Annotated in this window: 61 protein-coding genes, 4 tRNA genes and 1 pseudogene (2 of these 66 cut by a window edge); 51 read left to right on the top strand and 15 right to left on the bottom strand. The window is 72.8% G+C overall.

The window, feature by feature from the left end:
* Together polA and LBW97_RS00860 are read left to right on the top strand one after the other, a co-directional pair.
* Window positions 1–821: the 3' portion of a DNA polymerase I gene (polA, locus tag LBW97_RS00865; RefSeq protein WP_224497515.1), read on the top strand. 1,918 nt of this gene lie to the left of the window's left edge; 821 of the gene's 2,739 nt are visible here — the last part of the coding sequence; its start codon lies off the left edge, out of view; its stop codon occupies window positions 819–821.
* Between the two features lie 7 nt (window positions 822–828).
* The gene (locus LBW97_RS00860; RefSeq protein WP_224497514.1) at window positions 829–1,359 is read left to right on the top strand and encodes a GNAT family N-acetyltransferase; all 531 of its coding nucleotides are present in this window, start codon (window positions 829–831) and stop codon (window positions 1,357–1,359) included.
* A gap of 49 nt (window positions 1,360–1,408) precedes the next feature.
* Here the strand turns inward: LBW97_RS00860 and LBW97_RS00855 are convergent, their stop codons facing one another.
* A complete protein-coding gene (locus tag LBW97_RS00855; protein WP_224497513.1) occupies window positions 1,409–2,257 on the bottom strand; it encodes a class I SAM-dependent methyltransferase in 849 nt (282 codons plus the stop codon).
* Window positions 2,258–2,475: 218 nt separating this feature from the next.
* On the opposite strand from LBW97_RS00855, the gene rpsA reads away from it, so the two are divergent.
* Window positions 2,476–3,948: a 30S ribosomal protein S1 gene (rpsA, locus tag LBW97_RS00850; protein ID WP_224497512.1), complete on the top strand. Its 1,473-nt coding sequence runs from the start codon at window positions 2,476–2,478 to the stop codon at window positions 3,946–3,948.
* Between the two features lie 259 nt (window positions 3,949–4,207).
* Here the strand turns inward: rpsA and LBW97_RS00845 are convergent, their stop codons facing one another.
* Window positions 4,208–4,480, bottom strand: a complete 273-nt coding sequence (locus LBW97_RS00845) for a hypothetical protein (protein ID WP_224497511.1) — start codon at window positions 4,478–4,480, stop codon at window positions 4,208–4,210.
* Window positions 4,481–4,624: 144 nt separating this feature from the next.
* Between LBW97_RS00845 and coaE the strand changes: the two genes are divergently transcribed.
* A complete protein-coding gene (coaE, locus tag LBW97_RS00840) occupies window positions 4,625–5,221 on the top strand; it encodes a dephospho-CoA kinase (protein WP_224497510.1) in 597 nt (198 codons plus the stop codon).
* Between the two features lie 50 nt (window positions 5,222–5,271).
* On the opposite strand, the gene LBW97_RS00835 is transcribed toward coaE, so the two are convergent.
* From LBW97_RS00835 to LBW97_RS00820, 4 genes are all read right to left on the bottom strand, one after another.
* Window positions 5,272–5,346 (bottom strand) — tRNA-Val (locus LBW97_RS00835).
* Window positions 5,347–5,398: 52 nt separating this feature from the next.
* Window positions 5,399–5,469 (bottom strand) — tRNA-Cys (locus tag LBW97_RS00830).
* A 41-nt stretch (window positions 5,470–5,510) separates the two neighbouring features.
* A tRNA-Gly gene (locus tag LBW97_RS00825) sits at window positions 5,511–5,582 on the bottom strand.
* Window positions 5,583–5,677: 95 nt separating this feature from the next.
* Entirely contained in the window at window positions 5,678–6,130 is a 453-nt protein-coding gene (locus LBW97_RS00820; RefSeq protein ID WP_224497509.1) for an SsgA family sporulation/cell division regulator, read from the bottom strand.
* Between the two features lie 146 nt (window positions 6,131–6,276).
* Here LBW97_RS00820 and LBW97_RS00815 point away from each other — a divergent pair, with 146 nt between their 5' ends.
* From LBW97_RS00815 to LBW97_RS00790, 6 genes are all read left to right on the top strand, one after another.
* Window positions 6,277–6,924, top strand: coding sequence for a sigma-70 family RNA polymerase sigma factor (locus tag LBW97_RS00815; protein WP_224497508.1), 648 nt, complete (start codon window positions 6,277–6,279; stop codon window positions 6,922–6,924).
* Window positions 6,921–7,715, top strand: coding sequence for an anti-sigma factor domain-containing protein (locus tag LBW97_RS00810; protein WP_224497507.1), 795 nt, complete (start codon window positions 6,921–6,923; stop codon window positions 7,713–7,715). Before LBW97_RS00815 ends, LBW97_RS00810 begins: the two co-directional genes overlap by 4 nt.
* An 89-nt stretch (window positions 7,716–7,804) precedes the next feature.
* Complete coding sequence (locus tag LBW97_RS00805) at window positions 7,805–8,203, top strand: TIGR02611 family protein (RefSeq protein ID WP_224497506.1); 399 nt, start codon at window positions 7,805–7,807, stop codon at window positions 8,201–8,203.
* Window positions 8,204–8,229: 26 nt separating this feature from the next.
* A tRNA-Val gene (locus tag LBW97_RS00800) sits at window positions 8,230–8,301 on the top strand.
* A gap of 100 nt (window positions 8,302–8,401) precedes the next feature.
* Window positions 8,402–8,944 (top strand): hypothetical protein, encoded by a 543-nt coding sequence (locus LBW97_RS00795; protein ID WP_224497505.1) that lies wholly within the window; start codon window positions 8,402–8,404, stop codon window positions 8,942–8,944.
* A gap of 87 nt (window positions 8,945–9,031) precedes the next feature.
* Complete coding sequence (locus LBW97_RS00790) at window positions 9,032–9,433, top strand: HNH endonuclease (RefSeq protein ID WP_224497504.1); 402 nt, start codon at window positions 9,032–9,034, stop codon at window positions 9,431–9,433.
* Window positions 9,434–9,630: 197 nt separating this feature from the next.
* Here the strand turns inward: LBW97_RS00790 and LBW97_RS20565 are convergent, their stop codons facing one another.
* Window positions 9,631–9,738 carry a putative leader peptide gene (locus tag LBW97_RS20565; protein ID WP_374489159.1) on the bottom strand — a complete coding sequence of 36 codons (108 nt, stop codon included), beginning with the start codon at window positions 9,736–9,738 and terminating at the stop codon, window positions 9,631–9,633.
* Between the two features lie 71 nt (window positions 9,739–9,809).
* Here LBW97_RS20565 and LBW97_RS00785 point away from each other — a divergent pair, with 71 nt between their 5' ends.
* The 18 genes from LBW97_RS00785 (at window position 9,810) to LBW97_RS00700 (ending at window position 27,779) form a co-directional block, all read left to right on the top strand.
* The gene (locus tag LBW97_RS00785; RefSeq protein WP_224497503.1) at window positions 9,810–10,355 is read left to right on the top strand and encodes an MOSC N-terminal beta barrel domain-containing protein; all 546 of its coding nucleotides are present in this window, start codon (window positions 9,810–9,812) and stop codon (window positions 10,353–10,355) included.
* 105 nt (window positions 10,356–10,460) lie between these two features.
* A complete protein-coding gene (gene thrS / locus LBW97_RS00780) occupies window positions 10,461–12,527 on the top strand; it encodes a threonine--tRNA ligase (RefSeq protein WP_224497502.1) in 2,067 nt (688 codons plus the stop codon).
* The gene (locus tag LBW97_RS00775) at window positions 12,524–13,102 is read left to right on the top strand and encodes an HIT domain-containing protein (RefSeq protein ID WP_224497501.1); all 579 of its coding nucleotides are present in this window, start codon (window positions 12,524–12,526) and stop codon (window positions 13,100–13,102) included. Before thrS ends, LBW97_RS00775 begins: the two co-directional genes overlap by 4 nt.
* Window positions 13,103–13,720: a phosphatidylinositol phosphate synthase gene (pgsA, locus tag LBW97_RS00770; RefSeq protein ID WP_224497500.1), complete on the top strand. Its 618-nt coding sequence runs from the start codon at window positions 13,103–13,105 to the stop codon at window positions 13,718–13,720.
* Complete coding sequence (locus LBW97_RS00765; RefSeq protein ID WP_224497499.1) at window positions 13,717–14,661, top strand: phosphatidylinositol mannoside acyltransferase; 945 nt, start codon at window positions 13,717–13,719, stop codon at window positions 14,659–14,661. Before pgsA ends, LBW97_RS00765 begins: the two co-directional genes overlap by 4 nt.
* Complete coding sequence (locus tag LBW97_RS00760; protein ID WP_224497498.1) at window positions 14,661–15,872, top strand: glycosyltransferase family 4 protein; 1,212 nt, start codon at window positions 14,661–14,663, stop codon at window positions 15,870–15,872. Before LBW97_RS00765 ends, LBW97_RS00760 begins: the two co-directional genes overlap by 1 nt.
* An 11-nt stretch (window positions 15,873–15,883) precedes the next feature.
* On the top strand, window positions 15,884–16,432 hold the full coding sequence (locus LBW97_RS00755) for a hypothetical protein (protein WP_224497497.1): 549 nt from the start codon (window positions 15,884–15,886) through the stop codon (window positions 16,430–16,432).
* 50 nt (window positions 16,433–16,482) lie between these two features.
* The gene (gene pdxS / locus LBW97_RS00750) at window positions 16,483–17,385 is read left to right on the top strand and encodes a pyridoxal 5'-phosphate synthase lyase subunit PdxS (protein WP_224497496.1); all 903 of its coding nucleotides are present in this window, start codon (window positions 16,483–16,485) and stop codon (window positions 17,383–17,385) included.
* Window positions 17,382–18,044 carry a pyridoxal 5'-phosphate synthase glutaminase subunit PdxT gene (gene pdxT, locus LBW97_RS00745; protein WP_224497495.1) on the top strand — a complete coding sequence of 221 codons (663 nt, stop codon included), beginning with the start codon at window positions 17,382–17,384 and terminating at the stop codon, window positions 18,042–18,044. The genes pdxS and pdxT overlap by 4 nt, the downstream gene beginning before the upstream one ends.
* The gene (locus LBW97_RS00740; RefSeq protein WP_224497494.1) at window positions 18,041–18,802 is read left to right on the top strand and encodes a YebC/PmpR family DNA-binding transcriptional regulator; all 762 of its coding nucleotides are present in this window, start codon (window positions 18,041–18,043) and stop codon (window positions 18,800–18,802) included. The genes pdxT and LBW97_RS00740 overlap by 4 nt, the downstream gene beginning before the upstream one ends.
* 78 nt (window positions 18,803–18,880) lie before the next feature.
* Complete coding sequence (gene ruvC, locus LBW97_RS00735) at window positions 18,881–19,450, top strand: crossover junction endodeoxyribonuclease RuvC (RefSeq protein ID WP_224497493.1); 570 nt, start codon at window positions 18,881–18,883, stop codon at window positions 19,448–19,450.
* Window positions 19,447–20,085 (top strand): Holliday junction branch migration protein RuvA, encoded by a 639-nt coding sequence (gene ruvA, locus LBW97_RS00730; protein ID WP_224497492.1) that lies wholly within the window; start codon window positions 19,447–19,449, stop codon window positions 20,083–20,085. The genes ruvC and ruvA overlap by 4 nt, the downstream gene beginning before the upstream one ends.
* Window positions 20,082–21,206 (top strand): Holliday junction branch migration DNA helicase RuvB, encoded by a 1,125-nt coding sequence (ruvB, locus tag LBW97_RS00725; protein ID WP_224497491.1) that lies wholly within the window; start codon window positions 20,082–20,084, stop codon window positions 21,204–21,206. Before ruvA ends, ruvB begins: the two co-directional genes overlap by 4 nt.
* A 148-nt stretch (window positions 21,207–21,354) precedes the next feature.
* Window positions 21,355–21,669, top strand: coding sequence for a preprotein translocase subunit YajC (yajC, locus tag LBW97_RS00720; RefSeq protein WP_224497490.1), 315 nt, complete (start codon window positions 21,355–21,357; stop codon window positions 21,667–21,669).
* Between the two features lie 26 nt (window positions 21,670–21,695).
* The gene (gene secD, locus LBW97_RS00715; protein ID WP_224497489.1) at window positions 21,696–23,342 is read left to right on the top strand and encodes a protein translocase subunit SecD; all 1,647 of its coding nucleotides are present in this window, start codon (window positions 21,696–21,698) and stop codon (window positions 23,340–23,342) included.
* Entirely contained in the window at window positions 23,339–24,643 is a 1,305-nt protein-coding gene (gene secF / locus LBW97_RS00710; protein WP_224497488.1) for a protein translocase subunit SecF, read from the top strand. Before secD ends, secF begins: the two co-directional genes overlap by 4 nt.
* Entirely contained in the window at window positions 24,640–25,215 is a 576-nt protein-coding gene (locus tag LBW97_RS00705) for an adenine phosphoribosyltransferase (RefSeq protein WP_224497487.1), read from the top strand. The genes secF and LBW97_RS00705 overlap by 4 nt, the downstream gene beginning before the upstream one ends.
* Window positions 25,216–25,451: 236 nt before the next feature.
* Window positions 25,452–27,779 (top strand): bifunctional (p)ppGpp synthetase/guanosine-3',5'-bis(diphosphate) 3'-pyrophosphohydrolase, encoded by a 2,328-nt coding sequence (locus LBW97_RS00700; protein ID WP_308010387.1) that lies wholly within the window; start codon window positions 25,452–25,454, stop codon window positions 27,777–27,779.
* 12 nt (window positions 27,780–27,791) lie between these two features.
* Here the strand turns inward: LBW97_RS00700 and LBW97_RS00695 are convergent, their stop codons facing one another.
* Together LBW97_RS00695 and LBW97_RS20560 are read right to left on the bottom strand one after the other, a co-directional pair.
* Window positions 27,792–28,040, bottom strand: coding sequence for a hypothetical protein (locus LBW97_RS00695; RefSeq protein WP_224497485.1), 249 nt, complete (start codon window positions 28,038–28,040; stop codon window positions 27,792–27,794).
* A gap of 220 nt (window positions 28,041–28,260) precedes the next feature.
* Window positions 28,261–28,422, bottom strand: a pseudogene (locus LBW97_RS20560) (hypothetical protein); the annotation flags it as partial.
* Window positions 28,423–28,722: 300 nt separating this feature from the next.
* Here LBW97_RS20560 and LBW97_RS00690 point away from each other — a divergent pair.
* Window positions 28,723–28,968, top strand: a complete 246-nt coding sequence (locus LBW97_RS00690; protein ID WP_224497484.1) for a hypothetical protein — start codon at window positions 28,723–28,725, stop codon at window positions 28,966–28,968.
* Between the two features lie 197 nt (window positions 28,969–29,165).
* Here the strand turns inward: LBW97_RS00690 and LBW97_RS00685 are convergent, their stop codons facing one another.
* Window positions 29,166–30,002, bottom strand: a complete 837-nt coding sequence (locus LBW97_RS00685) for a peptidylprolyl isomerase (protein ID WP_224497483.1) — start codon at window positions 30,000–30,002, stop codon at window positions 29,166–29,168.
* A gap of 139 nt (window positions 30,003–30,141) precedes the next feature.
* Here LBW97_RS00685 and LBW97_RS00680 point away from each other — a divergent pair, with 139 nt between their 5' ends.
* From LBW97_RS00680 to LBW97_RS00660, 5 genes are read left to right on the top strand one after another with little or no spacing between them, the layout of a single operon-like run.
* Window positions 30,142–30,825 (top strand): MBL fold metallo-hydrolase, encoded by a 684-nt coding sequence (locus LBW97_RS00680; RefSeq protein WP_224497482.1) that lies wholly within the window; start codon window positions 30,142–30,144, stop codon window positions 30,823–30,825.
* Between the two features lie 9 nt (window positions 30,826–30,834).
* Entirely contained in the window at window positions 30,835–32,088 is a 1,254-nt protein-coding gene (gene hisS, locus LBW97_RS00675) for a histidine--tRNA ligase (RefSeq protein WP_224497481.1), read from the top strand.
* The gene (locus LBW97_RS00670) at window positions 32,085–33,104 is read left to right on the top strand and encodes an aldo/keto reductase (RefSeq protein ID WP_224497480.1); all 1,020 of its coding nucleotides are present in this window, start codon (window positions 32,085–32,087) and stop codon (window positions 33,102–33,104) included. Before hisS ends, LBW97_RS00670 begins: the two co-directional genes overlap by 4 nt.
* Window positions 33,105–33,129: 25 nt before the next feature.
* The gene (gene aspS, locus LBW97_RS00665; RefSeq protein WP_224497479.1) at window positions 33,130–34,908 is read left to right on the top strand and encodes an aspartate--tRNA ligase; all 1,779 of its coding nucleotides are present in this window, start codon (window positions 33,130–33,132) and stop codon (window positions 34,906–34,908) included.
* A 21-nt stretch (window positions 34,909–34,929) separates the two neighbouring features.
* The gene (locus LBW97_RS00660) at window positions 34,930–36,018 is read left to right on the top strand and encodes an alanine--glyoxylate aminotransferase family protein (RefSeq protein ID WP_224497478.1); all 1,089 of its coding nucleotides are present in this window, start codon (window positions 34,930–34,932) and stop codon (window positions 36,016–36,018) included.
* Between the two features lie 104 nt (window positions 36,019–36,122).
* Here LBW97_RS00660 and LBW97_RS19685 read toward each other — a convergent pair whose 3' ends face one another.
* Together LBW97_RS19685 and LBW97_RS00655 are read right to left on the bottom strand one after the other, a co-directional pair.
* Window positions 36,123–36,257, bottom strand: a complete 135-nt coding sequence (locus tag LBW97_RS19685; protein WP_255600034.1) for a hypothetical protein — start codon at window positions 36,255–36,257, stop codon at window positions 36,123–36,125.
* Between the two features lie 189 nt (window positions 36,258–36,446).
* Window positions 36,447–37,301, bottom strand: coding sequence for an aldo/keto reductase (locus LBW97_RS00655; protein ID WP_224497477.1), 855 nt, complete (start codon window positions 37,299–37,301; stop codon window positions 36,447–36,449).
* Window positions 37,302–37,337: 36 nt separating this feature from the next.
* Here LBW97_RS00655 and LBW97_RS00650 point away from each other — a divergent pair, with 36 nt between their 5' ends.
* From LBW97_RS00650 to nusB, 15 genes are all read left to right on the top strand, one after another.
* Window positions 37,338–38,696 (top strand): replication-associated recombination protein A, encoded by a 1,359-nt coding sequence (locus LBW97_RS00650; RefSeq protein WP_224497476.1) that lies wholly within the window; start codon window positions 37,338–37,340, stop codon window positions 38,694–38,696.
* A gap of 56 nt (window positions 38,697–38,752) precedes the next feature.
* Complete coding sequence (locus tag LBW97_RS00645) at window positions 38,753–39,178, top strand: DUF948 domain-containing protein (protein WP_224497475.1); 426 nt, start codon at window positions 38,753–38,755, stop codon at window positions 39,176–39,178.
* Complete coding sequence (locus tag LBW97_RS00640; RefSeq protein ID WP_224497474.1) at window positions 39,178–39,459, top strand: hypothetical protein; 282 nt, start codon at window positions 39,178–39,180, stop codon at window positions 39,457–39,459. Before LBW97_RS00645 ends, LBW97_RS00640 begins: the two co-directional genes overlap by 1 nt.
* A 56-nt stretch (window positions 39,460–39,515) precedes the next feature.
* Window positions 39,516–42,200: an alanine--tRNA ligase gene (gene alaS, locus LBW97_RS00635; protein ID WP_224497473.1), complete on the top strand. Its 2,685-nt coding sequence runs from the start codon at window positions 39,516–39,518 to the stop codon at window positions 42,198–42,200.
* 197 nt (window positions 42,201–42,397) lie between these two features.
* Window positions 42,398–42,913, top strand: a complete 516-nt coding sequence (ruvX, locus tag LBW97_RS00630) for a Holliday junction resolvase RuvX (RefSeq protein WP_224497472.1) — start codon at window positions 42,398–42,400, stop codon at window positions 42,911–42,913.
* A 59-nt stretch (window positions 42,914–42,972) separates the two neighbouring features.
* Window positions 42,973–44,712: an endolytic transglycosylase MltG gene (mltG, locus tag LBW97_RS00625; RefSeq protein WP_224497471.1), complete on the top strand. Its 1,740-nt coding sequence runs from the start codon at window positions 42,973–42,975 to the stop codon at window positions 44,710–44,712.
* Window positions 44,709–45,512, top strand: a complete 804-nt coding sequence (locus tag LBW97_RS00620; RefSeq protein WP_224497470.1) for a shikimate dehydrogenase — start codon at window positions 44,709–44,711, stop codon at window positions 45,510–45,512. Before mltG ends, LBW97_RS00620 begins: the two co-directional genes overlap by 4 nt.
* 7 nt (window positions 45,513–45,519) lie before the next feature.
* On the top strand, window positions 45,520–46,182 hold the full coding sequence (locus LBW97_RS00615; RefSeq protein WP_224497469.1) for a prepilin peptidase: 663 nt from the start codon (window positions 45,520–45,522) through the stop codon (window positions 46,180–46,182).
* A gap of 45 nt (window positions 46,183–46,227) precedes the next feature.
* A complete protein-coding gene (gene aroC / locus LBW97_RS00610) occupies window positions 46,228–47,421 on the top strand; it encodes a chorismate synthase (protein ID WP_224497468.1) in 1,194 nt (397 codons plus the stop codon).
* Complete coding sequence (locus tag LBW97_RS00605; RefSeq protein WP_224497467.1) at window positions 47,418–47,951, top strand: shikimate kinase; 534 nt, start codon at window positions 47,418–47,420, stop codon at window positions 47,949–47,951. Before aroC ends, LBW97_RS00605 begins: the two co-directional genes overlap by 4 nt.
* Window positions 47,948–49,009, top strand: a complete 1,062-nt coding sequence (gene aroB, locus LBW97_RS00600) for a 3-dehydroquinate synthase (RefSeq protein WP_224497466.1) — start codon at window positions 47,948–47,950, stop codon at window positions 49,007–49,009. Before LBW97_RS00605 ends, aroB begins: the two co-directional genes overlap by 4 nt.
* A complete protein-coding gene (aroQ, locus tag LBW97_RS00595) occupies window positions 49,006–49,440 on the top strand; it encodes a type II 3-dehydroquinate dehydratase (RefSeq protein ID WP_255600033.1) in 435 nt (144 codons plus the stop codon). Before aroB ends, aroQ begins: the two co-directional genes overlap by 4 nt.
* Window positions 49,437–50,534 carry a Xaa-Pro peptidase family protein gene (locus LBW97_RS00590; protein WP_224497464.1) on the top strand — a complete coding sequence of 366 codons (1,098 nt, stop codon included), beginning with the start codon at window positions 49,437–49,439 and terminating at the stop codon, window positions 50,532–50,534. Before aroQ ends, LBW97_RS00590 begins: the two co-directional genes overlap by 4 nt.
* Window positions 50,535–51,095, top strand: coding sequence for an elongation factor P (gene efp, locus LBW97_RS00585; protein WP_224497463.1), 561 nt, complete (start codon window positions 50,535–50,537; stop codon window positions 51,093–51,095). It begins immediately after the preceding gene.
* A 12-nt stretch (window positions 51,096–51,107) separates the two neighbouring features.
* Window positions 51,108–51,512 (top strand): transcription antitermination factor NusB, encoded by a 405-nt coding sequence (gene nusB / locus LBW97_RS00580; protein ID WP_224497462.1) that lies wholly within the window; start codon window positions 51,108–51,110, stop codon window positions 51,510–51,512.
* Here nusB and LBW97_RS00575 read toward each other — a convergent pair whose 3' ends face one another.
* The 3 genes from LBW97_RS00575 to LBW97_RS00565 form a co-directional block, all read right to left on the bottom strand.
* Window positions 51,513–52,526, bottom strand: coding sequence for an ABC transporter permease subunit (locus LBW97_RS00575; protein ID WP_224497461.1), 1,014 nt, complete (start codon window positions 52,524–52,526; stop codon window positions 51,513–51,515).
* Entirely contained in the window at window positions 52,523–53,446 is a 924-nt protein-coding gene (locus tag LBW97_RS00570) for an ABC transporter ATP-binding protein (protein ID WP_224497460.1), read from the bottom strand. Before LBW97_RS00570 ends, LBW97_RS00575 begins: the two co-directional genes overlap by 4 nt.
* A 160-nt stretch (window positions 53,447–53,606) precedes the next feature.
* Window positions 53,607–54,164, bottom strand: coding sequence for a transcriptional regulator (locus LBW97_RS00565; RefSeq protein WP_224497459.1), 558 nt, complete (start codon window positions 54,162–54,164; stop codon window positions 53,607–53,609).
* A 242-nt stretch (window positions 54,165–54,406) separates the two neighbouring features.
* Between LBW97_RS00565 and pyrR the strand changes: the two genes are divergently transcribed.
* Both pyrR and LBW97_RS00555 read left to right on the top strand, forming a co-directional pair.
* Window positions 54,407–55,054, top strand: coding sequence for a bifunctional pyr operon transcriptional regulator/uracil phosphoribosyltransferase PyrR (gene pyrR, locus LBW97_RS00560; RefSeq protein WP_304505385.1), 648 nt, complete (start codon window positions 54,407–54,409; stop codon window positions 55,052–55,054).
* On the top strand, window positions 55,051–55,219 hold the beginning of the coding sequence (locus LBW97_RS00555; protein ID WP_224497458.1) for an aspartate carbamoyltransferase catalytic subunit. Its footprint extends 752 nt past the window's final position; only the first 169 of its 921 coding nucleotides appear in the window; its start codon is at window positions 55,051–55,053; the stop codon falls past the right edge of the window. The genes pyrR and LBW97_RS00555 overlap by 4 nt, the downstream gene beginning before the upstream one ends.

Below are 55,219 nucleotides of genomic sequence, written 5' to 3'. Positions count from 1 at the left end.
CGTTCCAGCAGACGATCGCGGCGACCGGCCGGCTCTCCTCGACCGATCCGAACCTGCAGAACATCCCGATCCGCAGCGCGGAGGGCCGTCGCATCCGGCAGGCGTTCGTGGTGGGGCAGGGCTACGAGTCGCTGATGACGGCGGACTACAGCCAGATCGAGATGCGGATCATGGCCCACCTCTCCGGCGACGCGGGCCTCATCGAGGCGTTCATGTCGGGGGAGGACCTGCACACGTTCGTCGCGGCGCGGGCCTTCGGCATCCCGATCGAAGAGGTCGACCCGGAGATGCGTCGCCGGATCAAGGCGATGAGCTACGGACTGGCCTACGGATTGAGCGCCTACGGGCTCTCCGGGCAGCTGCGCATCTCCGTCGAGGAGGCGCGGGAGCAGATGCACGCCTACTTCGAGCGCTTCGGCGGCATCCGCGACTACCTCGACGGCGTCGTCGGCGAGGCCCGGCAGACCGGCTACACCGAGACGACGCTCGGCCGGCGGCGCTACCTGCCCGACCTCACCAGCGACAACGGACAGCGGCGGCAGATGGCCGAGCGCATGGCCCTCAACGCGCCCATCCAGGGTTCGGCGGCCGACGTCATCAAGGTCGCGATGCTCGACGTGGAGAAGGCGATCGTGGCCGAGGGCCTGAAGTCGCGCATGCTGCTGCAGGTGCACGACGAACTCGTGCTCGAGGTGGCCCCGGGGGAGAGGGACGTCCTGGAGACCCTCGTGCGGCGCGAGATGGCTGGCGCCGCCGAGCTGTCCGTTCCGCTCGAGGTCTCGGTCGGCTTCGGCCGGACCTGGGACGAGGCCGCCCACTGAGGGCTGGATGATGGCGCTGCTGCGCACGGCACAGCTGGACGCCGGCGCGCTCGCGGAGGTGCGCCGGCTGCTCGACGCGGCGTTCCGTGGAGAGCGCTTCGGCGACGACGACTGGCGGCACGCGCTCGGCGGCGTCCACGCGCTGGTCCGGAACGACAGCCGGCTCGTCGCGCACGGCGCTCTGGTGCCGCGGTCGTTCCTGCACGCCGGCCGTCCGCTGCGGGTCGGCTACGTCGAGGCGGTGGCGGTCCACCCGGCCGAGCGCCGTCGCGGACTGGGCTCGGCGGTGATGGCGGAGCTCGAGGACGTCGTGCGCCGCGAGTACGACGCCGGTGCGCTCAGCGCGACCGAGGACGGCGCCGCTCTCTACCGGGCGCGCGGCTGGCTGCGCTGGCAGGGAACCGCCTGGGCGCTCACGCCGGCAGGCCGGATCCGCACCGCGGAGGACGACGACGCGGTCTTCGTCCTGCCGGCCGTAGCGGAGCTCGACGTCACCGGCGAGCTCACCTGCGACTGGCGGACCGGCGACCTCTGGTGACAGCGCGGGCGGCTGTAGCGACGACCGACATGAACGCTCTACCTGAGCTTCAGGGTCGGGTGCAGACCAGGATCAACGTGCCCGGGACGAGCTCACCCCGCTCCGGGGACCACTGACCCCAGTTCTCCGTGCGGCCCGGCGTCCACTCGGGCTCGACCAGGTCCTCGAGCACGAGGCCGGCCCCCACGACGGCGCGGACCCAGTCGCCGACCGTGCGGTGGTGCTCCACGTAGACCGTGCGTCCGGCCTCGTCGGTCTCCACGTAGGGCGTGCGGTCGAAGTAGGAGGAGACGATCCGCAGGTCCTCGGGGTCGGGGGAGTCCGGGAACGGCCAGCGCATCGGGTGGTTCACCGACGCCACGAACCGCCCGCCGGGCCGCAGCACCCGGGCGACTTCCCGGAGCGCACCCTCGACGTCGGCCACGAACGGGAGTCCGCCGAACGCCGAGCAGGCGAGGTCGATGCTCGCGTCGGCCAGGGGCAGCGCGCCGGCGTCGGCCTGCAGGAGCGGGACGTCGACGCCGGTGGACCGGTTCAGCTCCGCGGCCCGGGCCAGCATGCCGCCGGACAGGTCCAGCGCCACGGCGTCGGCCCCGGCGGTGCGCAGCCAGCGCGAGCACGGCGCGGAGCCGCAGCCGATCTCGAGCACCCGCCGGCCGGCGACGTCGCCGAGCAGGTGGGCGTCGGCCTCGCGCAGCCCCTCGGGGCACCAGAGGAAGTCGGCGTCGCCCAGGTCGGACCCGTGCTCGGAGAGGTAGGCCGGTGCCGCGGCGTCCCACCAGGCCCGGTTGGCGCGCACCGATTCCTCGGCCCCGGCGGGCCGGCGGGCTACCCCGCCGGCGACGGGATAGCCGTCGCTCGCGAGCGGCAGGGACGACGACGGCGGGGTGGAGGTCATGACACGCCGATCGTGACACGCCGCCGGTCGATCAGCGGGTCCACCCAGGTGGACCGGGCCGTCTCGGCGTCCGTACCATGGAGGGGCGCCAGAAGTCTGACGAGTTCCGCCCGTTCGCGTGGGTGGCCCGCGCCGGCTCTTCCCGCTGTTCTTCCCCGTGGTCGTGCGGCCGCGGGTGTCCTGTCCCTACGCATTCCCCGTCCGGAGCTACCAACCACATGACCTCCACTCAGGTCCGTCCTTCCAGCACCCCCCAGGTCGCCATCAACGACATCGGTACGGCCGAGGACTTCCTCGCCGCCATCGATCTGACGATCAAGTACTTCAACGATGGCGACATCGTCGAGGGCGTCATCGTCAAGGTCGACCGGGACGAGGTGCTGCTGGACATCGGCTACAAGACCGAGGGCGTCATCCCCTCGCGCGAGCTGTCCATCAAGCACGACGTCGACCCGAACGAGGTCGTCAAGGTCGGCGACGAGGTGGAAGCGCTTGTTCTCCAGAAGGAGGACAAGGAAGGCCGTCTGATCCTGTCCAAGAAGCGCGCGCAGTACGAGCGCGCCTGGGGCACGATCGAGGCCAAGAAGGAAGCCGACGAGGTCGTCACCGGCACCGTCATCGAGGTCGTCAAGGGTGGTCTCATCCTGGACATCGGCCTCCGCGGGTTCCTCCCGGCCTCGCTGGTCGAGATGCGCCGCGTCCGCGACCTCCAGCCCTACGTGGGCCGCGAGCTCGAGGCGAAGATCATCGAGCTCGACAAGAACCGCAACAACGTCGTGCTCTCCCGTCGTCAGTGGCTGGAGCAGACCCAGTCCGAGGTCCGCAGCGAGTTCCTCAACAAGCTCGCCAAGGGCCAGGTGCGCTCGGGTGTCGTCTCCTCGATCGTCAACTTCGGTGCGTTCGTCGACCTGGGCGGCGTGGACGGCCTCGTGCACGTCTCCGAGCTGTCCTGGAAGCACATCGACCACCCGTCCGAGGTCGTCGAGGTGGGCCAGGAGGTCACCGTCGAGGTCCTCGACGTCGACCTGGACCGCGAGCGGGTCTCCCTGTCGCTGAAGGCGACGCAGGAGGACCCGTGGCGTCAGTTCGCCCGGACCCACCAGATCGGGCAGGTCGTCCCCGGCAAGGTCACCAAGCTCGTTCCCTTCGGTGCGTTCGTGCGCGTCGACGAGGGCATCGAGGGCCTGGTCCACATCTCCGAGCTGGCCGAGCGCCACGTGGAGATCCCGGAGCAGGTCGTGCAGGTCGGCGACGAGATCCTCGTCAAGGTCATCGACATCGACCTCGACCGTCGTCGCATCTCGCTCTCGCTCAAGCAGGCCAATGAGGGCGTCGTCGGCGAAGAGGACCAGTTCGACCCGGCCGCCTACGGCATGTCCGCGTCCTACGACGCCGAGGGCAACTACATCTACCCCGAGGGCTTCGACCCGGAGACCGGCGAGTGGCTCGAGGGCTACGACGAGGCTCGCGAGACCTGGGAGCGGCAGTACGCCGAGGCCCAGGCCCGCTTCGAGGCGCACCGCAAGCAGATCGCGGCCGCCAAGGAGGCCGACGCCGAGGCGGCGGCCGGTGGCAGCTACTCCAGCGACGACGCTGCCGGCCCGGACGCCCCGGCCGCCAGCGGTGGCGGCACGCTGGCCAGCGACGAGGCGCTCGCGGCGCTCCGTGCCAAGCTGGCCGGCGGCGAGTGACCTGAGGGTCTGACCCGCTAGCTCTGCACGTCGGAGGCCCAGGACCCGCACGGGTCCTGGGCCTCTGTCGTTCCCGGGAGCAGCACGAGCCGCCGCACCGACGACGAAGGGCCCGTGGACGGTGACGTCCACGGGCCCTTCGTACGGGCAGGGCGAGCGCCCGCCGGACGGAGTGCGACTTCGGACGGGACGCGCGCGTGTGCGGCGCGGCTGCCCCGGAGTCCCTCGACAGCGTCCCGTCCGCGAGGACGGAGGCGGATCAGAGGCTGAGGATGATGGCGAACGCGGTGCGGGGGCGGCCGCCGGAACCGGCGAGGAAGCTCCAGGTGTGGCGCCCCGTGGTGGGCGTGGAGAACATCCAGCGCAGCAGCGAGCCGCGGTGGGCGACGGCCGGCCGCTGGAACTGCATCCGGTCGCGGACCGCCGGGATGTCGGCGCAGCGCACACCGGTGGCGGTGCCGAGGCGGTGGCGGCCGGCGCCACGGCGGGCGGCGCGGGTCGTCGTGGATGCAGCGTGCGTGTGTCCGGACATGTTCTCGTTCTGCCTCTCTCGGCGGGGAAGATCGCCAGGGGGAACGTTAAGGGTGGGACTCGTGTGACTACTGCGACGCGCCGGGTGTGTGGGGCTCGTGTTACCGCTCCGTGATCTTCGCGGCTCGGTCGCTACTGTCCGTACGTGCTGAAGATCGGACTCACCGGAGGCATCGGCTCGGGCAAGAGCACGGTGTCCGCCCTCCTGGCCGCGCGGGGCGCGACCGTCGTCGACGCCGACCGCATCGCGCGCGAGGTGCTCGAACCGGGAACCCCTGGGCTCGCAGCCGTCGTGACGGAATTCGGGCCCGAGGTGCTGACGTCGGAGGGTGCTCTCGACCGCGCCGTCCTGGCCGCGATCGTCTTCGCCGACGACGCGGCGCGCGGGCGGCTGGACGCGATCGTTCACCCGCTCGTGCGGAAGCGGTCCGCGGAGCTGGTCTCCGCCGTCCCGCCGGACGCGGTGGTGGTCAACGACGTCCCGCTCCTCGTGGAGACCGGCCAGGCAGGCTCCTACGACCTGGTGGTCGTCGTGGAGGCCGATCCGGAGACCCGGGTGAGCCGGCTGATCGGTCGTGGCCTCTCCGAGGCGGATGCGCGCGCTCGCATCGCGGCCCAGGCCACCGACGAGCAGCGTCGCGCCGTCGCCGACGTCGTCGTCGACAACAGTGGCACGCAGGAGCAGCTCGCCGAGCAGGTGGAGCGGCTCTGGGCGGAGCGGGTGTCACCGACCGCGGGCTGACGGTCCCCGGTATGACAAGAGCCCCAGGTCATCAGACCTGGGGCTCTTCGTGGTGGGCGATACTGGGATCGAACCAGTGACCTCTTCCGTGTCAGGGAAGCGCGCTACCGCTGCGCCAATCGCCCCTTCCGGCCTCGCGACCGGACCCTCCTCCGCGCTCGTACTCCGGAGGAGACGAGGTGGAGACGGGATTTGAACCCGTGTAGACGGCTTTGCAGGCCGTTGCCTCGCCTCTCGGCCACTCCACCGCACGCGGGAGCCGGTCTCTCGACCGGCCCCCGAGGTTCCGAGCGGATGACGGGATTCGAACCCGCGACCCTCACCTTGGCAAGGTGATGCTCTACCACTGAGCCACATCCGCGCTACGAGAAAGAACTTTAACCGACGCCCGGAGGGGGTTTTAAGGGGGGGTCTCCCCGCCCCCTCCGGAGGGCGCCGCGGGTGCGTTTCCGCAGGTCAGCGGCCCGGCGAGTCCGGTCCGCCGTTGGACAGCAGGGCGTCGAGCTCCTGGTCCAGGCGGAGCAGCGCGCTCTCCGAACCGGCCGGCACCAGCGCCTCGGTGTGCCGCAGGAAGGCGGCGACCGTCGCGCGGGAGAGCTCGAACAGCGCCTCGCCCGAGGGAGCGCGCAGGTGGAGGAACAGGACGTCGGTGCTCGCCTGGGCCGGCCAGATGCGCACGTCGCCGTCGCCGGTGGGGTGCTCCAGACCTGCCTGCAGCAGCTCGCGGCCCACCAGCCAGGCGATGCCCTCCTCGTCGTCCTGCTCACCCACCTCGCCGAAGGCGATGCGGACCGCGAACGGGTCCGAGGGGTCGTAGCAGAGCAGCGCGGGGACCTCGGTCCACGACTGCGGGCCGACCAGGTGAAGAGTGATGGGGGTGATGTGACCGGGGGTCCATCGGCTCGTCATGTCCGGTCAACGACGCACGCCTCGAAAAGTGACGTCCTGCCAACCGTTTCGCCCCGTCCGTCCCACCAGTCACAGGGGCCTCGCGGAACCGCGGATTCGGCACACTGAACCGCAGGGGGGCGACGGTGCGAACGCTCCATGTGACGATGGGAGCCGTGAGTCGACCGGTGCGCCGATCGGAGGACGGCGTCGGCGACGTCGAGCTCCTCCAGCGCATCCGTGCGGGCGAACGGAACGCCGTCGACGAGCTGTACGAACGCTTCCGCCGCCCGGTCTTCGCCCTGGCCCGTCGCATCCTCACCGACGACGGCCTCGCCGAGGACGTGCTGCAGGACGTCTTCCTCGGGGTCTGGCGAGACCCGTGGGCCTATGACGACGCCCGGGGCAGCTTCGCCTCGTGGCTGCTGGCCGTCGTCCACCACAAGGCCGTCGACGCCGTGCGCCGGGAGGAGTCCCAGCGCCGCCGGCAGGCCCGGGCGGAGGACGAGGCGGTGCTGGACGCGCCGACCGCCACCCGCGACGTCGAGGACGACGCGTGGTCGCGGGTCGTGGCCGACCAGGTCCGCTCCGCCCTCGGCGTGCTGCCCATGGCGCAGCGCGAGGCTCTGACGCTGGCCTACTACGGCGGGTACACCCAGCGGGAGGTGGCCGCTCTCACCGGCACACCGCTGGGAACTGTGAAGACACGGATGTTGGCCGGCATGCGCAAGCTCAAGAGCGAGCTCGGTGGGCTGTCGGGGCAGAGCGGGAGCGCGCTGGACGACAGTGCGCCCCTGGACGGGACGGCACGATGACCGGGGAACACGCCTTCGACGAGCTGGCGGTGGGCTGGGCTCTGCATGCGCTGGAGCCCGACGACGAAGCGGCGTTCGCCCGGCACCTGGCCGGCTGCGAGCGCTGCGTCCGGACGGTGTCCGAGACCGCCGAGGTCATGGCCGCCATGGCACGGGACCTGCCCTCGGCCGAGCCGTCGCCGGAGCTCCGCTCCCGCCTGCGCGCCGCCGTCGAGACGACCGAGCAGCTCCCTGCGCCGGAGGCGCCCCGGCCGGCGCCGACGAGCGATACGGAGCTGACCGGGCCGGCTCCGGTCCCCTCGCGGCTCGCGCGCAGGCGCCCCCTGAGCCGTGTGCTGGTGGCCGCGGCTGCCGCCGCCGTCCTGGGACTGGGAGCGTGGACGGCCGTGCTCAGCCAGTCCCGCGAGGAGCTGCAGTCCACGCTGGCCGCGCAGGAGGAGGTCGTGGCCCAGCTGACCGAGCCGGGACGGTCCACCGTCGTCCCCCTCACCGACGACGATCGGCGGGTGGGCACCCTCGTGGCCCGCGACGACGTCGTGCACGTGGTCACCCACGGCCTCGACCGCAACGACGTGTCCACGGAGACCTATGTCCTGTGGGGCCTCGGCAGGGGCGAGCCGACCCCGTTGGGCACGTTCGACGTCGAACGGTCACAGATCGCGGTGGAAACCGTAGGCTCCGGGTCGACCGGACTCGACCAGTTCCCTGGATACGGGATCAGCATCGAGCCCGGTCGGCAGGCCCCGTCGGCTCCGACGGGGGTCGTCGCGACCGGGCAGGTGGACAGCTGAGCGGATCAGACACGACGGCGGCAGCCACGGGCGGTTCCACGCGCGGGGAGACCTCCGACGAGCGTCGGGCACGGTACGACGCCGACGAGGTGCACAGCCTGCGCGAGCGCGTGGCCGAGGCCCGGTGGCGTCGCCGGCTGGCGTCCACCCGGAGCCTGAACCACAGCTACCGCGTCGGCGTGGGCATCGTCGGCGGCCTCGTGGTCGCCGTCGGACTGGCCACCATTCCGCTGCCGGGGCCCGGTTGGCTCACCGTCATCGCCGGGCTGTTCGTGCTGGCGACGGAGTTCACGTGGGCCGAGCGCCTGCTGGAGTTCACGAAGCACCACGTCAAGCGGTGGACCGACTGGCTGGGCGATCAGCCGGTGTGGGTGCGCCTGCTCATCGGGCTGGCGACGGCGGCCTTCGTCTACGGCGTCCTGGTGGTCACGCTGCACATCATGGGAGTGCCCGACTGGGTGCCGGGGTGGGTGCCGCTCTGGCGGTGAGCGTCTGGCACAATCAGTCGCGCAACGGGCGATTGGCTCAGTGGTAGAGCGCTTCGTTCACACCGAAGAGGTCACTGGTTCGAACCCAGTATCGCCCACGTTCGCGAAGGGCCAGGTCCACCCCAGGGATGGGGAGACCTGGCCCTTCTCGTGTTCGCGCCCCACATCCACCCGTACTCGCCTCGCTAGGGTGCGGACATGGGCCGAGCCCGATCGTTCCCCGTCGCCTTCGGCGTCACAGCCCTGCTGCTCGCGGCTGCGAGCTGGCTGCCATGGTTCAGGCGCACGGTCGCGACCAGCTGGGGTGAGACCGGCGTGCTGAGCGCCGGCGCCTGGGGCTCGTCGACCGTCTGGTCGGCCGCTGTCGTGCTCGGGGTCGTTGCCGGTGTCGCGGCCGTGGTGGTCGGGCACCGGACCGGTGGCGCCGTGGTGGCCCTCGTCCTCGCCTCCGTCGGGCTCGCGCTGTGGTTCACGGAAGTCGTGCGCGTGCAGCAGTCGAGCCCCGAACCGGGGACGGCAGGAGGCAGCATCTCGCTGACCGTCTCCGAGAGCAATGCGACTGATCGCGAGCCCTTCGAGGGCTACGGAGTCGAGCGGGACGAGCTCAGCCTGATCACTCTCGACGGGTACACCTCCGAGTTCGCCGGCGGTGTGTGGACAGGAGGCCTGCTGCTCGGCGTCCTCGTGCTCCTCGCCGCTGTGGCGACGCGGTCCGCACGTCGAGGAGAAGGCTCCCGGTGACCCGAGGCGCCGCTGCCGGTCGCGGCGAAGCCGAAGCGGACGCGGTCGCCACGGCGTGATCCCGGCGCCGGGGGGACCATGGCAGCGGTGAGCGCCCAACCCGACCGAGCAGCCCGGCTGGAGCGGATCCTCGACCGGGACGGCCGCACCTGCGTGTGGTGCGGACGGGAGTTCTCCGGACTCGTTCGGGCGACGACGGAGCACGTCGTCCCGCGCGTGAAGGGCGGGCCGTCCTGGCTGACCAACGAGGTGGCCGCCTGCCGCCGCTGCAACGCCGAGCGCGGTCACCGCACCCCGGTCGAGTGGCTGGAGGAGTGCCTGCGTCGCGGCTGGCCGGCCGACGAGAACCGCCTGGGCCGCACGCTGGCCGCGTTGTCCGACGCGATCGGGACCGCCGGTGGGCAGCGTCGCGCGCGTCCCTACCTGGATGCCCAGCTGCGCCGGCTGCGCCGCCGGTCGGGCGGCGCAGCCGGGCGAGCGGCGGGCTGACCGCTCATAGTCGCCGTAGGTCGGCAGGAACCAGTGGGCGGTGAGCGGGCGGCGACGGGGTCGGCGGGCGGGGACAGGGTCGGGGCGTGGGACGAGACGGCTCCAGGGCACGAGGGGGAACCGGCACAGCACGGGGTGCGGCCGGAGAGGGGAGGGGCGCGCGAGGGAGCGCGGCGCCGAGCGTGGACCCCGGGGCGTCAGCGCCGCGCCGTGCGGGGGCGCGGACAGATCGCGCTGCCGACCCGGACCAGGTCGACGTGCCGACGGCGGGTCAGCGAGGCGCCGACCGACCGGGATCCCGTCATGCGGCGCAGTCTTCTGGGTCGATCGGTTTGGTGTCAGATCGTCTCCGCCGGGCCCGCGTAGCGTGGCGGAAGTGAGCGACGTGGTGGCCTCGGTGGCCTCGATCTCGGTGTTCCCCGTGAAGTCCCTGGCCGGGCGAAGCGTTCCGGTCGCCGTGGTGGAGCCGGCCGGACTGCGCGGTGACCGGGCGTACTCGGTCGTCGAGGCCGACACGGGGGAGCGGGTCACGGTGAAGACGACGCCGGAGCTGCACCAGGTGGCGGCCACCGGCGACAGCGAGGCCGACGCCCGCACCCTCAGCGAGGTGCTCGGCCGGCCCGTCAGGCTGGCCGCGAGCGACAGCCCGCAGGTCGACGCCGCGGCGGTGCACCTGGTCTCCCGACAGGCGATCGACCGCGCGTCGGCCGGTGACGTCCCCGAGGGCTGCTCCGCCGACGACCCGCGCGCCAACGTGCTCCTGGACCTGCCCGACGGCGACGAGCGCACGTGGGTGGGGCGGACCGTCCGCATCGGGGACGCCGAACTGCACGTCACCCGCACGCCGAAGCACTGCCTGGGCGTCTACGCCGAGGTGCGGCGACCGGGGGAGATCACCGTCGGGGACGCCGTCCGGCTCTAGTCCGGGCGACGTCTCGGGGGCGGACGGGCACGCGCACTAGGCTCGGGGGCCGGTGACCGGCCTCGGCCGGGCGCCCCGATGCCGTGCCGACCCCTGGGAGTTCCCGTGTCCACCCCGCCTTCGCCGACCGCCGTCACCCCGATCCGGGTGCCGGCCGGGACGACGGCGCAGCAGGCCCTCAAGGACGCGGGGGTTCCGCTCAAGGGGCCCGATGGTGCCGTCGTCGTCCGCGACCCGGCCTCCGGCGACCTCAAGGACCTGGCCTGGACCCCCGACGCCGACACCGAGGTGGAGCCGGTTCCCGCGGCCAGCGCCGACGGCCGCGCGGTCATCCGGCACTCCGCCGCCCACGTGCTGGCCCAGGCCGTGCAGGAGCTCTTCCCGGGCACCCGGCTGGGCATCGGCCCGCCGGTCGAGAACGGCTTCTACTACGACTTCGACCCGGAGCGCCCCTTCACCCCCGAGGACCTCCAGGCCCTCGAGAAGAAGATGACCGAGATCGTGCGGGCCGGGCAGCACTTCGCCCGCCGCGAGATCAGCGACGCCGACGCGCAGGCGGAGCTGGCGCACGAGCCGTTCAAGCTCGAGCTGATCGGGCTCAAGGGCGGGGCGGGCGACGCCGAAGGCGCAGACGTCGAGGTGGGCGGCGCGCAGCTGACCATGTACGACAACCTCGACGCCCGCACCGGTGACCGCATCTGGACCGACCTCTGTCGCGGCCCGCACCTGCCGCGCACCTCGAACATCCCGGCGTTCAGCCTCACCCGCTCGGCCGCCGCGTACTGGCGCGGCAGCGAGAAGAACCCGCAGCTGCAGCGGGTCTACGGCACCGCCTGGGAGAGCAAGGACGCGCACAAGGCCTACCTGGAGCAGCTCGCCGAGGCCGAGCGCCGCGACCACCGCCGCCTCGGCGCCGAGCTGGACCTGTTCAGCTTCCCCGACGAGATCGGCTCCGGCCTGGTCGTGTTCCACCCCAAGGGCGGTGTGGTGAAGCGGGAGATGGAGGACTACGTCCGCGCCCGCCACATCGAGGAGGGCTTCGACTACGTCGGCACCCCGCACATCTCCAAGAGCGGGCTGTTCGAGACCTCGGGCCACCTGCCGTACTACGCGGACACGATGTTCCCCGGCATGGAGCTGGAGAACAGCGAGTACCGGCTCAAGGCCATGAACTGCCCGATGCACAACCTGATCTTCCGGTCGCGCGGGCGGTCCTACCGAGAGCTGCCGCTGCGCTTCTTCGAGTTCGGCACCGTCTACCGCTACGAGAAGTCCGGCGTCGTGCACGGCCTGACCCGCGTGCGCGGCCTCACCCAGGACGACTCGCACAGCTACGTCACCCCGGAGCAGGCGCCCGGCGAGATCCGGCACCTGCTGAACTTCGTGCTCAGCCTGCTGCGCGACTTCGGCCTGGACGACTACTACCTCGAGCTCTCCACCCGGGGCGACGACCCGGAGAAGCAGTCGAAGTTCATCGGCTCCGAGGAGGAGTGGGCGACAGCCACCGCCGTCCTCGAGGAGGCTGCGCGCGAGACCGGCCTGGAGCTCGTCCCCGACCCCGGTGGCGCGGCGTTCTACGGCCCCAAGATCTCCGTGCAGGCGCGCGACGCGATCGGCCGCACCTGGCAGATGTCGACCATCCAGTACGACTTCAACCAGCCTGCCCGCTTCGGCCTGGAGTTCAGCGCCGCCGACGGCACCCGCCAGCAGCCGGTGATGATCCACTCGGCCAAGTTCGGCTCGATCGAGCGGTTCTTCGGCGTGCTCACCGAGCACTACGCCGGCGCCTTCCCGGCCTGGCTGGCGCCGGTCCAGGCCGTCGGCATCCCGATCACCGACGAGCAGGTGCCCTACCTGCGCGACGTCGCCCTGAAGCTCAAGGCCCGCGGCCTGCGGTTCGAGCTGGACGACTCCGACGACCGGATGCAGAAGAAGATCCGCACCGCCAGCAAGCAGAAGGTGCCGTTCGTTCTGATCGCCGGCGCGACCGACGCCGAGGCGGGTGCGGTCTCCTTCCGCTTCCGCGACGGCAGCCAGCGCAACGGGGTGCCGGTCGACGTCGCCGTCGAGGAGATCGCCGCCTGGGTCGCGGCCCGCAACAACGCCGACCCGACGGCGGAGAACGCGGCGCCGGGGAACGCGGTGGCCGGAAACGCGGCGGTCCCCGGATGAGCGAGCCGAACGAGCCCTACCGGGTCGCCGTCTCCTCCGACGACGGCGGCCCCGGCCGCGCCTTCGAGCATCTCTGGACGCCCTACCGGATGGCCTACATCCGGGGTGAGGGCAAGCCCACCGGTGCCCACGACTGCCCGTTCTGCGTCATCCCGACGATGAGCGACGAGGACGGCCTGATCGTCGCGCGGGGGACGACGGTCTTCGCCGTCCTCAACCTGTACCCGTACAACGCCGGGCACCTGATGCTGGTGCCCTACCGGCACGTGCCCGACTACACCGACCTCACGCCCGAGGAGGTCGCCGAGCTCGGCGCCTTCACCCAGACGGCGATGCGCTCGATCCGCGCCGTCGCCGGGGCGCACGGCTTCAACATCGGCATGAACCAGGGCGCGGTCGCCGGTGCCGGCATCGCCGACCACCTGCACCAGCACACAGTTCCCCGCTGGGGCGGCGACACGAACTTCATGCCGGTCGTGGGGCTCACCCGCGTGCTGCCGCAGGTGCTGCGCGAGACCCGCGACCTGCTCGCCGAGGCCTGGACGTCGTCCGCCGCACCGGTGAAGGAGGCCTGAGTGCTCGGCGTCAACGCCCGTCCCGCCGTGGCCAAGGTGGTGAACCCGATCGTCACCCGGCTGGCCCGGCTCGGGGTCACCCCCGACATGGTGACGATCACCGGGACCGTCGGTGCGGTGGCGGCGTCGGCGGCGCTCATCGCCACCGGGCACCTGTTCTGGGGCGCGTTCGCGGTCACCGTCTTCGTGCTGCTGGACATGCTCGACGGCGCGCTCGCCCGGCTGCGCGGGGGCGGGTCCGTCTTCGGCGCCGTTCTGGACTCCACCGGCGACCGACTGGCGGACGCGGCGATCTTCGGGGCCCTCATCTGGTGGTACTCCGGCGAGGGCGACAACCGGATGCTGGTGCTGCTCGCCCTGCTGTGCCTGGTCCTGGGCGTGGTCACCTCCTACATCAAGGCCCGCGCCGAGGGCATGGGCCTGGACTGCAACGTGGGCGTCGTCGAGCGCACCGAGCGGCTGATCCTGGTGCTCGTCGGCACCGGGTTCACCGGCCTGGGCATCCCGTACGCGGTGCACGTCGCGCTGTGGGTGCTGCTGGCCGGCAGCGCGATCACGGTGGCCCAGCGGGTCCTGGCGGTGAAGCGGTCCGCGGCCGGCGCGCGGATCGACCCGTGAGCGGCGCGCGCGAGCGGCTGCTCGCCCGTGCGGCGGACGCCGGCTACGCGGCGGGCTGGCGCGCGGTGCGCATGCTGCCCGAGGCCGCGGCGCGGAGGCTGTTCGACCGGGCGGGGAACTGGGCTGCCGGTCGCGAGGGGACCGGCGTGCGCCGGCTGCGGGCCAACCTGCGGGTGGTCACCGGCGGCACGCTGACCGAGGCGGAGCTCGACGAGCTCACCCACCGGGCCATGCGCTCCTACGCCCGGTACTGGCAGGAGGCCTTCCGGCTGCCCACGCTCGGCGTCGAGCGGATCCTCGCCGGCACCACGGTTCCCGGCATCGAGCACCTGGAGGCGGCCCGGGCCGCCGGGCGGGGAGTGATCCTCGCTCTGCCGCACAGCGGCAACTGGGACGCCGCCGGCGTCTGGTTCGTCGACTGGCTGGGCGGCCCCTTCATGACCGTCGCCGAGCGGCTCAAGCCGGAGTCGCTCTACCGGCGGTTCCTCGACTACCGCGAGACGCTCGGCATGCGGGTCGTGCCGCTCACCGGCGGACCGAGGCCGAGCGGCGAGGTGCTGCGGGACTGGCTGGCCGACGGCGGCTCGGCGTGCCTGCTCGTCGACCGCAACCTCGGGTCCGGCGGGGTGCCGGTGACCTTCTTCGGCCGGCCCGCACGGATGCCCGGCGGCGCCGCCCAGCTCGCGGTGGAGACCGGCGCGGCCCTGCACCCGGTCGTGTGCCGCTTCACCGATGACGGCTGGCAGCTGAAGGTGCACCCCGAGGTGCCGGTGACGGGGGGCGACGACCCTCGGGACGCCGTGCCGCGGGCGATGCAGGCGGTCGCCGACGCCTTCACGGAGTCGATCGCGGAGCGGCCCGAGGACTGGCACATGCTCGGCCGCATCTGGGCCGACGTCCCCGCCGACGCCCCGCGCTCCCCGACGAGAGAGCCCGCCTGATGCGCATCGGCCTGGTCTCCCCGTACCGGTGGGACGTCCCCGGGGGCGTCCAGTACCACGTGCGCGACCTGGCCGAGACGCTGCGCGGGATGGGGCACCACGTCGAGGTGCTCACCCCCGCCGAGCGCGAGGAGTCGATCACCGACCCGTTCATCACCTTCGCCGGCCGCACCGTGCCGGTGCCGTACAACGGCTCGATGGCCAGCGTGCAGTTCGGCCCGGTCTCGGCCTCCCGCGTGCGGCGATGGCTGCGGGACGGGCACTTCGACGTCGTCCACGTGCACGAGCCGTCGTCGCCGTCGGTGTCGCTGCTGGTGTGCATGCTCGCCCGCGGTCCGATCGTGGCGACCTTCCACACCGCCACCACCCGCTCGAAGATGCTGGTCGTGCTCGGGCCGGCCGTGCGCCCGTGGCTGGAGCGCATCGCCGGGCGGATCGCGGTCTCGGACTTCGCGCGCCGGGTGCAGGTCGAGCACCTGGGCGGCGACGCGGTGATCATCCCCAACGGGGTGCACGTCCGGGCCTTCGCCGAGGGCCCCACGCTCACCGGGCGCCCGCGGGGCGCGGACGGCCCGACCATCGGCTTCGTCGGCCGCTTCGACGAGCCGCGCAAGGGGCTGCCCGTGCTGCTGGAGGCGATGCGCGCCGTCGTGCGGGACCACCCCGACGCGCGTCTGGTCATCGCCGGGCGGGGCGACGCCGACGAGCTGGAGCGGATGGTGGGCGAGGACCTCCACCCGCACGTCACGCTGCTGGGCGAGGTCACGGAGGCGGACAAGGCGGCGCTGCTGCGCACCGTCGACGTCTACTGCGCGCCCAACCTGCTGGGCGAGTCCTTCGGAGTGATCCTCATCGAGGCCATGGCGGCCGGAGCACCCGTCGTCGCGAGCGACCTCGACGCCTTCGTCCGCGTCCTCGACGGCGGCACGGCCGGCGTGGTGGTGCGGCGGGACGACCCGGCGGCGCTGGGCCGGGCGCTGTCGCAGCTGCTGGCCGACCCGGCACGGCGCGCGGAGCTGGCCGCCCGCGGCTCGGAGCTGGCGGCGCAGTACGACTGGCAGGTGCTCGCGCGGCGGATCCTCGCCGTCTACGAGACGGTGCTGCCGGCCGACGGGGGAGTGGTCTCGGTGGGCCCGGAGGACGACGTCCCCGGCGTGCCGCCCACGGGCACCGCGGCCCGACCTCCCCGCATCCGGCGGGTGCGCCGCTAGCCTCGTTCCCCGTGACGACCGGGATGTGGCTGCTGATCGCCGCCGGCGTCCTCCTGCTGGTGCTCGTCTGGGCGGGGTGGACGCTCACGCGGCTGCGCCGGCTGGCGCTGCGTGTGCAGCGGGCGGAGGCGGCGCTGGAGGCCCAGCTGCAGCGGCGGGTCGGCCTGGCCGAGGAGCTGGCCCGCAACCACCCGGCGGCGCTGGGCGGGGATGCGGCCGAGCGGCTGGCGGTCTCCGCGGCGCACGCGCGAGCCGCCCGTGGATGGGACCGGGAGCAGGCGGAGAACGCCCTGGGGCGGGAGCTGCGCGAGCTGCCGGTCGATCTCCCCGGAGTTCCGAGCGCGCTGCGGACCGACCTCGCCGGCACGCTCACCCGCGTCGCGCTGGCCCGCCGTTTCTACAACGACGCCGTCCGGGACACCCGTGAACTGCGCGGCCGGCGGTTCCCGCGGTGGCTGCGGCTGCACCGTTCACGACCGCTCCCGCGTTACTTCGACATCGACGACCGCATCGACGGCGGCACCCGGGAGGCGGACCCGGCCGGCCGGTCCTCGCGCTGACCTCCGTACAGTTCGGCCCAGCTGACGTTGTCGATCCGAAGGCGGAAACCGTGGCTCCCTCTCCCGACCAGGCCGCGACCGGCACCGAGCTCGTGAAGCGCGGCATGGCCGAGCAGCTCAAGGGCGGCGTCATCATGGACGTCGTCACCCCGGAGCAGGCCCGCATCGCCGAGGACGCCGGCGCCGTCGCCGTCATGGCCCTCGAGCGCGTGCCCGCCGACATCCGCGTGCAGGGCGGGATCGCGCGGATGAGCGACCCCGACATGATCCAGGGGATCATCGACGCGGTCTCCATCCCGGTGATGGCCAAGGCGCGCATCGGCCACTTCGTCGAGGCGCAGGTGCTCCAGTCCCTCGGCGTCGACTACATCGACGAGTCCGAGGTGCTGACCCCGGCCGACGAGGCGCACCACATCGACAAGTCCGCCTTCACGGTGCCGTTCGTCTGCGGCGCCACCGACCTGGGCGAGGCGCTGCGCCGCATCTCCGAGGGCGCGGCGATGATCCGCTCCAAGGGTGAGGCGGGCACCGGCAACGTCGTCGAGGCCACCCGGCACATGCGCGCCCTGCGGGCCGGGATCCGGCGGCTGGCGACGCTGGACGAGACCGAGCTGTTCGTCGCCGCCAAGGAGCTGCGCGCGCCGGTGGAGCTGGTGCGCGAGGTTGCGCGGCTGGGCAAGCTGCCGGTCGTCCTCTTCACCGCCGGCGGCCTGGCCACCCCCGCCGACGCGGCGATGATGATGCAGCTCGGCGCCGAGGGCGTCTTCGTCGGCTCGGGGATCTTCAAGTCCGGCGACCCCGCCCAGCGGGCCGCGGCGATCGTGCAGGCGACGACGTTCTTCGACGACGCCGACGTCATCGCCAAGGTGTCGCGCGGGCTGGGCGAGCCCATGGTCGGCATCAACGTGGCGACGCTGCCGGAGAGCGAGCGCTTCGCCACCCGCGGGTGGTGAACGTCCCCGTCATCGGGGTGCTGGCGCTGCAGGGCGACGTCCGCGAGCACGTCGCGGCGCTGCGGGCCGAGGGCGCCGAGGTGCGGTCGGTGCGCCGGGCCGACGAGCTGACCGGGGTGGACGGCATCGTCGTCCCCGGGGGCGAGTCGACGACCATCGGCAAGCTGGCCGCCCGCTTCGGGCTGCTCGAGCCGCTGCGGTCGGCCGTGCGCTCCGGCCTGCCCGCCTACGGCACCTGCGCCGGGATGGTCCTGCTGGCCGACCGGCTGCTGGACGCCCCGCCGGACCAGCCGACCGTGGGCGGCCTCGACGTCACCGTGCGGCGCAACGCCTTCGGGCGGCAGGCGGACTCGTTCGAGTCGACGGTGCGCTTCGCGGGCCTCGACGGCCCGCCGCTGCAGGCGGTCTTCATCCGCGCGCCGTGGGTCGAGGAGGCCGCCGGGGACGTCGAGGTGCTCGGCCGGGTCGAGGGCGGGCCGGCCGACGGTAGGATCGTCGCGGTCCGCCAGCGCAACGTGGTGGCCACCAGCTTCCACCCGGAACTGACCGGGGACCGCCGGGTGCACGCGCTGTTCGTCGAGATCGTGCGGCGTCACCTGGCCCAGGAGGCCGGCGTCGGCACACGGCGCCCGGCCGGGGACGAGAGGGGACAGTCGTGAGTGGCCACTCCAAGTGGGCGACGACCAAGCACAAGAAGGCCGGCATCGATGCCAAGCGGGGCAAGCTCTTCGCCAAGCTGATCAAGCACATCGAGGTCGCTGCCCGGACCGGTGGCGGTGACCTCTCCGGGAACCCGACGCTCTTCGACGCCGTCCAGAAGGCGAAGAAGAGCTCGGTCCCCAACGACAACATCGACCGCGCCGTCAAGCGCGGCTCGGGTGCCGAGGCCGGTGGCGTCGACTACCAGGGCATCACCTACGAGGGCTACGGCGCCGGTGGTGTCGCGGTGCTCATCGAGTGCCTGACCGACAACAAGAACCGCTCGGCCATGGAGGTCCGCACGGCGATGAGCCGCAACGGCGGCTCGATGGCCGACCCGGGCTCGGTCTCCTACCTGTTCTCGCGCAAGGGGGTCGTCGCGCTCGCGAAGACCGACGCGGTCGACGAGGACACCGTGCTCATGGCGGTCCTCGACGCCGGGGCCGAGGAGGTCCGGGACCTGGGCGACACGTTCGAGGTGCTGTGCGAGCCCGGTGACCTGGTCGCCGTCCGCACCGCGCTGCAGGACGCCGGCATCGACTACGACTCCGCCGAGGTCGGCTTCCAGCCCAGCGTGCAGGTCGAGCTGGACGAGGACGGGGCGGCGAAGGTCTTCCGGCTCATCGACGCCCTCGAGGACCTCGACGACGTGCAGAACGTCTACGCGAACTACGACGTCTCCGACGAGGTCATGGAGAAGGTCGCCGCCGACGCATGACGGGCGTGTTGGCGCCTCGTCGGGGGAGTCGGCGGTTAGCCTCGGTCGAACAAGCGTTCGGCTGACGGGAGCGTGACCATGCGGGTGCTCGGTATCGACCCGGGCCTCACCCGGTGCGGGTGGGGCGTGGTCGACGGACGTCCCGGCGCCCGGCCGACGGCGATCGGGGTGGGAGTCATCCGGACGATGCCCGAGCTCGACCTCGAGCTCCGGCTGCTGGAGCTGCACACCGCGGTGACCGCGCTGCTGCGCGAGCACCGGCCCGACGTCGTCGCCATCGAGCGCGTCTTCACCCAGAACAACAAGGGCACCGCCACCGGCACGGCGCAGGCGGCCGGGGTCGCGGCGCTCGCCGCGGCGCAGGCCGACCGGCCGGTCGCCTGGCACACGCCCAGCGAGGTCAAGGCGGCCATCTCCGGCAACGGCCGCGCGGACAAGGAGCAGGTCACCCTCATGGTCACCCGCGTGCTGGGGCTCGCCACCGCCCCCAAGCCCGCCGACGCCGCGGACGCCCTGGCGCTCGCGGTGTGCCACGCCTGGCGCGGCCCGGCCCAGCAGCGGCTGCGCTCCGCCGCGATCGCCGGCGGCATCGGCGCCCCCGTCGTGCAGCGCACGCTGCCGCGTTGGCAGGGGGTGGCGGCCCGATGATCGCCTCGGTCAACGGCAGGGTCGCCGCGGTCGGTCCCGACGGCGCGGTGGTGGAGGTGGGTGGCATCGGCCTGGCGGTGCAGTGCACCCCGGGCACGATCGCCCGGCTGCAGGTGGGGGAGTCCGCCCGGCTGGCCACCAGCCTCGTGGTGCGCGAGGACTCGCTCACGCTCTACGGCTTCGCCGACGACGACGAGCGTTCGCTGTTCGAGCTGCTGCAGACCGCCAACGGCGTCGGCCCCCGGCTGGCCCAGGCCATCCTCGCCATCCATCCGCCGCGGGAGATCCGCCGCGCGGTCACGACGGGCGACCTCAAGGCCCTCATGCAGGTGCCCGGCATCGGCAAGAAGGGCGCCGAGCGGCTGGTGCTCGAGCTGCGCGACCGGCTGGGCTCCACCTCGGTCGACACCTCGCTCGACGCCCCGGCCGTGCCCGGACTGCCCGCCGTCACGCCGGTCGCCCCTTGGCGCGACCAGCTCACCTCCGCGCTCGTCGGCCTCGGCTGGAGCGCCAAGGAGGCCGAGGGCGCGGTGCTGCAGCTCGCCCCGGTCGCCGATGAGCAGATCCTCGCCACCGGGGGCGTCGAGGTCGCCGTCCTGCTGCGCCAGGCTCTGCAGCTGCTGGGTAGGGCATGAGCGCGCCCTTCGACCGGTCGCTGACCGGCGAGCTGGCAGCCGACGCCGACCAGGAGTGGGGCGTCCAGCCGCAGGCCGGCGACGAGGAGCGGGTGGTCGAGTCGGCCCTGCGGCCGCACTCGCTGCACGACTTCATCGGCCAGCCCAAGGTCGCCCGGCAGCTGGCGCTGGTGCTCGAGGGCGCCAAGCGCCGCGGCCGCGCGCCCGACCACGTGCTCCTCTCCGGCCCGCCCGGACTGGGCAAGACCAGCCTCGCCCTGATCATCGGCTCCGAGCTGGGCACCTCGGTGAAGATCACCAGCGGCCCGGCGATCGAGCGCTCGGGCGACCTCGCCGCGATGCTGTCCAACCTCGCGCCCGGCGACGTGCTGTTCATCGACGAGATCCACCGCATCGCCCGTCCGGCCGAAGAGCTGCTGTACATGGCGATGGAGGACTTCCGGGTCGACGTCGTCGTCGGCAAGGGGCCGGGAGCTACCGCCATCCCGCTGGAGATCAACCCGTTCACACTGGTCGGCGCCACCACGCGGGCCGGCCTGCTCACCGGGCCGCTGCGCGACCGCTTCGGCTTCGTCGGGCAGATGGAGTTCTACGAGCCGGCCGAGCTGGAGCGGGTCCTGGCCCGCAGCGCCGACCTGCTGGGCGTCGAGCTCACCCCCGAGGGATCGGCCGAGATCGCCGGGCGGTCCCGCGGCACACCGCGCATCGCCAACCGGCTGCTGCGCCGCGTCCGCGACTACGCCGAGGTCGAGGCCGACGGCCGGGTCACGCGCGACGTGGCCCGGGCCGGCCTGGCGCTGTACGACGTCGACCACCTGGGGCTGGACCGCCTCGACCGCGCCGTCCTGGAGGCGCTGGTCGGAAAGTTCGGCGGCGGCCCGGTCGGCGTCGCGACGCTGGCCGTGGCGGTGGGGGAGGAGCCGCACACCGTCGAGGAGGTGTGCGAGCCGTTCCTCGTCCGCGCCGGACTGCTGGCGCGCACCCCGCGCGGGCGGGTCGCCACGGAGGCGGCCTGGCAGCACCTCGGACGGCCACTGCCCCGGGGCGGGGTCCCCCTCGGCCGGGTCACAGCAGACCCACAGGTCCCGGGGTCGTCGTCAGAACCCCTGTTCGACGCCTAGACTCACGATCCGCTGGCGCGCAACTCGCAGGCCGGGTCGTGCGCGTCCCGTCTGGTCGTCGCGCGCGCCGGTGCCGACGTACCCGAGCGGATCCCTCGCGGACCGCACCGACCGCGAGCAACCAACGCGGTAGAGAGGCACATCTGTCGTGGAGCAGTTCTTCCCGTTCATCCTCCTGGCCGTCATGCTGGTCGTCCTCATCGTGCTGCCGGCGCGTCAGCGCAAGCGCATGCAGGAGCAGGCCGCCGCGATGCAGGCTGCCCTGACGATCGGCACCCCGGTCACGACGACCGCCGGCCTGCACGGGACTGTCGCCGGCCTCGGTGAGTCGACCGTCGACCTGGAGGTCGCGCCCGGCGTGGTCGTGACCTTCGTCCGCCAGGCGATCCTCGAGGTGCGCCGGCCCGCAGAGTCGACGGCGGTGGCCGAGGACCTGTCCAAGCCGGCCGACGGCGCCGTCTGACCGACCGTCTGACCAGGAGAACACCCGTGGCCAACCGCCCGGCCCCGGCGAGGGGCTACTTCGCCGCGTTCCTCGCGATCATCGCCCTGCTGTACGGGCTCGTCTTCTTCGTGGGCGACACCCGCACGCCGCAGCTCGGGCTGGACCTGCGGGGCGGCACCACCGTCACGCTGACCGCCCGCACGCCCGACGGCCAGGCGCCGGCCCAGGAGGACCTGGAGCTGGCCCGCCAGATCATCGAGCAGCGGGTGAACGGGCTCGGCGTCGCCGAGGCCGAGGTGGTCACCGAGGGCGATGCGAACATCGTCATCTCCGTTCCGGGTGAGGACGGCGAGCAGGCGCGCGAGCTCGGCGCCACCGCGCAGCTCCGCTTCCGTCCGGTGCTCGACGGCCCGGCCCCGGCCGTGCCCGCCGAGGAGGACCCGGCCGCGGCCGAGGAGAACGCCGCGGACGGCGCCGAGACCGCCGACGGCACCGCCGAGGGCGACTCGGCCGAGGGTGCAGAAGGCGACGCTCCCGCCGACACCGACGGCGCCGTCGAGGACCCGGCACTGCCCGACCCGGACGCGCCGGCGGTCACCCAGGAGGAGGCTGCCGCGGCGTTCGCGACCCTCACCTGCGAGGACGAGAACGTCACCGGGGAGACCTCCCGTCCCACCGACTTCGTGGCCACGTGCACCGAGGACGGGTCGGCGAAGTACCTCCTCGGGCCCACGATCATCGAGGGCACGGAGATCGAGAACGCCACCTCCGGCACCGATCCCACCGACGGCAGCTGGGTCGTGCTGCTGGACTTCCAGTCCGACGGCATGAACACCTGGGCGGACTACACGACCGCCAACGTCGGCAAGAACGTCGCCTTCACCCTCGACGGCCGGGTCATCTCGGCGCCGACGATCAACAGCCCCATCACCACGAACCCGACCACCATCAGCGGTCAGTTCGACCAGGAGTCGGCCACCGAGCTGGCCAACCAGCTCAAGTACGGCGCCCTGCCGCTGACCTTCAGCCAGGCCGCGGCGCAGTCCATCTCCACCGAGCTGGGGGAGGAGCAGCTGCAGGCCGGGCTGATCGCCGGCGGGATCGGCATCGCGCTGGTCTTCCTGTACGCGCTCCTCTACTACCGGCTGCTCGGCCTGGTGATGATCGCCAGCCTGGTGCTCTCCGCGGTCGTCGTCTACGGCTGCCTGGTGGTGCTGGGCCGCGAGATCGGGTTCACGCTGAGCCTGGCAGGCATCGCCGGGTTCATCGTGTCGATCGGCATCACTGCCGACTCGTTCGTCGTCTACTTCGAACGGTTGAAGGACGAGATCCGCGAGGGGCGGTCGCTGCGTTCCGCGGTGCCGCGCGCCTGGATCCGTGCCCGGCGCACCATCCTGTCGGCCGACGCGGTGAGCTTCCTCGCGGCGGCGATCCTCTACCTGCTGGCGATCGGCGACGTGAAGGGCTTCGCGTTCACCCTCGGCATGTCGACCGTGCTGGACCTGATCGTCGTCTTCCTCTTCACCCACCCGCTGATGGCGGTGCTGTCGCGGATCAAGTCGTTCGGCAGCAACCGGTTCTCGGGGCTGGGCCAGGTCGCGCACACGCGCCGGGCCACGACGCCGGCCAAGGGGCGCGAACTCGCCGGGGCCTCCGCGGGAACCGGCCGTACGGACAGGAGCACCTCATGACCCGCCCGACCGACCCGGTGGACCCGACTCCGGAGGGCGCTCCCGTCGAGGAGGGCGAAAACGCCCTCGCCGACGCAGGGCTGCCCCAGGACCCGGGTGGCGACGCCGAGACGACCGCCCCCCGGAAGCAGGCCCGCCTCAGCTCCCGGTTGTACAACGGCGAGGCGGGGCTGGACGTCGTCGGACGCAGCCGGCTGATCTACAAGATCACCGCTGTCGTGATGATCCTGTGCGTCGCCTCGATGGTCTTCCGGGGCTTCAACTTCGGCATCGACTTCTCCGGCGGCAACAGCTTCCGGCTGCCGGGCTCCGAGTCCCAGCTCGCGGACGTCCGTACCGCGGCGGAGGACGCCGGCGCCGAGGTGGCCAGCGCTCAGGTGGTGGGCGGCAACACGCTGCTGATCCGCACCGAGGCCCTGGACACCGCCGGCGAGCGGGCGGTCGTCGAGGAGATGGCCGACGTCGCCGGGCTCGGTCCTGAGGAGGTCAGCGCCGACGCGGTCAGCGCCGAGTGGGGCAGCGACATCACCGACCAGGCACTGCTGGCGCTCGCGGTCTTCCTCGTCGCGGTCGTGCTGTTCCTCGCCGTGCGCTTCCAGCCGAAGATGGCCGTCGGCGCGATGGCTGCCCTGGCGCACGACATCGTGATCACCGCGGGTGTCTACTCGCTGATCGGTTTCGAGGTCACGCCGTCGACGGTGATCGGTTTCCTCACCATCCTCGGGTTCTCGCTGTACGACACCGTGGTCGTCTTCGACAAGGTGGACGAGAACGTCAAGGACCTGGAGAAGTCGGCCCGCATGACCTGGGGCGAGGCGGCCAACCTGGCTGTCAACCAGACCCTCATGCGCTCGATCAACACGTCGGTGATCGCGCTGCTCCCGGTGGCCGGCCTGCTCTTCGTGGGCGCCGGGCTGCTCGGCGTCGGCACGCTCAAGGACCTCGCCCTGGTGCTCTTCGTCGGTCTGGCCGCCGGCACCTACTCGTCGATCGTCCTGGCGACGCCGATCGTGGCCGACCTCAAGGAGCGCGAGCCGGACCAGATCGCGCTGCGCCGTCGCGTGCTCGCCCGCCGTTCGTCGGCGGCCCGCACCGGAGGTGCACCGGCCGGACCGGTCGCCAGCGCGCGCCGGCGCCGGACGGGCGGCGCGGTCGCGGTGGCCGAGCTGCCGGAGTCGGTGGCCGCCGACGTCGTCGTCGAGTCGCCGTCCTCGGTGCGGCCGGAGCGGCCCTCCGGCGCGACCGCGGCCCCACGCCCCGGGGCCCGGCCGCAGCAGCGGCCCGGCAAGCGCCGCCGGTGACCGACCAGGCGGTGCAGCCCCTGGACGAGCTCGTCGCCGGCCTGACCGTGGACATCCCGGACCACCCGGAGCCGGGTGTCCTGTTCCGCGACCTGACGCCGGTCTTCGCCGACGGCCCGGCGTTCCGCCGGGTCGTCGAGGGGCTGTCCACGCCGTCTGCGTCCGACCCGCGGGCGGCCGCGCTCGCCGACGGGGAGCGAGCGTTCGACGTCGTCGTCGGCGTCGAGGCGCGCGGTTTCCTGCTGGCCGCCGCGGTCGCCCTGGACGCCGGTGTCGGCGTGGTGCCGGTGCGCAAGGCCGGCAAGCTGCCGCGCGAGCGCGTCGCGGCCGACTACGTCCTCGAGTACGGGACCGCCACCCTGGAGCTGCACACCGACTCCATCCGTCCCGGACAGCGGGTGCTGGTCGTCGACGACGTGCTGGCGACCGGTGGCACGCTCGCCGCCGCGGTCGCCCTCGTCGAGCAGCTCGGCGGCGTCGTCGCCGGGGTCGCGGTCGTGGTGGAGCTCGCCGCGCTCGGCGGACGCGAGCGGCTGCAGCCGCACGCGGTGCACGCGCTCTGGATCACCTGAGACCCCACCACCTGGCCGGGTGAGCCCTCCGTGGCGCGCGGCGGCGGGGCGGAGCGTCCCGCTAGCATGGGGAGGGTCCCCCCTCCTCGAACACCGTGGGAGCAGCCGTGGCCTCCGAAGTAGCCGCTGACGCGGCTCCCGCGCGGCCTGGCGCGGTGGAGACGACTGCGGTCGAGGGCTCAGCGGCGACCGACGGCGGGACGCCCGTCCGTAGCCCCCTTCCCGAGCGTCCGGTGGTGCGCCGTCCGGACGACGTCGGCTCCGAGCCCGTGGACCCGGAGTCCGGCGCCCCGCGCCGCCGGGTCCGGGACCGGCTGGCCCGCCGGATCGTCGCGGGCCAGCGCAGCACGCTGATCCGCCCGGTGCTCGAGCCGCTGGCGTCACTGCACCGGCAGAGCCATCCGAAGGCCGATCTCGCGCTGCTGCAGCGTGCCTACGACGTCGCCGAGCAGGCGCACAGCAGCCAGAAGCGCAAGAGCGGCGATCCCTACATCACCCATCCGCTCGCCGTCGCCACCGTGCTGGCCGGCCTCGGGATGGACACCACGACGCTGATCGCGGCGCTGCTGCACGACACCGTCGAGGACACCGGCGTCACCCTGGAGACGATCACCACCGAGTTCGGCTCGGAGGTCGCCCACCTGGTCGACGGCGTCACCAAGATCGACCGGGTCAAGATGGGCGACGCCGCCCAGGCCGAGACGATCCGCAAGATGATCGTGGCGATGGCCCGCGACCCCCGGGTGCTGGTCATCAAGCTGGCCGACCGGCTGCACAACATGCGCACGCTGCGCTTCCTCCCGCCCGAGAAGCAGGAGAAGAAGGCGCGCGAGACGCTGGAGATCCTCGCCCCGCTGGCCCACCGGCTGGGTATGAACACCATCAAGTGGGAGCTCGAGGACCTCGCGTTCGCGACGCTGTACCCCAAGCGCTACGACGAGATCGTCCGGCTGGTGGCCGAGCGGGCCCCGTCGCGGGACACGTTCATCGCCGAGGTCACCTCGCAGGTGACCGAGCAGCTCAAGGCCGCGAAGATCGAGGCGGTCGTCACCGGCCGGCCCAAGCACTACTACTCGATCTACCAGAAGATGATCGTGCGCGGCCGCGACTTCACCGACATCTGGGACCTCGTCGGCATCCGGATCCTGGTCGACTCGGTGCGCGACTGCTACGCGGCGCTGGGCATCATGCACGCCCACTGGCAGCCGGTGCCCGGCCGCTTCAAGGACTTCGTGGCCATGCCGAAGTTCAACATGTACCAGTCGCTGCACACGACGGTCATCGGCCCGCAGGGCAAGCCGGTCGAGCTGCAGATCCGCACGCACGACATGCACCGCACCGCCGAGTTCGGTATCGCCGCGCACTGGAAGTACAAGGAGAAGGCGCGCGTCGGCGGCAAGCCCAGCGCCGGCGAGTTCGGCGCCCCGGCCAAGGCCGGCTCGCCCGATGACATGCTGTGGCTGCGCCAGCTGCTGGACTGGCAGCGCGAGGCGCAGGAGCCCGGCGAGTTCCTGGAGACCCTGCGCTACGACCTCGGTCCGCAGGAGGTCTTCGTCTTCACGCCGAAGGGCGACGTCGTCAGCCTGCCCGGCGAGGCGACGCCGGTGGACTTCGCCTTCGCGGTGCACACCGAGGTCGGCTACCGGACGATCGGCGCCCGGGTGAACGGCTCGCTGGTGTCGCTGGACAGCAAGCTCACCAACGGCGACGTCGTCGAGATCTTCACCTCCAAGTCGCCGACGGCCGGCCCGTCCAAGGACTGGCTGGCGTTCGTCGGCTCGTCGCGGGCGCGGACCAAGATCCGGCAGTGGTTCACCAAGGAGCGCCGCGAGGACGCGGTCGAGGCCGGCAAGGAGGCCCTGACCCGCGCGATGCGCAAGGCCGGGCTGCCGCTGCAGCGACTGCTGGGCGGAGAGGCGCTCTCCACGCTGGCCAAGGACCTGCGGTTCGCCGACGTCACGGCGCTCTACGCGGCGGTGGGGGAGAACCAGCTCTCGGCGGCCTCGGTGGTCGAGAAGCTCATGGTCGCGCTCGGTGGCAGCGAGGGTGCCGCCGAGGACATCGCCGAGACCGCGATCCCGACCCGCCGCCCCGCGCCGCGGCGCAGTGCCAGCGGTGACCCCGGCGTCGTCGTGCACGGCATGACCGACGTGTGGGCCAAGCTCGCCAAGTGCTGCACCCCGGTGCCGGGCGACTCCATCCTCGGGTTCGTCACGCGCGGCGGCGGCGTGAGCGTGCACCGCACCGACTGCACCAACGCTGGCGACCTGCAGAGCAAGCCCGAGCGCCTGGTCGAGGTCGAGTGGGGCAATCAGCCCGGCGCGATGTTCCTCGTCGCGATCCAGGTGGAGGCGCTGGACCGGCACCGGCTGCTCTCCGACGTCACCAAGGCGCTGGCCGACGAGCGGGTCAACATCCTCTCGGCGTCGGTGCAGACCAGTCGCGACCGCGTCGCGATCAGCCGGTTCACCTTCGAGCTGGCCGACCCGGCGCACCTGGGCGCGGTGCTGCAGACGGTGCGCAACGTGGACGGCGTCTTCGACGTGGAGCGCGTCACCGCCTGACGGGTGGGACGACTAGCGCCGGCGTTCCGTCGGCTGCCCGCCGCGCCATCGGCTGCTGCTCCGTCGGAGCCGGCCCCATCGGCCGGCCCACGGTGAGTTCGTGACGTACGTGAACCACACGCCGAGGGCGAGTGCCTGCACGGGCACCCGCAGCCATGGCGGCTCGATGAGCAGGGCCGGGCCGCACGCGAGAGCCAGGAAGAAGGGCACGAACACCCACGGGGACACCCCCAGCCAGTAGCGCTCGTCCCGCAACTTCATGGGGAGAGTGTGTCGGACCGGCCGATCCGTCGGGATGCCACGGAGGAGTGAGTCGACCGGCGCTGAAGCCGCTCTGTGGCTCCCCATCGAGATCAGCACGCGTGGGTCGGGCCCTTACCTGGCTCCGACACCCCGCCCTGCCCGGGCTGATCTTGGTCGAGTGCTCGACCTCGCCAGGACCACTGGCATCTAGCGGCCCCGTCGTCCACGAGGGGCGGAGCCGAACGCCGCACCACGGGCAGAAGCCGATGATCACGACGCTGGAGCCGCCGTCGTGGACCCGCAGTCCGTACTCACCGTTCGGCCACCGCGTCACGAGGCTGTCCGGACACCGGCTCAAGTCCTCATGCCCGGCACAAGTCAGGTCGAGTTGAGCGCGCATCGTCTCGCAGCAGACCACCCCTGCGGCCTGCCGCACCGGCAACCGAATGCCTGACACCTCGCTCCGAGGCCGCCCTGTGTGCCTGCACAGCCCTGCCAGATCATCACGTATCGGCCGGGCCCTCACCCGGCCTTCGACACCCCGGCCGGCCCGCGCTGATCTTGTTGAGTGCTCGACTCGCCCAGGCGAGTGGCACAGAGCGGCCCACTATGGGACAGCCAGGTCCCACCAGGCTGGCCGTGATGGTGGGCAGCCTGGTGGGACATCGATAGCCGCTGCCGGTGGAGGAACTGAATACAAGTGGACCTCAACAAGACCTTGGATCGCGTCTCGGATGCGAAGTCCCTGGCTGCCTTTCTTGAGCAGCTGAGGAAGGACCCGATCATGCGCGAGGTGGATTCCGCCGAGATGTTGATCGAGCGTATGCAGGCCTTCCTGACGGATACGGCGACCGACAGTGGCTACATGCAGCGTTACGCGAACGTCTCAGGCAAGGGGTGGCGCCTAGCCGGGGATCTCGTGTTCTCGTCGTTCATCTACGAATAGCCAACCGCGCGGGACCCTCTGGTCTGACGCCCAGCGGGTGGCTGCGCGCGCCCAGGTGACGGGCAGTGGGTGCACGGCGACTTGGTCGAAGCGCTAGCCCTAAGGTCGCCCCTAGGGCGCCTGTTCGCTCAGGGTTCTGAACGACGAGAGCGCCGGTCCCCGAGGGGAACCGGCGCTCTCGTGGTTGCGCGTATTGGCTACACGACGGCCATGTCGGTGATCTGGATCGGGATGTTCGGCGGGCCGTCGCCGGGGCCCTCAGCACCCTGCACGCCGCCGGCCGCGACCTTGTCGAGGACGGCGAGCCCGGGCTCGTCGATGGTGCCGACCACCGTGTACTGCGGCGGCAGCGTGACGTCGGTGAAGCAGAGGAAGAACTGGCTGCCTGTGGTGTTCGGTGCGTTCGTCTTCGCCATGGCGATCGTCCCGCGCGGGTACGTCGCGTCCTCCGCGACCTCTTCGGCGTACTTGTAGCTCGGGCCGCCGGCGCCGGAGCCCGTCGGGTCGCCGCACTGCAGCAGCCCGAAATCGGGCGAGGTGACCAACCGGTGGCAGGGCGTGTTGTCGTAGAACCCGACGTCGGTCAGGTGCACGAAGCTGGCAGCCGCGCACGGCGCCTTGGCGCGGTCCAGCGTCAGCGTGAGGTCGCCCTGGTCGGTGGCCATGCGGAGCGTGGCGGTGCCCTGCGTCGGGGTGGCCTCGGGGGCCGGCGGGGTGCCGACGTCCTTCAGCTCGGGGTTTCCTGTCTCATCGGGCAGGTAGTCGCAGCTGACGGTGCCGTCGGGGTTCGTGGTGCGCGCGGCCGAGGAGGTGGCGGCGGGCGCCGACGGGTCGGCGGCCTGGTTGTCGCTGTCGTCGTCATCGCTGAACACGCCGGTGATCAGCAGGGCCGCGCCGACGACCACGACGACGGCGAGCGCGGTCAGCAGGATGCCCAGGTTGCGGCGGCGCTTCTTGGCCATCTCGCTGCGGCGCTCCAGCTGGCGCTGCAGGTGGCGCTGCGCGGCCTGACGCCGCTGCTTGTTCGTGGGCACGGGTACGAACTCCTCGGGCATGCGGAGGGGGCGGCCGGAGGCGGCCGCGATGCGCTCTTCGGGGCGGAGTCTAGGTGGCGCCGCTGGGCGCTCCCTGGCAGCACCGGGGAGCGTCGGTGGGCCCGCGTAACCTGCACGGGTGCTCATCCGCTCGTTCCCTGCCGGCGCCTTCGGCACCAATTGCTATGCCGTCGCCTCCGGGCCCGGGCAGGAGTGCGTCGTCGTCGACCCCGGCATGGACGCCGTCGAGCCCCTGGCGCAGATGCTGGCCGAGGACGGGCTGAAGCCGGTCGCCGTCGTGCTCACCCACGGCCACCTCGACCACACCTTCTCCGTGCTGCCGGTCTGCGACGGCTACGACATCCCGGCCTACCTGCACCCCCTGGACTCCGGGATGCTCAGCGACCCGGCCCGCTGGCACGGTCCGCAGCTGGCTCCGCTGATCACCGGCGTCCGGCTGCCCGATCCGGCTGACGTGCTGTCGCTGGACGACGGCGCCGTCCTGTCGCTGGCCGGGGTGGACCTGACCGTCCGGCACGCACCGGGGCACACGCGGGGGTCGGTGATGTTCTCGGTCGACCTGGGTGAGGCGCCGGGGCTGCTGGCCGGTGACGTCCTCTTCGCCGGCTCCGTCGGCCGGGTGGACCTGCCCGGCGGCTCATGGGACGACATGCTCCGCTCGCTGCGCGACGTCGTCCTGCCGCTGGACGACGAGACCGTCGTGCTCCCCGGGCACGGTCCGGCGACGACGATCGGCCGCGAGCGCGCGACCAACCCCTACCTGGCGGAAGCCGCCTCCGCACCGAAGGGCCGTGGACTGTAGATGTCCGGCATGACCGCCCCCAAGGGCACGTTCGACACGCTGCCGCCTGACTCGGCGCGGTTCCTCGCCGTCCGCGACACCCTGACCGCGCCGCTGCGGCGGGCCGGGTACGGCTACGTCGAGACGCCGGTGTTCGAGGACACCGCCGTCTTCTCCCGCGGCGTCGGTGAGTCCACCGACGTCGTCAGCAAGGAGATGTACACCTTCTCCGACCGCGGCGGCCGGTCGCTGACGCTGCGCCCCGAGCTCACCGCCGGTCTGATGCGCGCGTTCATCGAACACCGCCTGCACGACGGCGCACTGCCGGTGAAGCTGTGGAGCGTCGGCTCGGCGTTCCGCTACGAGCGCCCGCAGGCCGGTCGCTACCGGCACTTCACGCAGGTCGACATGGAGGCCCTCGGCACCGACGACCCGGCGCTGGACGCCGAGGTGGTGGCGCTGGGCGTGCAGGGCTTCCGCGACCTCGGGCTCACCGACTTCGAGCTGCAGCTCACCTCGCTCGGCGACTCCACCTGCCGCCCGCAGTACCGCGAGCTGCTGGTGGCCTACCTCGACAAGCTCGACCTCGACGAGGAGACCCGGCGCCGCGCGGCGATCAACCCGCTGCGGGTGCTCGACGACAAGCGGTCCGAGGTGCAGGCCCAGCTCGGCGACGCCCCGCTGATGGTCGACCACCTCTCGGACTCCACCAAGGCGCACTACGACGCCGTCCGCCAGCACCTCACCGACCTCGGCGTCACCTGGGTCGAGGCGCCCCGGCTGGTGCGCGGGCTGGACTACTACACGAAGACGACGTTCGAGTTCGTGCACAACGGCCTCGGCGCGCAGTCCGCGATCGGCGGCGGTGGGCGCTACGACGGGCTCTCCGCCGCGCTCGGCGGCCCCGACGTCTCGGGCATCGGCTACGCCGTCGGCGTCGACCGCACGATGCTGGCGGTGCAGGCCGAGGGGCTCGACATCGGCGTCTCGGCGGGCGTTCAGGCCTTCGTGGTGCCGCTCGGCGCGGAGGCCAAGCGGCTCGCGGTGAAGCTGGTCGGGCAGCTGCGCCAGGCCGGCGTCGCCGCCGACACCGTCTACGGCGACCGCGGGCTCAAGGGCTCGATGAAGGCCGCCGACCGCTCGGGCGCCTCGCACATCGTCGTCATCGGCGACCGCGACCTGGCGCAGGGCGTGGGCCAGCTCAAGGACATGAGCACCGGCGACCAGGTCGCCGTCCCTGTGGGTGAGCTGTTCGAGCGTCTTCGTGAAAGCGTGGGGGCATGAGCATGGAGCAGCGGCCGCTGGGGCGCACAGGCGCCGACGTCAGCGTCATCGGACTGGGCACCTGGCAGCTCGGCGGCGACTGGGGTGACGTCTCCGAGGACGACGCCGCCGAGGTGCTGGACGCCGCCCTCGACGCCGGGGTCACCCTGCTCGACACCGCCGACGTCTACGGCGACGGGCGCTCCGAGGAGCGGATCCGCAAGGCCCTCGCCGGGCGCGCGGGCGGGGTCGGGGGGCAGGGCCGGGCAATCGACCGGCCGTTCGTCGCCACCAAGGCCGGCCGCCGCGCCGATCCGTTCGAGGCCGGGCAGTACACGAAGGAGAACCTGCGCTCCTGGATCGACCGTTCCCGCCGCAACCTCGGCGTGGACACGCTCGACCTCGTGCAGCTGCACTGCCCGCCGCCGGCCGTCTACTCCGACCAGCGGGTCTACGACGCGCTCGACGAGTTCGTCGAGACCGGCGCGATCGCCGCTTACGGCGTCTCGGTGGAGAGCGTGGCCGAGGGCCTCACCGCCCTCGAGCACCCCGGCGTCGCGACGATCCAGGTCATCCTCAACATCTTCCGACGCAAGCCGCTCGAAGAGCTGCTGCCCGTCGCCCAGCGCGCCGGGGTCGGGATCCTCGCCCGGGTGCCGCTGGCCAGTGGGCTGCTCACCGGCAAGTACGACGAGTCGACGACGTTCGCCGCCGACGACCACCGGAACTTCAACCGCAACGGCGAGGCCTTCGACGTCGGCGAGACGTTCGCCGGCGTGCCCTTCGAGGTCGGGGTCGAGGCCGCGCGCGAGGTGGCCGCCATCGCCGGCGACGACGTCTCCACCGCGGCGTTCGCGCTGCGCTGGGTCATCGACCAGCTCGGCGTCACCACCGTCATTCCCGGCGCCCGCAACGTCGACCAGGTGCGCGGGAACGTCGCCGCCGCCTCGCTGCCGTCGCTCACCGACTCCCAGCTCTCCGATCTCGAGCGGCTGTACGACGAGCGCATCCGCGCCTCCGTGCACGACCGCTGGTAACCACCCTCACTCGAAAGGCACCTCCGTGCTCCGCACCCACGACGCCGGCGCGCTCCGCGCGTCCGACGCCGGTACCACCGTCACCCTCGCCGGCTGGGTCGCCCGCCGCCGCGACCACGGCGGAGTGGTCTTCCTCGACCTCCGTGACGCCTCCGGCTACGTGCAGGTCGTCGTCCGCGAGGAGGAGGCCCACCACCTCCGCAACGAGTACTGCCTGCTCGTCACCGGTGAGGTGCGCCGCCGTCCGGAGGGCAACGAGAACCCGGAACTGCCGACCGGCGAGATCGAGGTCGCGACCTCCTCGCTCGAGGTGCTGTCGGCGTCGGCTCCGCTGCCGTTCCCGATCGAGACCGACCAGGCGGCGTCCGACGACGTCCGCTACAAGTACCGCTACCTCGACCTGCGCCGCCAGGGCCCGGCGAAGGTGATGCGGCTGCGCTCGGAGATCAGCCGGATCGCCCGCAACGTCATGGCCGGCCACGGCTTCACCGAGGTCGAGACGCCGAACCTGACCCGCTCCACTCCCGAGGGCGCTCGCGACTTCCTGGTGCCGGTCCGCCTGCAGCAGGGCAAGTGGTACGCGCTGCCGCAGTCGCCGCAGCTGTTCAAGCAGCTGCTGATGATCGGCGGCCTGGAGCGCTACTACCAGATCGCCCGCGCCTTCCGGGACGAGGACTTCCGCGCCGACCGGCAGCCGGAGTTCACCCAGCTGGACTTCGAGATGAGCTTCGTCGACCGCGACGACGTGCTCGCCATCGCCGAGGACGTCGTCCGCAACCTGTGGCGCGAGCTGGCCTCCTACGAGCTGCCCGAGATCCCGCGGATGACCTACCGCGAGGCGATGGACCGCTTCGGCTCCGACAAGCCCGACCTGCGTTTCGGCATCGAGCTGACCGAGCTGACCGAGTACTTCTCCGACACCCCGTTCCGGGTCTTCCAGTCGCCCTACGTCGGCGCCGTCGTCATGCCCGGTGGCGGCTCGCAGCCCCGGCGCGCGTTCGACGCCTGGCAGGACTGGGCCAAGTCCCGCGGCGCCAAGGGCCTGGCCTACGTGACCATCGCCGAGGACGGCACCCTCGGTGGCCCGGTGTCCAAGAACATCTCCGACGCCGAGCGGGAGGGCCTGGTCGCGGCCGTCGGCGCGAAGCCGGGCGACTGCATCTTCTTCGCCGCCGGCCAGCGGCGCTCCTCGCAGGAGCTGCTGGGCGCGGCCCGCAACGAGATCGCCAAGCGACTGGAGCTCATCGAGCCGGGCTCCTGGTCGTTCCTCTTCGTCGTGGACTTCCCGATGTTCGAGGAGACCGAGGACGGCGACTGGACCTTCATGCACCACCCGTTCACCTCGCCCACGCCCGAGTGGCGGGACCGGTTCGCCGAGGAGAAGGGCGCGGCGCTGTCCGACGCCTACGACATGGTGATCAACGGCAACGAGGTCATGAGCGGCTCGGTGCGTATCCACGACGCCGACCTGCAGGAGCGGGTGTTCGAGACCCTCGGCATGTCCCGCGAGGAGGCCCGCGAGCGCTTCGGCTTCTTCCTGGAGGCCTTCGCCTTCGGTCCGCCGCCGCACGCCGGCGCCGCCCTGGGCTGGGACCGGCTCACCGCGCTGCTGGCCGGGGTGGACTCGATCCGCGAGGTCATCGCCTTCCCGAAGACCGGCGCCGGGTTCGACCCGCTGACCGGTGCGCCGACGCCGATCACCGATGCTCAGCGCAAGGAAGCCGGCATCGACGCCAAGCCCGAGGAGCCGGCGTTGCCCGGTCAGCCGGGTGCGCCGGGGGCGTCCGACCCGACGAAGGCCTAGTCCGGCTCGTAGGGTGCGGGCATGCCGTTGCGTGCCCGCACCCTGCTCGGTCCCGGCCCCTCGAACCCGTACCCGGAGGCGACCGCCGCGCTCGGGCTGCCGCTGCTCGGCCACCTCGACCCGCTGTTCCTGCAGGTCCTGGACGAGACCTCCGACCGGCTCCGTCAGGTGTTCGGCACCGCGAACCGCCGCACGCTGCCGCTCTCGGCCACCGGCTCGGCGGGCATGGAGGCGGCGTTCGTCAACACCGTCGGCCCCGGTGACGTCGTCGTCGTCGCGGTGAACGGCCTGTTCGGCCAGCGGATGGCCGAGGTGGCCTCGCGCTGCGGCGCCGACGTGATCGCCGTCGAACACGAGTGGGGGCAGCCGGTCGACGCCTCACGCGTGCTCGACGCACACCCTGCGCCCAAGCTGATCGCCGCGGTGCACGCGGAGACCTCCACCGGCGTGCTGTCCGATCTGGCGCCGCTGGTCGCGGGCAAGGGCGATGCGCTGCTGCTCGCCGACTGCGTGACCTCGCTCGGCGGCATTCCGGTCCGGTTGGACGAGTGGGGCGTGGACCTGGCCTACTCCGGCTCGCAGAAGTGCCTCGGCGTCCCTCCGGGCCTCGCGCCGTTCACCATCAACGACCGGGCGTGGGAACGGCGGATCGAGAAGCCGCAGAGCTGGTACCTCGATCTCGGGCTGCTGGGCGGCTACGCGGGCGAGGCGGCCGGCTCGGGGCGGACGTACCACCACACCGCGCCGACCGGGATGGTCGTGTCGCTGCACGCCGGGCTGGGCCGGATCCTCGAGGAGGGGCTGGACGCGGTCCACGCCCGGCACGCCGAGGCCGGCCGCCTGCTGCACGCCGGGCTCGCCGACCTGGGGCTGGAGCTCTTCGCCGCCGAGGGCTCCCGGCTCCCGGAGCTCACCACCGTGAAGGTGCCCGACGGCGTCGACTCGGCGGCCGTGCGCAAGGAGCTGCTCGAGCGCTACGACCTGGAGATCGGCGCAGGTGCCGGCGCTTTCGCCTCGACGGTCTGGCGGATCGGGCTCATGGGTCCCAACGCCGCCCCCGGCCGGGTGGCGCTGGTGCTGGCCGCGCTGCGGGAGGTGCTCGGCCGCTGATCCGCCGGTCCGGCCGCCCCTACTCGGGTTGATCATCGTCTGCGTGCACGCCAACGCGGTGGGTCGTGCGGCCGGCACGCCCGTTCCGTGCACCCAGGCGATGATCAACCGGATCCGCTGCGCCAGCCGCGGCTGAGCAGCGCCCGGCGGGTGCGGTCGACGACGGGGTGCCGACCGTGACGGGCGGCGAACCTGAGCGCGAGCCAGCCGTCGGCGGCCATCAGCGAGTAGCGGTCCACGTCGCGTCCGAACTGATCGACGTCGGCGTGCGCGACTTCACGTCCCCGCCGGTCCCACAACGGCACCTGGACCTCGGGCTCCGGCAGGTCGCTGGTCAGGAGCCGGTACCGGACGAGACTCTCGCGTGCTCGCCCCGCGCCACGCGGACATCGTGCCTACATCCGATGATCAACCTGGGGTGACGATGGTCAGCCGGCGTTGAGGCGGGCGAGCTGCTCGGGGGAGAGGCTCAGGTCGGCCGCGGCGGCGCTGTCGACGATCGACGCGGCCCGCGACGCCCCCGGGATCGGGACGACGGCGTCGCTCTGCGCGAGGTGCCAGGCCAGCGTCACCTGGTAGACCGACACCCCGAGCTCGTCGGCGAGTTCGCCGAACGCGGGCGCCGTCGAGCCCAGCGAGCCGGCCGCGCCGACCCCGCCGAACGGACTCCACGGCAGGAAGGCCAGCCCGTGCGCGGCGCAGTGCGCGAGCTCGTCGGCCGACGAGCGCCAGCCGGGCGAGAACTGGTTCTGCACGCTGACCAGGGCGTCGCCCACGATCGCCCGGGCGGCGTCGATCTGCGCGAGATCGGCGTTGGAGATGCCGACCATCCGGACCAGGCCGTCGTCGGCCAGCTGCCGCAGCGCGCCCATCGAGTCCTCCCACGGCGTCGCCGGGTCGGGGCGGTGGAACTGGTACAGCCCGATGGCGTCGACGCCCAGCCGGCGCAGGGACGCCTCGCAGGCGCGGCGCAGGTAGGCCGGCGACCCGTCCAGTTCCCACTCGGTGCCGCGCCGGGTGTGCCCACCCTTCGTCGCGACCAGGACGTCGGCCGGCCCGTAGGACGCCAGCGCCCGCGCCACCAGAGTCTCGTTGTGCCCGAACTCCGCCTCGTCCCGGGAGTAGGCGTCCGCGGTGTCGATCACCGTCACCCCGGCGTCGAGCGCGGCGTGCACCACGGCGGCTGCGTCGTCGTCGGAGGGGCGCGGGTCCTTCGTGGACAGGGGCATCGCGCCGAGCCCGATGGCGCTCACGGTCACGTTCCCGATGCGTCGCTGCTGCATGAAGGACGTCGTGCCCCGCGGGTAGCGTCAGGAACCGTGAGCAGCCTGTTCGACGCACCCGAGGACGACGGCCCCGCGGCGGTCGACCCGGGAGCGGGGTGGGCGGGGAAGCCATTGGCCGTGCGGATGCGGCCGCGGTCCCTGCAGGAGGTCGTGGGCCAGCAGCACCTGCTCGGCGACCGGGCCCCGCTGCGTCGGCTGGTCGAGTCCGACGAGCCGATGTCGCTGGTGCTCTACGGCCCGCCCGGCACCGGCAAGACCACGCTCGCGCACGTCATCTCGCTGGCCACCAAGCGGCAGTTCGTGCAGCTCTCCGCGCTGGACTCCGGCGTGAAGGAGGTCCGCGCGGTCATCTCCAGCGCCAAGCGGGAGCTCACCTACGCCGGCCGCCGCACCGTCCTGTTCATCGACGAGGTGCACCGCTTCTCCAAGACCCAGCAGGACTCGCTGCTGTCCGCGGTCGAGGACCGGATCGTCAGCCTGATCGCTGCCACCACCGAGAACCCGTTCTTCTCCGTGGTCAGCCCGCTGCTCTCGCGCAGCCTGGTGCTGGCGCTGCAGCCGCTGTCCGACGACGACGTCCGCGAGCTGCTGCGCCGGGCACTGGCCGGCGAGCGCGGGCTGAACGGTGAGTTCACGCTCACCGAGGAGGCCGAGGAGCACCTGGTCCGCATCGCCGGCGGCGACGGGCGCAAGTCGCTCACCGCGCTGGAGTCCGGCGCCGGGGCGGCCAAGGCCGTGGGCTCGACCGAGATCGACCTCGCCACGCTGGAGACGGCGGTGGCGCAGGCCGCGGTCCGCTACGACAAGCAGGGCGACATGCACTACGACGTCGCCAGCGCGCTGATCAAGTCCATCCGCGGCAGCGACGTCGACGCCGCCCTGCACTACCTCGCGCGCATGGTCGAGGCGGGGGAGGACCCGCGCTTCATCGCCCGGCGCCTGGTCATCTCCGCCAGCGAGGACATCGGGATGGCCGACCCGACGGCGCTGCTCACCGCCGTCGCCGCGGCGGACGCGGTCGCCTTCATCGGCATGCCGGAGGGCCACTTCGCGCTGGCGCAGGCCGTCGTCCACCTGGCCACCGCACCGAAGTCGAATGCCGTGACCGCCGCGATGGGGGAGTCGCTCGCCGACGTCCGCGCGGGCCTGGCCGGGCCGGTTCCGCCGGGGCTCCGCGACGCCCACTACGGCGGGGCGAAGAAGCTCGGGCACGGCAAGACCTACGTCTATCCGCACTCCCATCCCGACGGCGTCGTGCCGCAGCAGTACCCACCGGACGCGCTCGTGGGCAAGGACTACTACCGGCCGACCAACCGCGGTGTCGAGGCGCGGCTGGGGGAGCGGCTGGCCAAGCTGCGGGCGATCATCAGGCGAACACGCACCCGCGACTAGGGTGACGAGGCCGGAAAGCCGCTCCCGGCGATGAACCCCTGAGAACAGGAGCACGCGTGTCCGTAGGAGAGATCGCCGGGCTGGTCGCAGCCGGAGCCCTGGTGCTGCTGGTGGTGCTGGTCGCCGTCCCGCTGCTCAAGCTCGGCCGGACGCTCGACGAGACCACCCTGACCATCCGCCAGGTCCGTGAGCAGAGCGCGCCGATCCTGAGCCAGGCCGGCACCACGGTCGCGCACGTGAACAGCAACCTCGAGCGGGTCGACGACATCACCGGCAACGCCGCCAACGTCTCGAGCAACGTCGCCGCCCTCACCAGCGTGGTCGCCGCCACCCTCGGCAGCCCGCTGATCAAGGTCGCCGCCTTCAGCTACGGCGTCCGGAGTGCCACCAAGAAGAAGCGCGAGGGCCAGGCGGTCGCCGACGCCAACGCCCTCGCCAAGGCCGAGCGCCGCGCCCGCCGCTCATCCCGGCGGGCCGCCTGATGCGCCGGCTGTTCTGGCTGGCGATGGGCATCACCATCGGCGCGCTCGTCGTCCGCAAGCTCTCCGCCGCGGCCGAGAAGATGACGCCGGCCGGCATCGGCGCCTCGATCGCCGCCGGGCTGCGCGATGTCGCCGATGCGATCGGTGACTTCGGCGCGGACGTCCGTGACGCCATGTCCGAGCGCGAGCTGGAGCTGCGCGCCGGCACCGGCCTCGACGCGCCGCTGCCCGCGCCGGGCGACGCCTCGCTGCGGCGCGGCGCGCACTCCGCCGACTCCTGACCCTCCGGCCGGGGAGCCCCACCCTCCCCGGTCCCGTCGAACCGAGTAGATCGCTGATGCAGACCGCCGAGATCCGCCGCCGCTTCTTGGAGCACTTCGAGCAGCGTGGCCACACCGTCGTCCCCAGTGCCTCGCTGGTCTCCCCGGACCCGTCGCTGCTGTTCACCGTGGCCGGCATGGTGCCGTTCATCCCGTACCTGACCGGCCGCGAGCCCGCGCCGTACCCGCGCGCCACCAGCGTGCAGAAGTGCGTGCGCACCCTCGACATCGAGGAGGTGGGCAAGACCACCCGGCACGGCACGTTCTTCCAGATGAACGGCAACTTCTCCTTCGGCGACTACTTCAAGGCCGAGGCGATCCAGTTCGCCTGGGACCTCGTGACCGGGAAGGTCGCCGACGGCGGGCTGGGCCTGGACCCCGAGCGGATCTGGCCGACCGTCTACCTGGACGACGACGAGGCGTTCGACGCCTGGCGGGCCTACGTCCCGGCTGAGCGCATCCAGCGCCGCGGCATGGACGACAACTACTGGTCCACCGGCGCCGCGGGCCCGGCCGGCCCCTGCTCGGAGATCCACTACGACCGCGGCCCCGAGTTCGGCCCCGACGGCGGCCCCGAGGCCGATCCGACCGGTGACCGGTTCCTGGAGATCTGGAACCTCGTCTTCATGCAGTACGAGCGGGGAGACGGGGAGGGCAAGGACTTCCCGATCCTCGGCGAGCTGCCGAAGAAGAGCATCGACACCGGCATGGGCCTGGAGCGCGTGGCCTACCTCCTGCAGGGCGTCGACAACATGTACGAGATCGACGAGGTCTCCCCGGTTCTCCGCCGCGCCGCGGAGCTCTCCGGCGTCACCTACGGCAAGGACATCGAGGCCGACGTCCGGCTGCGGGTCGTCGCCGACCACGTCCGCAGCGGGCTGATGCTCATCGGCGACGGCGTCACCCCCGGCAACGAGGGCCGCGGCTACATCCTCCGCCGGCTGCTGCGCCGCGCCGTCCGGTCGATGAAGCTCCTCGGTGTCGAGGACGCCTCGCTGCCTGAGCTGCTGCCGGTCTCCAAGGAGGCCATGAAGGCCAGCTACCCGGAGCTGGAGACCGATTTCGCGCGGATCTCGAGCGTCGCGTACGCGGAGGAGGAGGCGTTCCGGCGCACCCTCACCTCGGGCACGGCGCTGTTCGACACCGCGGTGAAGCAGGCGAAGAGCGCGGGCACCCCGAAGCTCTCGGGCGACCAGGCGTTCAGCCTGCACGACACCTACGGGTTCCCGATCGACGTCACCCTGGAGATGGCCGCCGAGCAGGGCGTGACCGTCGACGAGGAGGGCTTCCGGGCCCTCATGAAGGAGCAGCGCGACCGCGCCCGGGCCGACGCCCGCGCCAAGCGCACCGGCTCCGTCGACGTCCTGGCCTACCGCCGGCTGCTGGCCGAGCACGGTCCCACCGACTGGCGGGCCTACGACACGTTGCGCACCGACTCCCGGGTGCTCGCGCTGGTCGCCGAGGAGGAGCGGGAGGGTGGGGAAGCCGGCACAGTGGCGGCACAGGGCGAGATCGTCCGCGTCGTGCTCGACCGCACCCCCTTCTACGCGGAGTCCGGCGGCCAGGTGGCCGACGCCGGCATCCTCACCTGGGACGGCGGCCGCGCCGAGGTCATCGACGTGCAGCGGCCGGTCAAGGGCCTGGTCGCCCACCAGATCCGCGTGCTCGAGGGCGAGCTGCGCAGCGGTGCCGAGCTGACCGCCGAGGTCGACCACGAGTGGCGGCTCTCCGCCTGCCAGGCGCACTCCGGCACGCACGTGGTGCATGCCGCGCTGCGCGAGGTGCTCGGCCCGCAGGCGCTGCAGTCCGGCTCCTACAACCGGCCGGGCTACCTGCGCCTGGACTTCGCCTGGCAGGGCGCGCTCACCGCGCAGCAGCGCACCGACATCGAGGACGTCGCCAACGCCGCCGTCCGCGCCGACCACAAGGTCTCCGCGTCCTACATGACGCTGCCCGAGGCGAGGGCGTTCGGCGCCATCGCGCTCTTCGGCGAGACCTACGGCGAGGAGGTGCGCGTCGTGGAGATCGGCGGCCCCTGGTCGCGCGAGCTCTGCGGTGGCACCCACGTGCGGGGCAGCTCGCAGATCGGCACGCTCGCCCTGACCGGCGAGTCGTCGGTCGGATCGGGCTCGCGGCGCGTCGAGGCGGTCGTGGGCCTCGAGGGCTTCCGCTACCTGGCGCGCGAGCGCGACCTGGTCCGCCAGCTGGCCGATCTCCTCAAGGCGCCGCAGGACGGCCTGGTCGAGCGGGTGAGCGGCATGGTCGCCCGGATCCGCGACCTGGACCGCGAGCTGGCCGAGCTGCGCTCGCAGCAGAGCGTGGCCGCGGCCGGTCAGCTGGCCGGGTCGGCGAAGGACGTCGGCGGCGTCGCCGTCGTCACCGGTTCCCCGGCGGATCTGGGCGGCGGCGATCTGCGCACGCTCGCCCTCGACATCCGGGGCCGGCTGTCCGCCGACCGCCCGGCGGTCGTGCTGCTGGCCTCGGAGTCCGGTGGCAAGGTGGCACTGGTGGCAGCGCTCAACCCGGCCGCGGTCGCGCAGGGGCTGTCGGCCAACGACGTCCTCAAGGCGGCCTCGGCCCCGGTCGGCGGCCGCGGAGGCGGTAAGTCCGACGTCGCCCAGGGAGGCGGCACCGATCCCGCGGGTATCCCCGCGGCACTGCAGGCCGGCGAGCAGGCGGTTGCGGCCGCCGAGGGAAGGTGAGCACCGTGGGGAGCTCCGACGAGAGCGGTACCGAGTCCGACTTCGGGCAGAACCCGGGGGACACCGGGCCCGTCGGGAGGCGGCGCCGGGAACTGCCGGCCGTGCCTCCGGCCCGGCCGCGGCCTGCCGGATCGACCGGTGAGCAGCCGACGTACCACCCGACCACCGAGATCGACCTCCGTCAGGGCTTCCCCCCGGTGAAGCACGAGACGACGGAGATCGACCTGTCCGGGGGGTGGCCGCAGCACCTGAAGGTGCCGCCGCGTCGCGCAGGAGCGGGTGCGCCGCGCGGCCGGGTGCTCGGGATCGACGTCGGGACGGTGCGGGTCGGCCTCGCCCTGTCCGATGCGACCGGCATCCTCGCCAGTCCGCTGGAGACGCTCAACCGGGCCAAGAGCGGCGCCGATCTGGACCGGATCGTGGCCCTGGTCGCGGAACACGAGGTGACAGAGGTGGTCGTGGGAGAGCCGAGGCATCTGTCAGGTGCGTCGGGAGCGTCGGCCGTCGATGCGGGCAACTACGCTCAGGAACTGGCCGACCGCATAGCGGATGTGCCGGTCCACATGATCGACGAAAGGCTCTCCACCGTGACCGCAGCCAGTCACCTCCGTGAAGGCGGCATCGACAGCCGTCGTTCGCGCCCGGTGATCGACCAGGCGGCCGCCGTGGTCATCCTGCAGCAGTATCTCGACAGCCGGCGGGCGCCCACGTGAGCGCGCCCGGCGGGCCGCCGCGGCGGGGGAGGCACTCCTCCGACGACGGAACCGGTGGGTTGCCTGCGTCCTCCTGGACCGGCCCCGGCGCCCCCACCGGTGGCATCACCCCGCCGGGCTCCTCCGCTCGTCCGCCGCTGCACCCCGACAGGAGCGGCGCCCGCCACGGGTCGGGGTTGATCGACCGCGGCGAGGACCGGACCGGACCGCTCGTCGAGCCGGACTGGTGGTCCTACGGGTCCACCGACCACCCGGACCACCCCGGCGGTCGCCCCGCACAGGGCGTCTCACGCCAGCACCCGTCCGGCCCCCTGCCCCCGATGCCGACCGGCGTCTGGGACCGGCTCGCCACCAGCGGGACCGGCGAGGACGACCCCACGGTCGCCACGCCCCGAGTCTCCGGCCGGTATGACGACGCCGAGCGTCCTGTCGAGGACCTCCCGGGCCCGGACCCGCTGCCGTGGGAGGAGCAGACCGGTGCGCTCGACGTCATCGGCGCCAACGTGGACGAGGAGCGCCCGCGTCGCCGCGGGCTGCGCCGGTCCCGGCGCGCCGACCGGACCCCGGACGTCCCGGCGACCGTCGCGCTGCCCGAGCAGCCGGCGGCGCACGAGCCGCACGACGAGCACCCGCACGACCACCAGGACGACTCCCTCGTCCTCGACGACGACCGCCTCGCAGGTGATCCCGCCGGTCCGATGACCGACGACGAGATCCCGGTGGCCCCTTACGACCCGCGCAGCGACCGGGAGCGGCGGCGTCGCCGTCGGCGCCCCTTCGCGGTGCTGCTCGCGCTCCTGGTGCTCGGCGCCATCGTGGTGGGCATCGTCCTCGGCGGCCAGAGGCTGTTCGCGATGCTCGACCCGACCTCGCAGGACTACACCGGCGCCGGCACCAGCAGCGTCGACATCCGGGTCAACTCCGGCGACACGCTCAGCGACATCGCCCGGACCCTGGACGGCGCCGATGTCATCGGTTCGACGCGTCCGTTCATCGACGCCGCCGAGGACAACCCGGCCGCCACCGGCATCCAGCCCGGCGTCTACACGCTGCGGTTGCAGATGAGCGGTGCCGCGGCCCTGGACCTGCTGCTGGACCCGGCGGCCCGCCAGGTCTCGCGGGTGACGCTGCGCGAGGGGCTCACCGCCGTGCAGGTGCTGGCCCGCCTCGCGGAGGACACCGGCACCCCGCTGGAGGAGCTCCAGGCCGCTGCGGCCGACCCGGTCGCGCTCGGCCTGCCCCCGTACGCCAACGGGATGCTCGAGGGCTTCCTCTTCCCGGCGACCTACGACTTCGAGCCCGGCGACACCGCCGTCGACATGCTCTCGGCCATGGTGTCGCGGGCCGTGCAGGCGCTCGACTCGCTGCAGGTGCCCGAGGCGAACCGCCTCACCGTGCTCACCAAGGCCAGCATCGTGCAGGCCGAGGCGGCCGGCGCCGACGACATGGCGAAGGTGGCCCGGGTCCTGGAGAACCGGCTCTCCGACGGCATGCCGCTGCAGCTGGACACCACCGTCAACTACGCGAACGGCAAGGGTGGGATCACGACGACGGCGGCCGACCGGGCCAACCCGTCGCCGTACAACACCTACTTCCACCCGGGTCTGCCGCCGGGTGCGATCAGCAACCCGGGAGACGACGCCATCAAGGCGGTCCTGGCGCCGGCCGACGGCGACTGGCGCTTCTTCGTGGTGGTCGACCCCGACACCGGCGAGACCCGCTTCGCCCGGACCGGGGAGGAGCACCAGCAGAACGTGCTGCTGTTCCAGCAGTGGCTGCGGGCGAACCCCGAGGGATGAGGGCCGCCGTCCTCGGCCGGCCGGTGTCCCACTCGCTCTCCCCGCTGCTGCACCGGGCGGCCTACACCGCGCTCGGTCTCTCGGACTGGACCTACGACGCGCTCGACATCGGTCCCGAGGAGCTGCCCGACCTGCTGGCCGGGCTGGGGCCGGAGTGGCGGGGCTTCTCGGTGACCATGCCGAACAAGCAGATGGCGGTGGAGGTCGCGGACCGGGTCGCGCCGCTGCCCGCCCTGCTGCAGGCGGCGAACACCCTCGTCCGCGACGAGACCGGCTGGCGCGCGGAGAACACCGACGTCGGCGGCATCGGCATGGCCCTGCAGCTGGCCGGCGTGGAGTCCGCACCCCGGGCCGCCGTGCTCGGGGCCGGGGGCACGGCTGTCGCTGCCGCGGTGGCGCTGGCCTCGCTCGGTGCCCGGCAGGTCGACGTCGTGGTCCGCAACCCCCGGCGCGCGGGCGACGTCGTACGCGTGCTCGAGGCCCTGGACGTGAGGGCCACGGTCCTGCCGCTGCAGGGCGCCCGGGTGACCGCCCCCGTCGTGGTCAGCACCGTTCCGGTGGACGGTCAGCCGGCGGTGGCCGCACTGGACTGGCAGCGCGGGCAGACGGTGCTCGACGTGCTCTACGCGCCGTGGCCGACGCCGTTGGCCGACCGGGTCTCGGCTGCCGGGGGCACCGTGATCAGCGGCCTGGAGGTCCTGTTCTGGCAGGCCACCGAGCAGTTCGAGCTCATGACGGGTGAGCAGGCGCCGATCGGTGCCATGCGTGCCGCGCTGGACGCGGCGCTCGCCGGTCGCTGAGGCCGGCGTGGACGTCTCCCGCCCCGTCCTCGCCGGGATCGCGGTGCTCCTCGGGCTGGTCCTGGGGCCGTGGCTCTCCCGCACCACGGGGCGGCTGGCCGCCCGCGGTGCGGGGGCTCCGGGAGCACCGCTGCGCGACGTGGTCGTCACCGCGCTCACCGCCGGGCTGCTCTGCGCCGCCGTGCTCTCCGGCGAGCTGCGGCCCGCCACGGCCGGGCTGCTGTGGGTGGCCGCGGCCGCCGTCGTCCTCGGGGCGGTCGACCTCGCCGTCCACCGGCTGCCCGACCGCGTCCTGCTCCCGGCGGCCGTGGTGTTCACCGCCGCCGTCCTGGTCGACGCCGTCGTCCTCGACACCTGGGCGGCGCTGGCCAGATCGGTCGTGGCCGGGAGCGCCGCGTTCGCGGTCATGGCCGGAGCCCGTGCGGTCTCGCCGTCTGCTCTGGGCTTCGGGGACGTCAAGCTGCTGGGCCTGCTGGGGCTGGTCCTCGGCTGGTTCGGCTGGGGCGTGCTCCTGGCCGGGATCTTCCTCGGTCTGCTCGTCGGCGCGGCGTCGTCGGTGGTCCTGGTGCTGATCGGCCGGGCGAGCTGGCAGAGCGCCGTGCCTTTCGGTCCGCCGCTCCTGATCGGGGCCGTTCTCGCCCTCGCGATCGGCGCCGTCCCGCCTGGGTGACCCGGGCCACCGGAGCCGGCGAGGCCGTACGGCACAATCGCGCACATGTTGCGCTGGCTGACCGCCGGTGAGTCGCACGGCCAGCAGCTCACCGCCATTCTCGAGGGCCTCCCCGCCGGGGTAGAGGTCCAGACCTCCGACCTCGATCTCCAGCTGGCCCGCCGCCGGCTGGGGCACGGCCGGGGGGCTCGCATGTCCTTCGAGCAGGACGTCGTGACCCTGACCGGCGGCGTCCGGCACGGGCGCACGCAGGGCGGACCGATCGCGGTGCAGGTGGGCAACACCGAGTGGCCCAAGTGGGAGACGGTCATGTCGGCCGACCCCGTTGACGCCGAGGTGCTCGCCGGTCAGGCGCGCAACGCGCCGCTCACCCGACCGCGACCGGGTCACGCCGACCTCGCCGGCATGCAGAAGTACGGCTTCGACGACGCCCGCCCGGTCCTGGAGCGGGCCAGCGCGCGGGAGACCGCCGCCCGGGTCGCGCTCGGCGCCATCGCCCAGGCGTTCCTGCGCCAGACGGTGGGCGCCTCCGTCGTCAGCCACGTCGTCGGCATCGGCCCGGTCGTGGCGCCCGACGGCATCGTGCCCGGCCCCGACGACAACCCCCGGCTCGACGAGGACCCGGTGCGCTGTGCCGACCCGGCCACCAGCGAGCGGATGACCGCCGAGATCGACGACGCCCGCAGAGGAGGCGACACCCTCGGTGGCGTCATCGAGGTCGTCGTCCACGGCCTGCCGCCGGGCCTGGGCAGCCACGTGCACTGGGACCGGCGCCTCGACGCCCGGCTGGCCGCGGCGCTCATGGGCGTGCAGTCGGTCAAGGCCGTGGAGGTCGGCGACGGGCTGGAGACCTCGCGTCGTCGCGGCTCCGTGGCGCACGACGAGATCGTCAGCAGCGCCGCCGACGACGGGCAGCACCGCGTCCAGCGCCTCAGCGACCGCGCGGGCGGCATCGAGGGCGGCATGACCAACGGCGAGGTGCTCCGCGTCCGTGCCGCCATGAAGCCGATCAGCACCGTGCCCCGCGCGCTGCAGACGATCGACGTCGCCACCGGCGAGGCCGCCGTCGCCATCAACCAGCGCAGCGACGCGTGCGCGGTGCCCCGCGGCAGCGTCGTCATGGAGGCGATGGTCGCCCTCGTCCTCGCCGACGCGGTGCTGGAGAAGTTCGGCGGCGACTCGGTCACCGAGACCCGGCGCAACGCCCAGAGCTACCTCGACGCGCTGCCGTACCGGTGACGGGCCCGGCCCTGGTCCTCGTCGGTCCTCCCGCGTCCGGGAAGACCACGGTCGGCACCGCGGTCGCCGCCGCGTGCGGGCTGCCCTTCCGGGACACCGACCGCGACGTCGAGGCCGAGACCGGTTCCAGCGTCTCCGACCTGTTCGTCCAGCAGGGCGAACCGCACTTCCGGGCGCTCGAGGAGCAGGCCGTCGCCCGTGCGGTCGCCGAGCACACCGGGGTGCTGGCCCTCGGCGGGGGAGCGGTGACCAGCTCCGCGACCCGCGCGCTGCTCGTCGCCCACGGGCGGGCCGGCGGCACCGTCGTCTGGCTGGACATCGACGTCGCCTCCGCCGCCCGTCGCGCGGGGCTCTCCCGCGACCGGCCGCTGCTGGCGGTCAACCCGCGCGCGATGCTGCGCACCATGCTCGAACAGCGCGCCCCCCTCTACGCGGAGGTGGCCACCCAGCGGGTCTCCACCGCGGGGCGCGCGCCGGAGGAGGTCGTCGCCGAGGTGCTCGCCGTTCTGGCTCCGCAGGTGGACCGGTGACCCGCCGGGTCCCGGTCGCCGGGGAGAAGCCCTACGAGGTGGTCATCGGCGCCGGCGCCCAGACCGAGCTGTCGCTCGTGCTCGCCGGGACGTCGAAGGTCGCCGTCGTCCACACCGCACCCCTGGCCGCTGCCGCCGGCGCGGCGGTCGAGACGCTGCAGACCGCGGGGGTCGCCGCCGAGGCGGTGGTCGTCCCCGACGGCGAGGCGGCCAAGACCGCGCAGGTCGCCGCCGAGGTGTGGGGGGAGTTCGGCCGGCTCGGGCTCACCCGCTCCGATGCGGTCGTCGGCATCGGCGGGGGAGCGGTGACCGACCTGGCCGGGTTCCTCGCCGCCACCTGGACGCGGGGCATCCGCGTGGTCCAGGTGCCCACCAGCCTGCTCGGCATGGTCGACGCCGCGGTCGGTGGCAAGACCGGCATCAACACCGCCGCGGGGAAGAACCTCGTGGGCGCCTTCCACCCCCCGACGGCGGTCCTCGCCGACACCGATCTGCTGGTCGGGCTGCCGGAGGCGGAGTTCCGCTCCGGCCTCGCCGAGATCGTCAAGTGCGGCTTCATCGCGGACGGCCGGATCCTCGAGCTGCTCGACGCCGATCCGACCGGTCGCACCGACACCGAGGAGCTCATCGAGCGCGCGGTGCGGGTCAAGGCGCAGGCGGTGGGGGAGGACCTCCTCGACACCGGCGTCCGCGAGTTCCTCAACTACGGGCACACCCTCGGGCACGCGATCGAGCGGATCGAGGACTTCGGCTGGCGGCACGGCGAGGCGGTCGCCGTCGGCCTGGTCTTCGCCGCCGAGCTGGCCGGGCAGGCCGGCCTCCTCACCGCTGCCGAGGTGGCCCGGCACCGCGACCTCGTCGCCGCCCTGGGTCTGCCGACCACCTACGCCGGCGACTGGCACCGGCTGCAGTCGGTGATGCGCGTGGACAAGAAGGCGCGAGGGGCGTCGCTGCGCTTCGTCGTCCTCGACGGGCTGGGCAACCCCCGGATCCTGACCGACCCCGACCAGGCCTGGCTCGACGCCGCATGGGCCGCCGTAGATGGAGGAAACGCATGACGATCCACGTGCTCAACGGCGCCAACCTCGGCCGGCTCGGCACCCGCCAGCCCGAGATCTACGGGTCCACCACGTACGCGCAGCTGGAGGACCTGCTGCAGACCGCCGCCGGCGAGCTCGGCGTCGAGGTGCTGGTGCGCCAGACCGACGACGAGGGGCAGCTGCTCCGCTGGATCCACGAGGCCACCGACGCCGGCGACCCGGTCGTGCTGAACCCCGGCGGCTGGTCGCACACCTCGGTGGTGCTGCACGACGCCGTCGCCGCGGTGACCGGACCGGTCGTCGAGGTGCACATCAGCAACATCCACGCGCGCGAGGAGTTCCGGCACCACTCCTACGTCTCCCGCGTGGCCGACGGCGCGATCGTCGGCCTCGGCGTCGGCGGGTACGTGCTGGCGCTGCAGTGGCTGGTGCTGCAGGGGCACTCGTGACGGCGACCCGCCGGGACGTGCTGCGGGCCGCGGCGGCCGAGCGGGGGCTGGACGCCGTCCTGGTCACCAACCTGCTCAACGTCCGCTACCTGACCGGCTTCACCGGCTCGAACGGCGCGCTGCTGGTACGCACCGACGCGTCCGACCTGTTCGCCACCGACGGCCGCTACACCACGCAGGCCGCCACCCAGGTCCCCGACGTCGAGCTGCTGGTGGACCGGACCACCGTGCCGGCGCTCGCGCGCGAAGCCGTCCGACGCGGCGCGGGCCGGATCGGCTACGAGTCCCACGACCTGACCGTCGACGGCCTGCACGGCCTCGAGCGGGTGCTCGCCGACGCCGCCGCCGGGGGCGCCGGAGCCGAGCTGGTCTCGGTGCGCCGCGCCGTCGAGGCCCAGCGGGCGATCAAGGACGACGGCGAGATCGAGTCGCTGCGCCGGGCCTGCGCGGTCGCCGACCAGGCGCTCGCCGAGCTGGCCGCCGAGGGCGCGCTGCGTCCCGGTCGCACCGAGCTGCAGGTCGGTCGCGAGCTCGACGCCCGCATGCTCGCGCTGGGTGCCGAGGCGCCGTCGTTCGAGACGATCGTGGCCACCGGGGCGAACTCCGCGATCCCGCACCACCGTCCCGACGCGACGGTCCTGCGCGAGGGCGACTTCCTCAAGCTCGACTTCGGTGCGACGGTCGACGGCTACCACTCCGACATGACCCGCACCCTCGTGCTCGGGCACGCGGCCGACTGGCAGCGCGAGATCTACGAGCTGGTCGTGGCCTCGCAGGCGGCCGGCCGGGCGGCGCTGGCGGTGGGCACGGACGTCGTCGCGGTGGACTCCGCGGCGCGCGACGTCATCGTCGCGGCCGGCCACGGCGAGCACTTCACGCACGGTCTCGGGCACGGTGTCGGGCTGGAGATCCACGAGGCGCCGGGCATCGGCCAGCTGGGCGCGGGTAGTCTGGCCGCCGGCATGGCCGTCACCGTGGAGCCCGGGGTGTACCTCCCGGGGCACGGTGGTGTCCGGATCGAGGACACCTTGATCGTCACGGACGACGCGCCCGAGTTGTTGACCCTCACGAGCAAGGAACTGCTGGTTCTCTAGATGGCTACCACCAACGACCTGAAGAACGGCATCGTCCTCAACCTGGACGGCCAGCTCTGGACCGTCACCGACTTCCAGCACGTGAAGCCCGGCAAGGGTGGCGCCTTCGTGCGCACCACGCTGAAGAACGTGCTGTCGGGCAAGGTCGTGGACAAGACCTTCAACGCCGGCACGAAGGTCGAGACGGCCACCGTGGACAAGCGGTCGATGACCTACCTCTACAAGGAGGGCACCGACTTCGTCTTCATGGACGGTGACACCTTCGACCAGATCTACGTGCCGGCCCAGACCGTCGGTGGCGGCGCGGACTACCTCCTCGACAACACCGAGGTCACCGTCGCCGTGCACGAGGGCACCGCGCTCTACGTCGAGCTGCCGGTGACCATGGAGCTGGTCGTCGAGCACACCGACCCGGGCCTGCAGGGCGACCGCTCCACCGGTGGCACGAAGCCCGCCACCCTGGAGACCGGTGCGCAGATCCAGGTGCCGCTGTTCGTGACCACCGGCGAGAAGCTCAAGGTCGACACCCGCGACGGCCGGTACCTCGGCCGCGTCAACTGAGCGCCCACCTTCATGGCTGCACGCACGAAGGCCCGTAAGCGCGCCGTCGACGTCCTCTACGAGGCCGACGTCCGCGGCCGGGACCGCCTCGAGCTGCTCCGGGAGCGGGTCGCCGACGGCAACCCGCCGGTGCCCGAGCACACCGTCCGGCTGGTGGAGGGTGTCCAGGAGAACGACGCCCGCATCGACGAGCTGATCGAGACCCACACCGCGGGCTGGTCGCTGGACCGGCTGCCCGACGTGGACCGCGCCATCCTGCGCATGGCCACCTACGAGCTGCTGTGGGTCGACGACGTCCCCGACGCGGTCGTCATCGACGAGGCGGTGGAGCTGGCCAAGGCCCTCTCCACCGACGAGTCGCCGAAGTACGTCAACGGCGTCCTCGGCGCCATCCTCGCCGCCGAGGTCCCTGCCTGATCAGTGCAGGTCGCGGCGGGCGAACAGCCAGGCGCCGATGCCGACGATGACGGCGGCGAAGGCGGCGACGACCAGGCCACCGTGCAGGTTGCTGATCAGGTAGGTCGCGGGGTTGCCCGTCGCGTCGATGTCGTCGTAGTCGTAGACCTCGCTGCCGCCCGGCAGGACCAGTGAGACGGCGTTCCTGGTGAGCAGCCAGCGCTCGACCATCGGGTCCCAGATGCGCAGGGCGTTCTCCAGGACGGCGAAGTAGACGAAGCCGACGCCCAGCGCGGCGCCGGTGTTCCGGGTCAGGTTGGCCAGGCCGAACCCGATGAGCGCGATGAGCACCGTGAGCAGCACCGCGCGGCCCTGCGCGGCCAGCAGCTCGCTCCAGAAGCCGTCGGGCAGCTCGGCCCCCGAGCCGGCCGCGGCGTCGAGGATCCCGGCCATGGCCAGCCAGGCCGCCTGCGCGGCCACCCCGATGACAGCGGCGGCGACCGTCAGCACGCCGAGCTTGGCGCCCATCACCTTCAGCCGGTTCGGCACCCAGAACAGCAGCGCGACGATCGACCGGTTGGACCACTCCGCGCCGATCCAGGTGGCGCCCACGAGGAACGCGAGGACCGCTGCGGCGGCCGCGAAGCCCATGGCGCCGACCTCGGCGGTGGCGCCCAGGTCGAACGGCTCCACCTGGAGGAAGTTCTCCACCGTCAGCGGCGGGCCGCAGAACGCATCGGTCGGCTGCCCGGCCGCCTCGGCCTGCTCGGCGCACTCCTCGCGCCACTCCTCCTCGTCGGCGATGACCCGCTCGTACTCCGCTTCGGCGACGGCGTAGTCCGCGGGAGTCGGCTGGTCGAACGAGAGCAGCCCGATGCCGATGGCGCCGAGCCAGCCGAGGACGGCGAGGCCGAGGAGCACCTGGATGAAGCGGCGGGTGGCGAACCGGAGCAGCTCGCTGCGCACGAGGCTGCCGGTGCGGCGCGCAGCCTCGGGCCCCACCGGGGCCTTCGGCTGCTGGGTCGCGGCGCTCACGCCTGCCCTCCGGTGATGGCGAGGAACGCGCTCTCCAGGTCGGGGGTCACGCGGACCAGCTCCTCGACGTAGTGGCCGTGCTCGGCGAGCACGCGGCTGATGGCGCCGGGAGCGGGGGAGCCGTGCACCAGCACCTGCCCGTCCGGGGCGGGCGAGACGGAGTAGCCGGCGGCGGTGAGCACCGCGGCCGCGCCGGCGGGGTCCGGAACGCCCACGCGGACGTCGCCCGAGCCGGTCCGCGACAGCACCGCGGCGACCGGGCCGGACGCGACCTGCCGACCCCGGGCGAGGATCGTGACCGAGTCGCACATCTGCTGCACCTCGCCCAGCAGGTGCGAGCTGACCAGGACCGTCGTCCGGCCGTCGTGCCCGAGTCGCCGCACGAGCTCCCGTACGTCCTTGATGCCGGCCGGGTCCAGGCCGTTGCTCGGCTCGTCGAGGATCAGCAGGCGGGGCGACTTGAGCAGCGCGGCCGCGATGCCGAGGCGCTGCTTCATGCCGAGGGAGTAGCCCTTGAACCGGTCGCCGGCGCGGTCGCGCATGTCGACGAACTCCAGGCACTCCTCGATGCGTGCGCGGGAGACACCCGCGGCCTCGGCCAGCAGCCGGAGGTTCATCCGGCCGGAGAGACCGGGGGAGAAGAGCGGGGTCTCCACCAGGGCGCCGACCTCGGCGATGACACCGTTCAGCTCCGCGGGGACGGGCCGGTCGAGCAGCCGCATCTGCCCGGCGCCGGCGTCGGGGCGCACCAGGCCGAGCAGCACGCGGATCGACGTCGTCTTGCCCGAGCCGTTCGGCCCGAGCAGCCCGTGCACGCCGCCGGACTCCACGGTCATGTGCAGGTCGTCGAGCGCCCGGAACGGCTGACCGCCCCGTCTGCGGTAGGTCTTCGAGACGCCCACCATCTCCACTGCCGGCATGCGGATCCCTCTCGGCGAGCGGGCACGCGGCCCGGGGTGCGAGCACCCTGGCACAAAGCCCGGGCCGGAGACAGCGTCTGCGGCGCGTGTCGAGACCGGGCGGCGCCGGAAACGACGAAGGGCCCCTGCCGTCGTGCGGCAGGGGCCCTTCGTCAGCGGATCAGCGCGGGGCGCGGCGGCGGTCGCCCCAGGAGTCGTCGACGTCCTCTTCCAGGTCGTCGTCCCCGCCGGAGCTGATGATGCCCTCCATGCCGGGGGAGAGGACGCCCCACTCGATGAGCCGGGAGGTGAGCTCGTCGGGGCTCATGTCGTAGATGATCGCCAGCGACTTCAGGTCCTCCGCGCGGATGGAGAGGACCTTGCCGTTGTAGTCGTGCCGCTGCGCCTGGATGGTCGAGGCGTACCGGGCCAGCGGGCCGGCCTCGTCGGCGGGCAGCGAGCCCAGGGACTCCAGGTTCAGCACGATCTTGTTGGTCGAGGTGACCGCGGAGCTGGGCCGGGGGTCGGGGAGGAGCTCGGAGACGGGCACGCCGTAGAAGACGGCGAGCTCGGAGAGGCGCTGCACGGTGACCGCACGGTCACCACGCTCGTAGGACCCGACGACGACCGCCTTCCAGCGGCCGTGCGACTTGTCCTCCACGCCCTGCAGGGAGAGCCCCTGCTGGTTGCGGATCGCGCGAAGCCGGGCGCCGAGGGCCCGTGAGTAGTCGGTGCTCATCTGCGTCTGCTCACTGTCCGTCGTCTCGGAAGGGTGCTGGTCGTCACGCAGCGTACTGGTGAAGCCTGGATCACAACAGGCGGGATCGACGGAGAACCCTGGTGATCGTTTCGCCACGGACCGTGGCCGAAGTGGCCTCCCACCTGGCCCGGCACCGGTCGCGGAGGGCGGATGCAGTACCGTCGCAGCCGGTCCGACCACTCCTTTAACGACCCGTCCAGTGAGGCGGGGAAGGAGGCCTGATGGCCCGCACGTCCCAGCCTGCTCTGCTCTCTTCCGCCGACGTCGCCCGCATCATCGACCGCATCGCGCACCAGCTCATCGAGCGCGCGGCCACGGTCCGCCCCGGCAGCGACGGCCTCGCCGATCTCGTGCTCGTCGGCATCCCGACCCGCGGCGCCCCGCTGGCCCGCCGCCTCGCCGCCCGGATCGAGGCGTTCTCCGGGGTGACCGTCGACGTCGGCACCGTCGACATCACGCTCTACCGCGACGACCTGCGGCTCCGCGGCGTGCGGGCGCTGGAATCCACGCTCCTGCCCGACGGCGGGATCGACGGCCGCCTGGTGGTGCTCGTCGACGACGTCCTGTTCTCCGGGCGGTCCGTGCGCGCGGCCCTCGACGCGCTGCGCGACCTCGGCCGGCCGCAGGCGGTGCAGCTGGCCGTCCTGGTCGACCGCGGGCACCGCGAGCTGCCGATCCGGGCCGACTACGTGGGCAAGAACGTGCCGACGTCGCGCGCCCAGCAGGTCCGCGTGCACCTCGCGGAGACCGACGGCGTGGACGAGGTCGTCGTGGAGGAGCCGGGAGAGCGACAGGAAGTGAGCATCGCAGCGAGGCCTGCGAGCGAGGAGCGGAGCGACCGCGGAGCCGACCAGGGAGGCCGAGCGTGAAGCGGCACCTGCTGGAGGCGGCCGACCTCGACCGCGACGACGCGACGCTGGTGCTCGACACCGCGGCGCAGATCGAGCAGGCGCTGGCCGGCCGCGAGGTGAAGAAGCTGCCGACGCTGCGCGGCCGCACCGTGGTCAACCTCTTCTACGAGGACTCCACCCGCA

Source organism: Blastococcus sp. LR1, assembly GCF_020166105.1.
Lineage (GTDB): Bacteria > Actinomycetota > Actinomycetes > Mycobacteriales > Geodermatophilaceae > Blastococcus.
The sequence above is the reverse complement of the archived record's forward strand: the minus strand, read 5'-3'. Positions and strand labels throughout refer to the sequence as shown.

Bases quoted from the DNA above. Each gene is read 5' to 3' on its own strand.
- LBW97_RS00860 (WP_224497514.1), top strand. From the start codon at position 829: ATGATGGCGCTGCTGCGCACGGCACAGCTGGACGCCGGCGCGCTCGCG.
- LBW97_RS00855 (WP_224497513.1), bottom strand. From the start codon at position 2,257: ATGACCTCCACCCCGCCGTCGTCGTCCCTGCCGCTCGCGAGCGACGGC.
- rpsA (WP_224497512.1), top strand. From the start codon at position 2,476: ATGACCTCCACTCAGGTCCGTCCTTCCAGCACCCCCCAGGTCGCCATC.
- LBW97_RS00845 (WP_224497511.1), bottom strand. From the start codon at position 4,480: ATGTCCGGACACACGCACGCTGCATCCACGACGACCCGCGCCGCCCGC.
- LBW97_RS00820 (WP_224497509.1), bottom strand. From the start codon at position 6,130: ATGACGAGCCGATGGACCCCCGGTCACATCACCCCCATCACTCTTCAC.
- LBW97_RS00815 (WP_224497508.1), top strand. From the start codon at position 6,277: ATGGGAGCCGTGAGTCGACCGGTGCGCCGATCGGAGGACGGCGTCGGC.
- LBW97_RS00810 (WP_224497507.1), top strand. From the start codon at position 6,921: ATGACCGGGGAACACGCCTTCGACGAGCTGGCGGTGGGCTGGGCTCTG.
- LBW97_RS00795 (WP_224497505.1), top strand. From the start codon at position 8,402: ATGGGCCGAGCCCGATCGTTCCCCGTCGCCTTCGGCGTCACAGCCCTG.
- LBW97_RS20565 (WP_374489159.1), bottom strand. From the start codon at position 9,738: ATGACGGGATCCCGGTCGGTCGGCGCCTCGCTGACCCGCCGTCGGCAC.
- LBW97_RS00775 (WP_224497501.1), top strand. From the start codon at position 12,524: ATGAGCGAGCCGAACGAGCCCTACCGGGTCGCCGTCTCCTCCGACGAC.
- LBW97_RS00760 (WP_224497498.1), top strand. From the start codon at position 14,661: ATGCGCATCGGCCTGGTCTCCCCGTACCGGTGGGACGTCCCCGGGGGC.
- ruvC (WP_224497493.1), top strand. From the start codon at position 18,881: ATGCGGGTGCTCGGTATCGACCCGGGCCTCACCCGGTGCGGGTGGGGC.
- ruvA (WP_224497492.1), top strand. From the start codon at position 19,447: ATGATCGCCTCGGTCAACGGCAGGGTCGCCGCGGTCGGTCCCGACGGC.
- ruvB (WP_224497491.1), top strand. From the start codon at position 20,082: ATGAGCGCGCCCTTCGACCGGTCGCTGACCGGCGAGCTGGCAGCCGAC.
- secF (WP_224497488.1), top strand. From the start codon at position 23,339: ATGACCCGCCCGACCGACCCGGTGGACCCGACTCCGGAGGGCGCTCCC.
- LBW97_RS00695 (WP_224497485.1), bottom strand. From the start codon at position 28,040: ATGAAGTTGCGGGACGAGCGCTACTGGCTGGGGGTGTCCCCGTGGGTG.
- hisS (WP_224497481.1), top strand. From the start codon at position 30,835: ATGACCGCCCCCAAGGGCACGTTCGACACGCTGCCGCCTGACTCGGCG.
- LBW97_RS00670 (WP_224497480.1), top strand. From the start codon at position 32,085: ATGAGCATGGAGCAGCGGCCGCTGGGGCGCACAGGCGCCGACGTCAGC.
- LBW97_RS00660 (WP_224497478.1), top strand. From the start codon at position 34,930: ATGCCGTTGCGTGCCCGCACCCTGCTCGGTCCCGGCCCCTCGAACCCG.
- LBW97_RS00655 (WP_224497477.1), bottom strand. From the start codon at position 37,301: ATGCAGCAGCGACGCATCGGGAACGTGACCGTGAGCGCCATCGGGCTC.
- LBW97_RS00640 (WP_224497474.1), top strand. From the start codon at position 39,178: ATGCGCCGGCTGTTCTGGCTGGCGATGGGCATCACCATCGGCGCGCTC.
- alaS (WP_224497473.1), top strand. From the start codon at position 39,516: ATGCAGACCGCCGAGATCCGCCGCCGCTTCTTGGAGCACTTCGAGCAG.
- LBW97_RS00620 (WP_224497470.1), top strand. From the start codon at position 44,709: ATGAGGGCCGCCGTCCTCGGCCGGCCGGTGTCCCACTCGCTCTCCCCG.
- aroC (WP_224497468.1), top strand. From the start codon at position 46,228: ATGTTGCGCTGGCTGACCGCCGGTGAGTCGCACGGCCAGCAGCTCACC.
- aroQ (WP_255600033.1), top strand. From the start codon at position 49,006: ATGACGATCCACGTGCTCAACGGCGCCAACCTCGGCCGGCTCGGCACC.
- efp (WP_224497463.1), top strand. From the start codon at position 50,535: ATGGCTACCACCAACGACCTGAAGAACGGCATCGTCCTCAACCTGGAC.
- nusB (WP_224497462.1), top strand. From the start codon at position 51,108: ATGGCTGCACGCACGAAGGCCCGTAAGCGCGCCGTCGACGTCCTCTAC.
- LBW97_RS00570 (WP_224497460.1), bottom strand. From the start codon at position 53,446: ATGCCGGCAGTGGAGATGGTGGGCGTCTCGAAGACCTACCGCAGACGG.
- LBW97_RS00565 (WP_224497459.1), bottom strand. From the start codon at position 54,164: ATGAGCACCGACTACTCACGGGCCCTCGGCGCCCGGCTTCGCGCGATC.
- pyrR (WP_304505385.1), top strand. From the start codon at position 54,407: ATGGCCCGCACGTCCCAGCCTGCTCTGCTCTCTTCCGCCGACGTCGCC.